Annotated in this window: 55 protein-coding genes and 1 tRNA gene (1 of these 56 only partly in view); 17 read left to right on the top strand and 39 right to left on the bottom strand. The window is 75.7% G+C overall.

What is annotated here, in order from left to right:
• On the bottom strand, nt 1-607 hold the 5' portion of the coding sequence (locus tag ACU610_RS22975; RefSeq protein ID WP_446770006.1) for a Rossmann-like and DUF2520 domain-containing protein. The gene continues 365 nt to the left of window position 1, outside the view; 607 of the gene's 972 nt are visible here — the first part of the coding sequence; the start codon lies at nt 605-607; the stop codon falls past the left edge of the window.
• 340 nt (nt 608-947) lie between these two features.
• Between ACU610_RS22975 and ACU610_RS22970 the strand changes: the two genes are divergently transcribed.
• Nucleotides 948-1,700: an SDR family oxidoreductase gene (locus ACU610_RS22970; protein ID WP_446770005.1), complete on the top strand. Its 753-nt coding sequence runs from the start codon at nt 948-950 to the stop codon at nt 1,698-1,700.
• Nucleotides 1,701-1,775: 75 nt separating this feature from the next.
• Here the strand turns inward: ACU610_RS22970 and ACU610_RS22965 are convergent, their stop codons facing one another.
• From ACU610_RS22965 to ACU610_RS22950, 4 genes are all read right to left on the bottom strand, one after another.
• On the bottom strand, nt 1,776-2,969 hold the full coding sequence (locus ACU610_RS22965) for a DUF6779 domain-containing protein (RefSeq protein WP_446770004.1): 1,194 nt from the start codon (nt 2,967-2,969) through the stop codon (nt 1,776-1,778).
• 123 nt (nt 2,970-3,092) lie between these two features.
• A complete protein-coding gene (locus ACU610_RS22960; RefSeq protein WP_446770003.1) occupies nt 3,093-4,109 on the bottom strand; it encodes a glycine betaine ABC transporter substrate-binding protein in 1,017 nt (338 codons plus the stop codon).
• Nucleotides 4,110-4,370: 261 nt separating this feature from the next.
• Nucleotides 4,371-5,102 (bottom strand): ABC transporter permease, encoded by a 732-nt coding sequence (locus tag ACU610_RS22955; protein WP_446770002.1) that lies wholly within the window; start codon nt 5,100-5,102, stop codon nt 4,371-4,373.
• Complete coding sequence (locus ACU610_RS22950; protein WP_446770001.1) at nt 5,099-5,821, bottom strand: ABC transporter permease; 723 nt, start codon at nt 5,819-5,821, stop codon at nt 5,099-5,101. Before ACU610_RS22950 ends, ACU610_RS22955 begins: the two co-directional genes overlap by 4 nt.
• A 3-nt stretch (nt 5,822-5,824) precedes the next feature.
• Here ACU610_RS22950 and ACU610_RS22945 point away from each other — a divergent pair, with 3 nt between their 5' ends.
• Nucleotides 5,825-7,003 (top strand): ABC transporter ATP-binding protein, encoded by a 1,179-nt coding sequence (locus ACU610_RS22945; protein ID WP_446770000.1) that lies wholly within the window; start codon nt 5,825-5,827, stop codon nt 7,001-7,003.
• Nucleotides 7,004-7,022: 19 nt separating this feature from the next.
• On the opposite strand, the gene ACU610_RS22940 is transcribed toward ACU610_RS22945, so the two are convergent.
• The 10 genes from ACU610_RS22940 to dacB all read right to left on the bottom strand — a co-directional run bounded on the left by ACU610_RS22940 (nt 7,023) and on the right by dacB (nt 16,599).
• A complete protein-coding gene (locus ACU610_RS22940; RefSeq protein ID WP_446769999.1) occupies nt 7,023-7,529 on the bottom strand; it encodes a DUF3180 domain-containing protein in 507 nt (168 codons plus the stop codon).
• Nucleotides 7,526-8,032: a 2-amino-4-hydroxy-6-hydroxymethyldihydropteridine diphosphokinase gene (gene folK / locus ACU610_RS22935; protein ID WP_446769998.1), complete on the bottom strand. Its 507-nt coding sequence runs from the start codon at nt 8,030-8,032 to the stop codon at nt 7,526-7,528. Before folK ends, ACU610_RS22940 begins: the two co-directional genes overlap by 4 nt.
• Nucleotides 8,033-8,063: 31 nt before the next feature.
• Nucleotides 8,064-8,450: a dihydroneopterin aldolase gene (gene folB, locus ACU610_RS22930; protein WP_446769997.1), complete on the bottom strand. Its 387-nt coding sequence runs from the start codon at nt 8,448-8,450 to the stop codon at nt 8,064-8,066.
• Nucleotides 8,443-9,303 carry a dihydropteroate synthase gene (gene folP / locus ACU610_RS22925; protein ID WP_446769996.1) on the bottom strand — a complete coding sequence of 287 codons (861 nt, stop codon included), beginning with the start codon at nt 9,301-9,303 and terminating at the stop codon, nt 8,443-8,445. The genes folB and folP overlap by 8 nt, the downstream gene beginning before the upstream one ends.
• Before the next feature lie 75 nt (nt 9,304-9,378).
• Complete coding sequence (gene folE / locus ACU610_RS22920; protein WP_446769995.1) at nt 9,379-10,017, bottom strand: GTP cyclohydrolase I FolE; 639 nt, start codon at nt 10,015-10,017, stop codon at nt 9,379-9,381.
• Between the two features lie 68 nt (nt 10,018-10,085).
• Nucleotides 10,086-12,077 carry an ATP-dependent zinc metalloprotease FtsH gene (gene ftsH, locus ACU610_RS22915; protein WP_446769994.1) on the bottom strand — a complete coding sequence of 664 codons (1,992 nt, stop codon included), beginning with the start codon at nt 12,075-12,077 and terminating at the stop codon, nt 10,086-10,088.
• A 363-nt stretch (nt 12,078-12,440) separates the two neighbouring features.
• Nucleotides 12,441-13,025: a hypoxanthine phosphoribosyltransferase gene (gene hpt / locus ACU610_RS22910; protein WP_446769993.1), complete on the bottom strand. Its 585-nt coding sequence runs from the start codon at nt 13,023-13,025 to the stop codon at nt 12,441-12,443.
• Nucleotides 13,022-14,056 carry a tRNA lysidine(34) synthetase TilS gene (gene tilS, locus ACU610_RS22905; protein WP_446769992.1) on the bottom strand — a complete coding sequence of 345 codons (1,035 nt, stop codon included), beginning with the start codon at nt 14,054-14,056 and terminating at the stop codon, nt 13,022-13,024. Before tilS ends, hpt begins: the two co-directional genes overlap by 4 nt.
• Nucleotides 14,057-14,061: 5 nt before the next feature.
• Complete coding sequence (locus ACU610_RS22900) at nt 14,062-15,144, bottom strand: zinc-dependent metalloprotease (RefSeq protein WP_446769991.1); 1,083 nt, start codon at nt 15,142-15,144, stop codon at nt 14,062-14,064.
• 120 nt (nt 15,145-15,264) lie between these two features.
• Nucleotides 15,265-16,599 (bottom strand): D-alanyl-D-alanine carboxypeptidase/D-alanyl-D-alanine endopeptidase, encoded by a 1,335-nt coding sequence (dacB, locus tag ACU610_RS22895; protein WP_446769990.1) that lies wholly within the window; start codon nt 16,597-16,599, stop codon nt 15,265-15,267.
• A 138-nt stretch (nt 16,600-16,737) separates the two neighbouring features.
• Here dacB and ACU610_RS22890 point away from each other — a divergent pair, with 138 nt between their 5' ends.
• The gene (locus ACU610_RS22890; protein WP_446769989.1) at nt 16,738-17,232 is read left to right on the top strand and encodes an inorganic diphosphatase; all 495 of its coding nucleotides are present in this window, start codon (nt 16,738-16,740) and stop codon (nt 17,230-17,232) included.
• 175 nt (nt 17,233-17,407) lie between these two features.
• On the opposite strand, the gene ACU610_RS22885 is transcribed toward ACU610_RS22890, so the two are convergent.
• The 4 genes from ACU610_RS22885 to tmk form a co-directional block, all read right to left on the bottom strand.
• Entirely contained in the window at nt 17,408-17,818 is a 411-nt protein-coding gene (locus ACU610_RS22885) for an arsenate-mycothiol transferase ArsC (protein ID WP_446769988.1), read from the bottom strand.
• 130 nt (nt 17,819-17,948) lie between these two features.
• Nucleotides 17,949-18,024: transfer RNA gene (locus tag ACU610_RS22880), tRNA-Thr, on the bottom strand.
• 105 nt (nt 18,025-18,129) lie between these two features.
• Nucleotides 18,130-19,290, bottom strand: coding sequence for a DNA polymerase III subunit delta' (locus ACU610_RS22875; RefSeq protein WP_446769987.1), 1,161 nt, complete (start codon nt 19,288-19,290; stop codon nt 18,130-18,132).
• 70 nt (nt 19,291-19,360) lie between these two features.
• The gene (gene tmk, locus ACU610_RS22870; protein ID WP_446769986.1) at nt 19,361-20,038 is read right to left on the bottom strand and encodes a dTMP kinase; all 678 of its coding nucleotides are present in this window, start codon (nt 20,036-20,038) and stop codon (nt 19,361-19,363) included.
• Between the two features lie 94 nt (nt 20,039-20,132).
• Between tmk and ACU610_RS22865 the strand changes: the two genes are divergently transcribed.
• Nucleotides 20,133-20,921, top strand: a complete 789-nt coding sequence (locus ACU610_RS22865; protein ID WP_446769985.1) for a trans-aconitate 2-methyltransferase — start codon at nt 20,133-20,135, stop codon at nt 20,919-20,921.
• A gap of 4 nt (nt 20,922-20,925) precedes the next feature.
• Here the strand turns inward: ACU610_RS22865 and ACU610_RS22860 are convergent, their stop codons facing one another.
• From ACU610_RS22860 to ACU610_RS22835, 6 genes are all read right to left on the bottom strand, one after another.
• The gene (locus ACU610_RS22860; protein ID WP_446769984.1) at nt 20,926-21,708 is read right to left on the bottom strand and encodes a hypothetical protein; all 783 of its coding nucleotides are present in this window, start codon (nt 21,706-21,708) and stop codon (nt 20,926-20,928) included.
• 579 nt (nt 21,709-22,287) lie between these two features.
• Nucleotides 22,288-22,461, bottom strand: coding sequence for a hypothetical protein (locus ACU610_RS22855; protein WP_446769983.1), 174 nt, complete (start codon nt 22,459-22,461; stop codon nt 22,288-22,290).
• 8 nt (nt 22,462-22,469) lie between these two features.
• Nucleotides 22,470-25,343, bottom strand: a complete 2,874-nt coding sequence (topA, locus tag ACU610_RS22850; RefSeq protein WP_446769982.1) for a type I DNA topoisomerase — start codon at nt 25,341-25,343, stop codon at nt 22,470-22,472.
• A 194-nt stretch (nt 25,344-25,537) separates the two neighbouring features.
• Entirely contained in the window at nt 25,538-27,058 is a 1,521-nt protein-coding gene (locus ACU610_RS22845) for an alpha/beta hydrolase (protein WP_446769981.1), read from the bottom strand.
• Nucleotides 27,055-27,372 (bottom strand): hypothetical protein, encoded by a 318-nt coding sequence (locus ACU610_RS22840; protein WP_446769980.1) that lies wholly within the window; start codon nt 27,370-27,372, stop codon nt 27,055-27,057. Before ACU610_RS22840 ends, ACU610_RS22845 begins: the two co-directional genes overlap by 4 nt.
• 172 nt (nt 27,373-27,544) lie before the next feature.
• Nucleotides 27,545-29,800, bottom strand: coding sequence for a sodium-translocating pyrophosphatase (locus tag ACU610_RS22835; protein ID WP_446769979.1), 2,256 nt, complete (start codon nt 29,798-29,800; stop codon nt 27,545-27,547).
• A gap of 200 nt (nt 29,801-30,000) precedes the next feature.
• Here ACU610_RS22835 and ACU610_RS22830 point away from each other — a divergent pair, with 200 nt between their 5' ends.
• On the top strand, nt 30,001-32,493 hold the full coding sequence (locus ACU610_RS22830) for a DEAD/DEAH box helicase (RefSeq protein ID WP_446769978.1): 2,493 nt from the start codon (nt 30,001-30,003) through the stop codon (nt 32,491-32,493).
• 213 nt (nt 32,494-32,706) lie between these two features.
• On the opposite strand, the gene ACU610_RS22825 is transcribed toward ACU610_RS22830, so the two are convergent.
• Together ACU610_RS22825 and ACU610_RS22820 are read right to left on the bottom strand one after the other, a co-directional pair.
• Complete coding sequence (locus ACU610_RS22825) at nt 32,707-33,393, bottom strand: cyclase family protein (protein ID WP_446769977.1); 687 nt, start codon at nt 33,391-33,393, stop codon at nt 32,707-32,709.
• A gap of 16 nt (nt 33,394-33,409) precedes the next feature.
• Complete coding sequence (locus tag ACU610_RS22820) at nt 33,410-33,619, bottom strand: hypothetical protein (protein WP_446769976.1); 210 nt, start codon at nt 33,617-33,619, stop codon at nt 33,410-33,412.
• A 142-nt stretch (nt 33,620-33,761) separates the two neighbouring features.
• Between ACU610_RS22820 and ACU610_RS22815 the strand changes: the two genes are divergently transcribed.
• Both ACU610_RS22815 and ACU610_RS22810 read left to right on the top strand, forming a co-directional pair.
• Nucleotides 33,762-35,342 (top strand): purine-cytosine permease family protein, encoded by a 1,581-nt coding sequence (locus tag ACU610_RS22815; RefSeq protein WP_446769975.1) that lies wholly within the window; start codon nt 33,762-33,764, stop codon nt 35,340-35,342.
• Entirely contained in the window at nt 35,339-35,464 is a 126-nt protein-coding gene (locus ACU610_RS22810) for a hypothetical protein (RefSeq protein WP_446769974.1), read from the top strand. Before ACU610_RS22815 ends, ACU610_RS22810 begins: the two co-directional genes overlap by 4 nt.
• 7 nt (nt 35,465-35,471) lie before the next feature.
• Here the strand turns inward: ACU610_RS22810 and ACU610_RS22805 are convergent, their stop codons facing one another.
• The 7 genes from ACU610_RS22805 to ssd all read right to left on the bottom strand — a co-directional run bounded on the left by ACU610_RS22805 (nt 35,472) and on the right by ssd (nt 40,368).
• Nucleotides 35,472-35,840: an Rv3654c family TadE-like protein gene (locus tag ACU610_RS22805; protein WP_446769973.1), complete on the bottom strand. Its 369-nt coding sequence runs from the start codon at nt 35,838-35,840 to the stop codon at nt 35,472-35,474.
• Nucleotides 35,837-36,241: a TadE family type IV pilus minor pilin gene (locus ACU610_RS22800; protein WP_446769972.1), complete on the bottom strand. Its 405-nt coding sequence runs from the start codon at nt 36,239-36,241 to the stop codon at nt 35,837-35,839. Before ACU610_RS22800 ends, ACU610_RS22805 begins: the two co-directional genes overlap by 4 nt.
• Nucleotides 36,241-36,507 carry a DUF4244 domain-containing protein gene (locus ACU610_RS22795; protein ID WP_446769971.1) on the bottom strand — a complete coding sequence of 89 codons (267 nt, stop codon included), beginning with the start codon at nt 36,505-36,507 and terminating at the stop codon, nt 36,241-36,243. Before ACU610_RS22795 ends, ACU610_RS22800 begins: the two co-directional genes overlap by 1 nt.
• 129 nt (nt 36,508-36,636) lie before the next feature.
• Nucleotides 36,637-37,356: a type II secretion system F family protein gene (locus ACU610_RS22790; protein WP_446769970.1), complete on the bottom strand. Its 720-nt coding sequence runs from the start codon at nt 37,354-37,356 to the stop codon at nt 36,637-36,639.
• On the bottom strand, nt 37,353-38,141 hold the full coding sequence (locus ACU610_RS22785) for a type II secretion system F family protein (RefSeq protein ID WP_446769969.1): 789 nt from the start codon (nt 38,139-38,141) through the stop codon (nt 37,353-37,355). Before ACU610_RS22785 ends, ACU610_RS22790 begins: the two co-directional genes overlap by 4 nt.
• Nucleotides 38,138-39,277 carry a TadA family conjugal transfer-associated ATPase gene (locus tag ACU610_RS22780; protein ID WP_446769968.1) on the bottom strand — a complete coding sequence of 380 codons (1,140 nt, stop codon included), beginning with the start codon at nt 39,275-39,277 and terminating at the stop codon, nt 38,138-38,140. The genes ACU610_RS22785 and ACU610_RS22780 overlap by 4 nt, the downstream gene beginning before the upstream one ends.
• On the bottom strand, nt 39,274-40,368 hold the full coding sequence (gene ssd, locus ACU610_RS22775; RefSeq protein WP_446769967.1) for a septum site-determining protein Ssd: 1,095 nt from the start codon (nt 40,366-40,368) through the stop codon (nt 39,274-39,276). The genes ACU610_RS22780 and ssd overlap by 4 nt, the downstream gene beginning before the upstream one ends.
• A gap of 127 nt (nt 40,369-40,495) precedes the next feature.
• Between ssd and ACU610_RS22770 the strand changes: the two genes are divergently transcribed.
• Nucleotides 40,496-41,338: an HAD family hydrolase gene (locus tag ACU610_RS22770; RefSeq protein ID WP_446769966.1), complete on the top strand. Its 843-nt coding sequence runs from the start codon at nt 40,496-40,498 to the stop codon at nt 41,336-41,338.
• Nucleotides 41,339-41,445: 107 nt separating this feature from the next.
• Here ACU610_RS22770 and ACU610_RS22765 read toward each other — a convergent pair whose 3' ends face one another.
• The gene (locus ACU610_RS22765) at nt 41,446-42,414 is read right to left on the bottom strand and encodes an aldo/keto reductase (protein ID WP_446769965.1); all 969 of its coding nucleotides are present in this window, start codon (nt 42,412-42,414) and stop codon (nt 41,446-41,448) included.
• 21 nt (nt 42,415-42,435) lie between these two features.
• Nucleotides 42,436-43,224: an oxidoreductase gene (locus ACU610_RS22760; protein ID WP_446769964.1), complete on the bottom strand. Its 789-nt coding sequence runs from the start codon at nt 43,222-43,224 to the stop codon at nt 42,436-42,438.
• A 74-nt stretch (nt 43,225-43,298) separates the two neighbouring features.
• On the opposite strand from ACU610_RS22760, the gene ACU610_RS22755 reads away from it, so the two are divergent.
• Genes ACU610_RS22755 through ACU610_RS22745 form a run of 3 tightly spaced genes read left to right on the top strand, consistent with a single transcriptional unit; the run spans nt 43,299 to nt 45,190 of the window.
• Entirely contained in the window at nt 43,299-43,850 is a 552-nt protein-coding gene (locus tag ACU610_RS22755; RefSeq protein WP_446769963.1) for a histidine phosphatase family protein, read from the top strand.
• Between the two features lie 25 nt (nt 43,851-43,875).
• A complete protein-coding gene (cobU, locus tag ACU610_RS22750; protein WP_446769962.1) occupies nt 43,876-44,397 on the top strand; it encodes a bifunctional adenosylcobinamide kinase/adenosylcobinamide-phosphate guanylyltransferase in 522 nt (173 codons plus the stop codon).
• Between the two features lie 55 nt (nt 44,398-44,452).
• Nucleotides 44,453-45,190 carry an adenosylcobinamide-GDP ribazoletransferase gene (locus ACU610_RS22745; RefSeq protein WP_446769961.1) on the top strand — a complete coding sequence of 246 codons (738 nt, stop codon included), beginning with the start codon at nt 44,453-44,455 and terminating at the stop codon, nt 45,188-45,190.
• A 378-nt stretch (nt 45,191-45,568) separates the two neighbouring features.
• On the opposite strand, the gene cobN is transcribed toward ACU610_RS22745, so the two are convergent.
• On the bottom strand, nt 45,569-49,186 hold the full coding sequence (gene cobN, locus ACU610_RS22740) for a cobaltochelatase subunit CobN (RefSeq protein WP_446769960.1): 3,618 nt from the start codon (nt 49,184-49,186) through the stop codon (nt 45,569-45,571).
• Nucleotides 49,187-49,324: 138 nt separating this feature from the next.
• Here cobN and ACU610_RS22735 point away from each other — a divergent pair, with 138 nt between their 5' ends.
• On the top strand, nt 49,325-50,107 hold the full coding sequence (locus ACU610_RS22735) for a PIG-L deacetylase family protein (RefSeq protein WP_446769959.1): 783 nt from the start codon (nt 49,325-49,327) through the stop codon (nt 50,105-50,107).
• A gap of 6 nt (nt 50,108-50,113) precedes the next feature.
• Here ACU610_RS22735 and ACU610_RS22730 read toward each other — a convergent pair whose 3' ends face one another.
• Nucleotides 50,114-50,833: a TIGR04222 domain-containing membrane protein gene (locus ACU610_RS22730; protein WP_446769958.1), complete on the bottom strand. Its 720-nt coding sequence runs from the start codon at nt 50,831-50,833 to the stop codon at nt 50,114-50,116.
• 59 nt (nt 50,834-50,892) lie between these two features.
• Here ACU610_RS22730 and ACU610_RS22725 point away from each other — a divergent pair, with 59 nt between their 5' ends.
• On the top strand, nt 50,893-51,759 hold the full coding sequence (locus tag ACU610_RS22725; protein WP_446769957.1) for a helix-turn-helix domain-containing protein: 867 nt from the start codon (nt 50,893-50,895) through the stop codon (nt 51,757-51,759).
• Between the two features lie 100 nt (nt 51,760-51,859).
• Here the strand turns inward: ACU610_RS22725 and ACU610_RS22720 are convergent, their stop codons facing one another.
• Entirely contained in the window at nt 51,860-52,180 is a 321-nt protein-coding gene (locus ACU610_RS22720) for a tetratricopeptide repeat protein (protein ID WP_446769956.1), read from the bottom strand.
• A gap of 125 nt (nt 52,181-52,305) precedes the next feature.
• Here ACU610_RS22720 and ACU610_RS22715 point away from each other — a divergent pair, with 125 nt between their 5' ends.
• From ACU610_RS22715 to ACU610_RS22700, 4 genes are all read left to right on the top strand, one after another.
• The gene (locus tag ACU610_RS22715; RefSeq protein ID WP_446769955.1) at nt 52,306-53,001 is read left to right on the top strand and encodes a DUF4383 domain-containing protein; all 696 of its coding nucleotides are present in this window, start codon (nt 52,306-52,308) and stop codon (nt 52,999-53,001) included.
• A gap of 56 nt (nt 53,002-53,057) precedes the next feature.
• Complete coding sequence (cobG, locus tag ACU610_RS22710) at nt 53,058-54,227, top strand: precorrin-3B synthase (protein WP_446769954.1); 1,170 nt, start codon at nt 53,058-53,060, stop codon at nt 54,225-54,227.
• Nucleotides 54,227-54,847 (top strand): precorrin-8X methylmutase, encoded by a 621-nt coding sequence (locus ACU610_RS22705; protein ID WP_446769953.1) that lies wholly within the window; start codon nt 54,227-54,229, stop codon nt 54,845-54,847. The genes cobG and ACU610_RS22705 overlap by 1 nt, the downstream gene beginning before the upstream one ends.
• Before the next feature lie 149 nt (nt 54,848-54,996).
• Nucleotides 54,997-56,502 (top strand): precorrin-2 C(20)-methyltransferase, encoded by a 1,506-nt coding sequence (locus ACU610_RS22700; protein WP_446769952.1) that lies wholly within the window; start codon nt 54,997-54,999, stop codon nt 56,500-56,502.
• The last annotated feature ends 97 nt before the right edge of the window (nt 56,503-56,599 follow it).

Raw genomic sequence — 56,599 nt, 5'->3', positions numbered from 1 at the left:
GGTGGTTCGCGCCGGTGACCAGCGCGGCGTGGTACAGCCCGCGGTCGGCCTCGGCGACGAAGAACGGCTCGCCGCCCATCTCCAGGACCAGCGTCTCGGCCACCGGACGGTGCTCCGGGGCGCTGGTGACGCCGAAGGGGGCGCCGGCGAGGCGGTCGGCGTCCTCGGGGGCGCCGGTGAAGGTCATGGCCGGGTGCAGCGCCAACGGCAGGACGCCGGCCCGCGCAGCGGGGGCGAGGACGGCCAGGCCGTGCGCACCGGAGCTGTGGAAGGCCAGCTGGCCGGCCCGCCAGACGCCGGTCTCGGCCAGGCCGGAGACGAGGCCGGCCAGGCTGTCGTCGGGGACGGCGAGCACCACGAGATCGGCGGCGGCCACGACCTCGTCGGTGGGCAGCAGCGGCACGCCGGGCAGCAGCCGTGCGGCGCGCTCGGCGGAGGCGGTGGAGAGGCCGGCGGCGGCGACCACGTCGTGGCCGGCGGCGGTGAGGGCGGCGCCCAGGACGGCGCCGACGCGCCCGGCGCCGACGATGCCGACGCGGAGACGGGCGGGGGCGGTGTCCGCCGGGCTGAGACCGGCAGCGCGGAGCGTCCTGCGGGCAGCAGGCATCGGTGCACCTCTCGTTCCAGTCCCTCGCGGGTACCGGACTCGGTGGTCGCGGACTCCCCCGTCGGAGCCCGTCGGGTGTTGCGGTCCTGCGGTGGTGCCGGCGCGGGAGCCCGCTGCGACCGGAGGTGTCACGCGGGTGTCACGCCGAAGGCGAGTGTGTGACCGGTTCGGGGCGGGTGCAACGCCTCCGCCCTGTGGGGTGGCTCACTGCACGGCCCCGCCGGTGCTCGGCCGCTCCGTTCCCCTGGCCGCTGTGCTCACCGGTGGGCTCGCGAGCTCGCCCACCCGCGGCCCACCTACGGTGTCCGCGGCGGCGCAGGAGCACGGCGGGAGGACACGGGTGAGCACCCTCGAGGGACGGACGGCGCTGGTCACCGGCGGGAGCCGGGGCATCGGCCTGGCGATCGCGCGGAGCCTGGTGGCGCGCGGGGCACGGGTCGTCGTGACCGGCCGGAAGCCGGACGCGCTGGCCGAGGCGGTGTCCGCACTGGGCGGCCCGGAGGTGGCGGTGGGCGTCGCCGGCAACGCGGGGGACGCCGAGCACCGGGCCGAGGCCGTGCGCACCGCCGTCGACACCTTCGGCAGCCTGGAGATGCTGGTCGGCAACGTCGGCATCAACCCGGTCTACGGCCCCTTGGTCGACCTCCCGCTGGACGGCTTCCGCAAGATCCTCGACACCAACGTCGTCGGCACCCTCGGCCTGGTCCAGGAGGCGTGGCGGACCTGGATGGCCGAGCACGGCGGCTCGGTGCTGGTCGTCGCCTCGGTGGCCGGGCTCAAGGCCTCACCGATGATCGGCGGCTACGGCGTGAGCAAGGCGGCGCTGGTCAACCTCGTCACCCAGCTCGCCGTCGAGCTCGGCCCGACGGTGCGGGTCAATGCGGTCGCGCCGGCGGTGGTCAAGACCCGCTTCGCCGGGGCGCTCTACGAGGGCCGGGAGGCCGAGGTCGCGGCGCAGTACCCGGTGGGCCGGCTGGGCGTGCCCGAGGACGTCGGCGAGGCGGCGGCCTACCTGCTCGGCGACGGCGCGGGCTGGGTCACCGGCCAGACCCTCGTGCTCGACGGCGGCGCGCTGTCCCGCGGCCCGGCATAAGCGCACGCCCGGGGTGGCCCCCTCGCAGGGCCCCGCCGCGAGCCTGCGAGTGGCGGGGGGCGAGGGGGTCCTCTCTCAGCGGCCGAGGAGCCGCGCCAGGACGTCGTCGCTCCCGTCGTCCTCCCGTTGACGGCGCCGGCGGCGGCCCCCCGACGGCCGGGTGAGGCCGCGCTCGGCGAGCAGGTCGGCGAGCCGCCGCCCACCGTCCTCCTCCGCCGGGGTGGGCGCCTCGGCCATCGGCACGGCGGTCCCGGGGACCGGCGGGCGCTCCCGCTGGGCGACCGGGCGCTCGGTGGTCAGCGTCTCGTCCGGCGGCAGCGCGGCCGTGGGCGCCGGGGCGTCGGTGCGGCGCCGACCCGGCTCGGCCTCGGGCCGGGACGACGCCGGCGGGGTCAGCAGCGACCGGCTGGCCAGCCAGTCCAACGGTGGCGGAGGCGGAGGCGGCGGCGCAGGCGCCCGGCGCGGCTCGACGCGGACCTCCTCCAGCTGGCGGGTGCCTGCAGGCGGTTCCTCGGCCCGCGCGACCGGCCAGGCGGTGGTCAACTCCGGCGCCGGGGAGGTCCAGCTGTCGGCCTCCACCGTGCGCGGCCCGGTGGGCTCGGGTGCGGACCGGGTGGACTGGGTGCGCAGCGTGACGCGCTCGACGAGCATCTCGCCGGAGAGCTGCTCCCCGAGCTCGGTGCGCAGGCGGCCGACGTCGGTGCGCAGCTCGGCCAGGGCGGTGGGGTCGAGACCGGCCAGGGCGGCGCGCAGCTCGGCGAGCCCGGCCAGGTCCCGGCGCAGCGCAGCGATCTCGGCCACCTCGCGGCGCAGCTCGCCGACCGAGGCGAGCTCCGTGCGCAGCGCCTCCAGCTCGCCGCGCACCGACTGCTCGACGGTGCGCCGCAGCTCGTGCTCCAGCCGCAGCTCGTGCTCCCGGCGGACGGCGACCTCCCGCTCGAGCGCGAGCTCGTACGCCGGCGGCAGCTCGGCCTCGCGCTCGGCGGCCGCACGCTCGAGGTCGGCGCGCTCGACCGCGTCCCCCGGGGCGCCGTCCGGGGGACGCCGGGACGCCGCGAGCGCGGCGAGCACGAAGGCCCAGGCGGCAGCGACGACGGCCAGCCGCAGCACCCGCGCGTCGTCGGTCAGGAAGACCACGAGGGTGGCCACGACCGCCAGGACGAAGCCCGCGACCAGGCCCAGGGTCCGCGGTCCGGGGGACGCCGGACGGGTGCTCCGGCCGGTGGCGCGGTCCCGGTGCGCCGACGCGTCGTCCCCGTCCCCCCGCATGGGCGTCAGGGTAACGGTGCGCAGCCTTCTGATGACGGAAACGATTGTCGGGACGGCTGCCTGCGCCGCCGGCTCCCTGCAGGGCTCGCCGCGGGCCTGCGAGTGGCGGGGAGCAGGGGTCCGCTACTGGGCCAGAGCCCCGTCGGAGCTGAAGACCAGGCCGATGGAGATCTCGCCCTGCTGCAGCGCCGCCTTGGTCAGCGGGCCACCGGAGTCCAGCTCGCGGAAGTCGGCGAACTGCAGGCCGTAGGCCTCCTCCAGACCGGGCTGGCAGTAGGGGCGCTCGGGACACTCCGTGGGGCCACCCAGGACCAGCGAGCCGTCGCCGCAGGCGTCGGCGAGCTCGGACAGCGTCGAGACCCCCACCTGGTCGGCGAAGGCCCGGGTGACGGCGAAGGCGTTCTGGTTGGCGGCCTCCGACGGCTCGCCCAGGACCAGCCCGACCTGCTCCACCAGCGGCTGCGCGCCGGCCAGCGTCTCCTGCGGGTCACTGCTGGCGACCGGGCTGTCCTGGGTGGCGTTCGGCCCGTTGGCCTGCCGGTTGAGCGTCTCGGTGAGGGTCGCCAGGTACTCCGGGAAGACCTGGATCTCCGAGCCGGACATCAGCGCCGGGAGGTACAGCTCGCGGTTGCCGACCTCGCGCACCGAGGCGTCGAAACCGGCGGCGTCGAGGACGTCGGCGTAGATGTTGGCCAGGATCGTCGACTCGGTGAAGTTGGCGCCGCCGACCGTGATCGGCCCGCTGCCCTGCTCCAGGGCGGCGGTGTCGACGTTCTCCTCGACCCAGGCGGCCGCGACGTCCTCGGCGCTCTGCCGCTCGAGGTCGACGGCGGCGTTGAGGTCGACGAGCTCCTCGGTGGTCAGCGCGGCCGACACCGCGTCCAGCGCGGGCAGCAGCGCCGGGTTGGCCTGCGCGGCGGCCATGTTGACCGCCGGGACGACGTTGTCGGCGCTCTGCAGCTGCTGGTCGTCCTCGAGCACGACGAGCTGCTCGCCGGCCACGGGGGCGCAGGCGTCGCCGGCCGCGCTGCCACCGCTGGCCGCGGCGCCGCCGGTGCCCGAGGAGCCGGACTCACCGCAGGCGGTGAGCAGCAGCCCGGTGAGGGCCAGGGGGACGAGGATCCGTGCACGGCTGCGCATGTGGCCCGCCTTCTGTGTCCCGCGCGGCCACGGGGCCGCGGCGCGTGTCTGGCGGGGGGAGCCCCGCGTCGCCATGCAACTCCGGACCTCGCGGCTCGGCCACGCGCTCCGGCCAGGTGTTGTCCGGTTGTTACGAACGGCCCGTCTGCAGGGAGGAGGACCTCTCCCCTCTCAGCCCTCGCACGCTCGCGCTGAGCCTCCGGGCGGGGCCAGCCCGGCGAGGTGTGGGGGACGGGGTCGAACGTGGGGGCAGGGGACCCTCTACAGCGGCACGCCCGACGACGTCGGCTCGGGCTCGCCGGCTCGCGCCGCCCGCACGGGCCGCAGCGGCCACCGGCGTGGGCCGGGCGTCACCGCCGTCGAGACCAGCACGAGCAGGAGCTCGGTGAGCAGCGCCAGGGCGGCCACCAGCACGGCGCCCGCCAGGATCACACCGAGGTCCTGCTGGCCGAAGCCGAGGTTGATGATCCGCCCGAGCCCTCCCCCGCCGACCAGCGCGGCCAGGGTCGCGGTGGCCACGACCTGCACCGCCGCCGTCCGGACGCCGGTCGCGACCAGCGGCAGGGCGAGCGGGAACTCCACCCGGCTCAGCATCTGGCCGCGGCTCATCCCCATGGCCCGGGCGGCCTCGCGCACGTCACGGTCGACCTCGCGGAAGCCCACGTACGTGTTGGTGAGCATCGGCGGGACGGCGAAGGCCGCCAGCGCCAGGACGGTGCCGGTCTCGCTGAACCCGAGCGGGGTCACCGCCAGGACGGTGAGCAGGGCGAGGGTCGGCACGGCCCGGCTCACGTTGGAGGTCACGACGACCGCTCCGGCGCCCCGGCCGCTGCGGCCCAGCAGCACCCCGGTGGGGACGGCGAGGACGGCGGCGAGCAGCACGGCCAGGGCCGAGATCCGCAGGTGCTGGACCAGCAGGTCGAGGATGCCGCCGGTCCGGGTCCAGTTGAACGGGTCGTTGAGGTAGACGAACGCCTCGCGGAACGCGCTCACCGCACCGCCCTCGTCCACGGGCTGAGCAGCCGCTCCAGCCCGGCCAGCAGCACGTCGGCGACCAGCGCGAGCAGCACGCAGCCGACGGCGCCGGTCACGATCTCGGCCCGGTAGAAGTTGGAGTTGAAGCCGCCGATGATCAGCTGCCCCAGCCCACCGTTGCCGGTGATGACCCCGACGGTGACCAGGGCGACGGTGGAGACCGTGGCGATCCGCAGGCCCGCCATGAAGGCCGGCAGGGCCAGCGGCAGGTCGACCCGGAGGAACAGCCGCGCGGAGCCGTAGCCCATGCCGCGGGCGGCCTCGCGCACGTCCGCGGGCACGCCCTGCAGCCCCGCGAGGAAGTTCCGCACCAGGATCACCAGCGTGTAGAGCGTCAGCCCGATCAGCACCGTCGTCGCCGACAGCGGGCCGGTGAACGGTGCGAGGAAGGCGAACATCGCCAGCGACGGGACGGTGTAGACGAGCGAGCTCAGGCCGAGGACCGGGCCGGCCAGGAACCGGGTGCGCCGGGCGAGCAGCGCGAGGGGCAGCGCGAGCAGCGCGCCGAGCAGCACGGCGCCGACGGTGAGCCTGACGTGCTGACCGAGGTACCCCACAATGGTGTCCCAGTTGTCGGTCACGTAGGACGGGTCGAACCAGGGGTTCGGCGCCTCGTCCGCGGCGAGCACCGGGGCCGCCGGGTCGTCCGCCGCGCTCAGCGCACCCAGGGAGGCCACCTCGTGGACGCTACTGCCGCCGGCTCGTCGCTGCGCACGGCTGCCCCCGCGGCCGGTGACGCCCCCGGGATCAGGCTCGAGGGGGTCAGCAAGGTCTACCCCGACGGCACCGTGGGCGTGGCCGAGCTCGACCTCACCTTCGCCGCCGGGGAGCTGTCGGTGCTGGTCGGTCCGTCGGGCTGCGGCAAGACGACGACCATGAAGATGGTCAACCGGATCATCGAGCCGACGACCGGCCGCATCCTGCTCGGCGGCGAGGACGTCACCCGGGTCGACGCCGACCAGCTGCGTCGGCGCATCGGCTACGTCATCCAGAGCGTCGGGCTCTTCCCCCACCAGACGGTGCGCGCCAACGTCGGCACCGTGCCCCGGCTGCTCGGCTGGGACCGCCGCCGCACCCGCGACCGCGTCGAGGAGCTGCTCACCCTGGTCGGGCTCGACCCCGCCGTCCACGGGGACCGCTACCCCGCCCAGCTCTCCGGCGGCCAGCGCCAGCGGGCCGGCGTGGCCCGCGCACTGGCCGCCGACCCCGGCGTCCTGCTGATGGACGAGCCGTTCTCCGCCGTCGACCCGGTGGTGCGCGAGCGGCTGCAGTCGGAGTTCCTCCGGCTGCAGGAGACGGTGCGCAAGACGATCGTCTTCGTCACCCACGACATCGAGGAGGCCGTGCGGCTCGGCGACCGCATCGCCGTGATGAGCGCCGGCGGGCACGTCGAGCAGTTCGCCCCGCCCGCCGAGCTGCTGGGCCGGCCGGCCAACCGGACGGTGGCCGACTTCGTGGGCGCCGACCGCGGGCTCAAGCGGCTCGCCGTGACCCCGATCGAGCCCGCCGACCTCGAGCACCCGCCGGTGGTGGGGCTGACCGACGGACTCACCGACGCCGTGGCCGCGCTCGACCGCGCCGGCGCCGGCTGTGCAGTGGTGCTCGACGCCAGCGGCCGGCCGGCCGGGTGCCTGCCCGCCGACCGCGCCGCGGGTGCGGGGACGGTGGCCTCGGCCGTCGTCCGCTCGGACGGCGCGGTGTCGGTACAGGCCTCGCTGCGGACGGCGCTGGCCACCATCCTGCAGACCGACTCCGGGTGGGTGCCGGTGGTCGACGGCGACCGCTACCTCGGCGTCCTCACCCCGTCCTCGGTGCACGCGACGCTGCGGAGGTCGGTCAACACCCAGGGGCCGGCCTGAGGCGGCTCCTGGGGCCCCATCAACCGCGGGCGCCGGCCTGCGGGGTCTCGTCGTCGGCGGACGGCGGGATGCGGCAGATCGACTCCAGCCACAGTGCGGCGGCGACCAGGGCCGCGGAGCAGACCACCCCGACGACCCCGGTGACGGTGTCGGACCCGGCGGTCTGCAGCCGCGAGACCGCCGGCCCCACGTAGAGCAGCACGCCCACCCAGATGCCGACGAACGCGGCGCCGACGTACGCGCTGGCCTGGGCCAGGACCGCGAGCCGGGCGACGAGCATGGGCTCGACCGGCCGGACCGGGGCGCTGCTCCGCTCGGCCGGGGGACGGCGGTCCCGCTGGGCGGCCAGCCGGGCGCGCAGCGTGCGCGCCCCGAGGGCCTCGGCCAGGGCGAGCACGCCGAGCGGTACGGGCAGCCACCAGCGCAGCGCGGGCAGCGCGCCGTAGCCCGCCCGCACCACCAGCCAGGCGGCGACGGCCAGACCCACGGCGAGGACCAGCAGGTCGCGCCGGTTGACCGGCGTCAATGCAGGTGCTCCCAGCGGACGACGGCCGCGACGTCCTCCGGCGGCAGCGCGGCCAGCAGGTCGCCGACCCGGCCGCGGCCCGGCAGCACCGCGGTGGGGTCGAGGCTCGCCCACGGCACGAGAACGAAGGCCCGCTCGTGCGCCCGGGGGTGCGGCAACGTGAGCGCGGGGTCGTCGGAGAGGACCGGCCGGCCGTCGTCCCCGGTGACCGTGACGACGTCGACGTCGAGGGTGCGCGGGCCCCAGCGCACGTCGCGGGTGCGCCCGGCGGCCTGCTCCAGCTCGTGCGCGCGGACCAGCCAGCCGGCGGCGTCCCGGTCGCCCCGGACGACGACCACCGCGTTGAGGTACGGCGGCTGCTCGACCGGCCCCCACGGCGGGGTCTCGTACAGCGTCGAGCGGGCCACCAGCACGCCGTCGTCCTTGAGGGCGGTGATCGCGGTGCGCAGCGCGGCGGCGCGGTCCCCCAGGTTCGCGCCGAGCGACAGGACCGCGCGGCTCATCGGTCCCCCTCGCCGGCGCTCCCCGGTCCGCTCACGTCCGCTCCCGCTGGATGGTGACCGCGACGTCGTCGAAGGGCACGCCGAGGTCGGCCTCCGGCTTGTGCACGGTGATCTCGACGGCGTCGACCAGCGGGTCGTCGAGGCAGACGTCGGCCAGCCGCTGGGCGAGGGTCTCCAGCAGGTCGACCGGCTCCCCGGTCAGCACGCTGTACAGCGCGCGGGCCAGCTCGGCGTAGTTGACCGTGCGCTCGAGGTCGTCTCCGGCGGCGGCCGGTGCGGTGTCGAGCTCCAGGACGGCGTCGACGCGGAAGGTCTGTCCCAGCCGGCGCTCGGCCTCGTACACACCGTGGAAGGCGTGCGCGGTCAGCCCCCGGACGGCGATGCGGTCGGGACGGCGGGGTGGGTGGGTGTCAGCCACGGCGCTGCCCCTCGCGACGGGCCGCCTGGACGGCGGCGACGGTGCGGACGGCGTCGACCGAGGCCAGGGCGTCGTGCACGCGCACCCCCCAGGCGCCGGCCTCCGCGGCCAGCACCGTGGTGGCCAGCGTGGCGGCGTCCCGCTGCTCGGCCGGCCGCAGCGTGCCGTCGGCATCGGCGAGCAGCCGGCCGAGGAAGGACTTGCGGGAGGCGCCGACGAGCACCGGCAGGCCGAGGCCGACGACACGGTCCAGCCCGGCGAGCAGCCGCCAGTTGTGCTCGGCCCGCTTGGCGAACCCCAGGCCGGGGTCGAGGACGAGCTGCTCGGGCGCGACGCCCGCGGCGACGACGTCCTCCACCCGAGCGGTGAGCTCGGCGCAGACCTCGGTGACGACGTCCCCGTACTGGGCGGCGGCGTACATCTCCCGGCTGTGCCCGCGCCAGTGCATGAGCACCCAGGGGACGCCGGTCTCGGCGACCAGCTCGGCCATGTGCTTGTCGGCCAGGCCGCCGCTGACGTCGTTGACGAGCACCGCACCCGCCTCGAGGGCGGCCTCGGCCACCTCGGCGCGGGTGGTGTCGACGCTGGTGCGCACCCCGGCGGCGGACAGCTCACGGATCACCGGGACGACGCGGCGGCACTCCTCGTCGGCGTCCACCCGGTCGGCGCCGGGCCGGGTGGACTCCCCGCCGACGTCGACGTAGTCGGCGCCGGCGGCGTGCACCGCCAGGCCGTGCGCGATGGCCGACCCGGCGTCGGCGAAGCAGCCGCCGTCGGAGAAGGAGTCCGGCGTGACGTTGAGGACCCCCATGACCACGCAGTGGTCGGGGCGCGGAAGAGGGAGGGGGGTCACCGGCCCAGGTCCATGGCTCGGTTCCGGGCTCGCTCCGCTCCTCGCTCGTTCCTCGCTGCGGTGCTCACTTGCCCGTCACCTTCGCATCACCAGGCTCATCGCCTCGCTGCGGGTCGCCGGGTTGTCCCGGAAGATGCCGCGCACGGCCGAGGTGACCGTGGACGAACCGGGCTTGCGGATCCCGCGCATGGCCATGCACAGGTGCTCGGCCTCGATGACCACCAGCACGCCGCGCGGCTTGAGGACGTCGGCCAGCGCGTCGGCGATCTGGCTGGTCATCCGCTCCTGCACCTGCGGCCGGCGGGCGTAGACCTCGACCAGCCGGGCGAGCTTGGACAGCCCGGTGACCCGCCCGTCCTCGCCCGGGATGTAGCCGATGTGCGCGACCCCGTGGAAGGGCACCAGGTGGTGCTCGCAGGTCGAGTACATCGGGATGTCCTTGACCAGGACCATCTCGTCGTGGTCCTCGTCGAAGGTCGTCGCCAGGACCTCGGCCGGGTCCTGCCACAGCCCCGCGAAGACCTCCGCGTACGCGCGGGCGACCCGGTCCGGGGTCTCCCGCAGGCCGGGGCGGTCGGGGTCCTCGCCGACGGCGAGCAGCAGTTCCCGCACGGCGGCCGCGGCACGGGCGTGGTCCACGCCCTTCTGCGCCCGCTCCAGCAGCAGGTCCACGCCGTCCTCGTCCGCACCCGCCCCGGCCGGGATCTCGCTCACGCGGCCTCCTCGCCGGCGTTCGTCGGGCGCGTCCGCGGCGCCGCTCGTGGGTGAGCTCGCGAGCTCGCTCACCTCTGCGCCGGGGCGCCGACGTCCCCCACGGCGGTGCTGCCATGGCCGACGTGGCCGTTGCCGTTCTGCGCGGCCCGCTCGGCGGGGGTGAGCACCGGCGGCTGGTCCGACGGCGTGCGCTTGCCGAAGCCGTTGTACGGGGCCAGCGACGGGCGCTTGGTGACCGGCGCGCAGATGCGGGCCATGTCCTCCTTGGACAGGGTCTCCTTGTCGATGAGCTCGAGCACGAGCTCATCGAGGACCGAGCGGTACTCGACCAGGATCTCCCACGCCTCGTCGTGCGCGGCCTCGATCAGGGCGCGGATCTCCGCGTCGATGTCGGCGGCGACGGCCTCGGAGTAGTCCGGCCGGGTGCCCATGTCGCGGCCCAGGAACGGCTCGGACTCGTTGCTGCCGTACTTCACCGCGCCGAGCTTGGCGCTCATGCCGTACTGGGTGACCATCGCCCGCGCCATGCTGGTCGCCTTCTCGATGTCGTTGCCGGCGCCGGTGGTGGGCTCGTGGAAGACGAGCTCCTCGGCCGCCCGGCCACCGAGGGCGTAGGCGAGGGTGTCGATCATCTCCGACCGGGTCTGGGTGTACTTGTCCTCGGTCGGCAGCACGAGCGTGTGCCCCAGCGACCGGCCGCGCGGCAGGATCGTCACCTTGTGCACCGGGTCCAGGTTGGGCAGTGCGTGCGCCACGAGGGCGTGGCCGCCCTCGTGGTAGGCGGTGACCTTCTTCTCCTTCTCGCTCATCGCCCGCGTCTTGCGCTCGGGGCCGGCGACGACGCGGTCGATCGCCTCCTCGAGGACCGCGTCGGTGACGACCGTGCCGTTGTTGCGGGCCGTGAGCAGCGCACCCTCGTTGAGCACGTTGGCCAGGTCGGCGCCGGTGAAGCCCGGCGTGCGGCGGGCCACGGTCCCCAGGTCGACGTCCGGAGCGAGCGGCTTGCCCTTGGCGTGCACCTCGAGGATCCGCTTGCGGCCCTCGAGGTCGGGGCGGTCGACGGCGATCTGGCGGTCGAAACGGCCCGGGCGCAGCAGCGCCGGGTCGAGGATGTCCGGCCGGTTGGTGGCAGCGATCATGATGACGCCGCCCTTGACGTCGAAGCCGTCCATCTCGACGAGCATCTGGTTGAGCGTCTGCTCGCGCTCGTCGTGCCCGCCGCCCATGCCGGCGCCGCGGTGCCGGCCGACGGCATCGATCTCGTCGACGAAGATGATCGCCGGTGCGTTCTGCTTGGCCTGCTCGAACAGGTCGCGGACGCGGCTGGCGCCGACACCGACGAACATCTCGACGAAGTCGGACCCGGAGATGGAGAAGAACGGCACCCCGGCCTCGCCGGCGACGGCGCGGGCCAGCAGCGTCTTGCCGGTCCCGGGCGGGCCGAACAGCAGCACGCCCTTGGGGATCTTCGCGCCGACGGCCTGGAACTTCACCGGGTTGGCCAGGAAGTCCTTGATCTCCTGGAGCTCCTCGATGGCCTCGTCGGCGCCCGCGACGTCGGCGAACGTCGTCTTCGGGGTGTCCTTGCTGACCACCTTGGCCTTGGACTTGCCGAAGGCCATGACCCCGCGGCCGCCACCCTGCATCGAGTTGAACAGCCAGAACAGCAGGAGCAGCAGGATCACGAACGGCAGGAAGCTGATCAGCAGGCTGACCAGGACGCTGTCCTGCGTGACGTTGGTGTTGAAGTCGACGGGGGTGCCGCCGTCGGTCGCGCCGCGCACCAGGTCGAAGACGTCGTCGGCGGCACCGAGCGGGTAGGAGGCGGTGATCTGGTCGCTGCCCTCGACCGGGTTGTTCAGCTCCAGGTCGAGGGTCTGTTCCTTGTCGTTGATCGTGACCTGGCGGACGTTGCCGCTCTCGATCTGCTCGAGCGCGGTCGAGGTGCTGACCTCCTGGAAGCCCCCGTTGCCGCGGAACAGCGAGGAGAACGCCAGCGCCAGGAGGACGACGAGGACGACCCAGAACCACACGGAGCGGAAGATCTTCTTGCGTTCCATACACCGATGCCGGGCGGCCGGGTGCTCCGGCCTGTCCCGTCCACCCTCCTGATCGTCCGGGGGACGCTCCCTGCGGCCCGGGCGGGCACCCTGGCGCTACGGTGCAGCGTCGTTGCGATCGACGGTACACCGGCGAGCCTGTGCGTCAGCCGTGCAGCGGCGGGGTCCTCGCTGACGACACCCGGGCGGGTGGGCCGCGATATCGCGGTCCTACCGGACCGCTCCGCGGCCTGTGAGCGCCGACCGCCCGCCGTCGCCACCGCCGGTGATCAGCACAGCTCACCGTGCCGGGTCCTGGCTCACCACCGGTGGTGAGCCAGGACCGTCGACGACCAGCTCAGCTGATCATCAGGGAGGGCGACGTCAGGCATACACCTCGGGCTTGAGCGTGGCGATGTAGGGCAGGTCGCGGTAGCGCTCGGCGTAGTCCAACCCGTACCCGACGACGAACTCGTTGGGGATGTCGAAGCCGACGTAGCGCACCGGGACGTCGACCTTCACCGCGTCGGGCTTGCGCAGCAGCGCGCAGACCTCGAGCGAGGCCGGGCGCCGTCCGCCCAGGTTCTTCAACAGCCAGGACAGCGTCAGCCCGGAGTCGATGATGTCCTCGATCACCAGCACGTGCCTGTCGCTGATGTCGCGGTCGAGGTCCTTGAGGATGCGCACGACGCCCGACGAGCTGGTGGCCGAGCCGTAGGAGGAGACGGCCATGAACTCCATCTGGGTGGGCAGTTGCAGCGCCCGGGCGAAGTCGCTCATGAACAGCACCGCGCCCTTGAGGACGCCGACGAGCAGCACCTCGCGCCCGGCGTAGTCGCGGGCGACCTGGTCGGACAGCTCGGCGATCTTCGCCTGGATCTGCTCCTCGCTGAGCAGCACGTGGTCGATGTCCGGGCCGTAGCCGTGGTCGTTGCCGAGCTCTGCTGGAGCGGTGGCGGGCTCGCTCACGGGCGGGACTCCTCGCGGGTGTGGGGTGCGTCCTCGGGACGGGGGGCCCGCACGACGGGGGGCGACAGCACCAGCCTGCCAGACGTCCGGAGGGCTGCTGCACCGCCGGGTAGGTCCACGCGGCCCTGCCCCCGCCAGTGCGTGACGAGCGCCTCGACCGCACGCAGGTGGACCGCCTGGACGTCGGGGACGCCGGCGCCGCGGAGCCACCCCCGGAGCACCCGCCGGCGCAGCGCGGCGGGCAGGGGCTCCAGGGGACGGGCGGGCAGCCCGCCGTCTGCCGCCTCCCCGGCGAGGCGGGCCAGCTCCGCCGCAGCGAGCTCGTCGAGGGCGTCGAGGTCCTCCCGGAGCAGGTCGGCGGTGCGGGCCAGGGCGGGTGCGACCCCGCCGCCGAGGACCTCCTCCATCAGCGGCAGGACCTCGCCGCGCAGCCGGGCGCGGGTGTAGGCGGGGTCGGCGTTCCAGGGGTCGTCCCACACCGGCAGCCCCTGGTCCGCGCACGCCCGGCGCGCGGTGGCCCGGCGGACGCCGAGCAGCGGACGCCACCAGAGGACGCCGCCGGTCGTCCGTTGGGCGACCATGCCGGCCACCGAGCGCGGGCCCGAGCCGCGGCCCAGCCCGAGCAGCACGGTCTCGGCCTGGTCGTCGAGGGTGTGCCCCAGCGCCACGCGGGCGCCGAGGTCGGTGGCCGCGCCGGCGAGCGCCGCGTACCGCGCCGCGCGGGCGGCGCCCTCGGGTCCGCCGTCCGCGCCGACCGCCACGGGTCGCACGAGCACGGGGTCCAGACCGAGCCCGCTGAGCAGCTCCGCCGTCCGCTCGGCCCGCTCCGCGGAGCCCGGCTGCAGGCCGTGGTCGACGGTCACCGCGCCGACGCGGACACCGGCGGACCGGGCCTCGAAGGCCAGGGCCGCGGCCAGGGCGAGGGAGTCCGCTCCCCCGCTGACCGCGGCGAGCACCGGCTGCCCGCTCCCCCGCAGGCCCGGCCGTACGGCGGTCCGCAGGACCGCGACGGCCCGCGGTGAACCGGACACCGCCCTCAGGCGGGGATGGCGGGGCGGCCGTGCACCCGCTCGACCCAGCGCGCGGGGTCGGTGAGCTCCTCGATGCGGGGCAGGTTCTCCGGCCCCTCCCACACCCGGTTGAAGCCCTCCATGCCGACGAGGTCGACGACCCCACCGACGAACACGCGGCCCTCTGCGTACTGCCGCATCTTCTGCTCCAGGCCGAGCAGCCGGCGCAGCACACGGTCGATCGGGCCGCGGCCCTTGCGGCGCTGGGCGAACCGCTTGCGCAGCGTCCGCACCGACGGGACGACGTCCGGACCGACGCCGTCCATCACGTACTCCGCGTGCCCCTCGACCAGGCTCATCACGGCGGTGACCCGGTCGAGGACGGCGCGCTGCCGCGGGTCCTGGACCAGCGCCATCAGCCCGGCGTCGTCCCCGCCCTCGCCGCGGGCGGCGTCGAGGATGCTGCGCAGCACGTCGCCGAGCCGGTCCCGGAGCACCTCCGGGTCGAGGTCGGTGGCCTCGACGAACTCGGCCATCTGCGCCTCGAGGTGGTCCTTGAGCCACGGGACGGCGGTGAACTGCAGCTGGTGGGTCACCTCGTGCAGGCACACCCACAGCCGGAAGTCGCTGGGGTCGACGCCCAGCCGGCGCTCGGCGTCGACGATGTTCGGGGCGACCAGCAGCAGCCGGCCACCGGTGCCGAAGACCTCGTACTGGCCGAGGACGCGGGAGGACAGGAAGGCGAGCACGCCGCCGGCCTGCACGCCGGTGGCGCGGGAGCCGATGGCCGTGGCCAGCGGGCCGGGCCGGGACTGCTGCCGGGCGGCGAGCGCGTCGACCAGCGGGTCGAGCAGCGCGGACATCCCGTGCGTGTTGGCGTCCACCCAGCCGGGCCGGTCGACCACGGCGACCTCGGGCACCGGACCGTCGGGGACGGGGCGGAGGCCGGTGAGGCCCTCGACGTGCGCGACGGCGGTGGCGGCGGCCTCGTGCAGCTCACGGACGACCGCGGCGGCCTCCTCCCGCGTCGTCTGCGGACCGGGGCCGACCAGGCGGCGGGCGGTGCGTCCGGCGAGGTCCCAGTCCACCATCCGTACGGAGCTGCTCACCGGCCTCACGGTACGCGCGAAAGCAGAGGAACCCCCTGCTCCCCGTCGCTCGCGAGCTCGCAGCAGGCCACTGCGGGCGCCGGGACCTGGGACCGGGCCGATGGGCCCGGCAGGACACCGCTAGCGGCAGCCGCAGGCCGCCAGTGTCGAGGCGACGTCGTCCAGCGCGGCCTCGGCGGCCAGCCCGTTGGCCGGCGCGCTGTCGGCGAGGACGGCGAAGACCAGCAACCGGCCCTCCGCGGTGACCACCGTGCCGGCCAGGCCGTGCACGCCCAGCAGCGTGCCGGTCTTGGCGCGGACCGAGCCCGGCGCGGTCTCCGGGTCCTCGTCGCCGCGCTCGGCGAGGGTGCCGTCGTAGCCGGCGACGGGCAGGCCGGAGAGGACGGCGGAGGCGTCGGCCAGCCTGCCGTCGGCGGCACCGGCGAGCAGGTCGGCGAGGAGCGCGACCGGGACCCGGTCGGTGGCGGACAGGCCGCTGCCGTCGACCAGCGTGACGCCCGTGACGTCGAGGCCGAGGCCGGAGAGGGCGTCGGTGACCGCCTCCGCGGCCCCCTCGAAGGTGGCCGGCTGGCCGCCGGCGAGGGCGACGTGGCGGGCCAGCGACTCGGTCAGCAGGTTGTCCGACTGGGACAGCGCCTGCTCGACCAGCCGGGCCACCGGCGCCGACCGCACGGCGCCCAGCGTCTGCGCGCCCTGCGGGGCGTCGCCCAGGACGACGGTCGCGTCGGGCGCGCCGAGCGCGGCGGCCAGCGCGGTGCCGGCGTCGGTGCCCGGGGCGGCGCTGCGCTGCAGCTCGCTCGGGCTCACCCGGGCGCCGTCGACGGCGGCCGCGGTGACCGGGGCGGCGTAGGTGGACGGCGCGTCGCCGGGCCCCCAGCCGCTGGCGGTGAGCGGGCCCTCGAACAGCGAGTTGTCGACGACGACGCGGGTGACCTCGGTGCCCGCGGGCAGGCCGCTGCGCACCTGCGCGGCGAGGTCGGCGACGGTGGGTGCCCCGGGGTAGGTCAGCGAGGGGACGGTCCGCGACAGCGTCGGGTCGCCACCGCCGACGAGCACCACCTCGCCGGGCGCGGAGCCGGCGACCACGGTGGTCTCCAGGGTGGCGTCGGGGCCGAGGGTGGTCAGCGCGGCGACGGCCGTGAGCAGCTTGGCGGTCGAGGCCGGCGTGGAGGGGTCGTCGCCGTTCTGGTCGAACAGCACCTCCCCGGAGGCGACGTCGACGACCTGCGCCTCGACGCCGGGGCCCAGCGCGGGCGAGGCCAGCAGCGGCCGGAGCACGCCGGCGAGCACCCCGCCGTCCGGGGTGGGCGCCTGCGACGACAGGGCCGCGAGCACCGGAGCGGCCGGCTCCACATCGGGCAGCCGGGCCTCGGCGGCGGCGACCTCGGTGGCGGCGTCGTCCCCCCGCGGGGCGACGACGAACCAGACGCCGACGGCCACGACGAGGAGCAGCACGAGGGTCCCCAGCAGGAGGCGGCGACGGAGCCGGGAGTACTTCGGCGTGACGGTCGCCGACCCGCTGGACGCGATGGTGCCCTCCCCCTGAACGACCTCCGGCAGGCGCCCGGGGTCCGATCCGCCACACTACGTCTCGTGCAGTTCGACGTGACGATCGAAATCCCGAAGGGCCAGCGGAACAAGTACGAGCTGGACCACACCACCGGACGCATCCGTCTGGACCGGATGCTCTTCACCTCCACGAGATACCCGGCCGACTACGGCTACATCGAGAACACCCTGGGCATGGACGACGACCCGCTCGACGCCCTGGTGATCCTCGACGAGCCGACCTTCCCCGGCTGTCTCATCACCTGCCGCGCCATCGGCATGTTCCGCATGACCGACGAGAAGGGCGGTGACGACAAGGTCCTCTGCGTGCCGGCCACCGACCCGCGGATGGCCCACCTCACGGACATCGGCGACGTCTCGGAGTTCGACCGGCTGGAGATCCAGCACTTCTTCGAGACCTACAAGGACCTCGAGCCGGGCAAGTCGGTCGAGGGTGCCGAGTGGGTCGGTCGCGAGGACGCCGAGGCCGAGATCACGGCCTCGCTCCAGCGGGCCGAGGAAGCCGAGCCCCACCACTGAAGTAGGACCGCCCTCCGCCCACGCCTCGTAGGAGGACCCTGGAGGGTGGCCACCCTGGCCCCTCACCGAGCGGCCGCCGAGCGCACGACGGACGCCGACGGCGGCGCACCTCCCCGGGTGCGCCGCCGTCGGCGTCTCGCGGGGAGCTCGGCCGACGGTCCCGCCGAGCGCGGGTTCAGGAGCGGGGCGGGACCAGCTCCGCGAGCAGCGCACGGACGCGGGCGTCGACGTCGTCGACGATGCGCCGCACCGTGTCGATGTCCTGGCCTGCCGGGTCGTCGACGGGCCAGTCCTCGTAGCGCTTGCCGGGGAAGACCGGGCACGTCTCCCCGCAGCCCATGGTGACGACCACGTCGGCGGCCCGGACCAGGTCGGCGTCGAGGCGGGTCGGGACGTGGTCGGTGACCGGCAGCCCCCGCTCGGCCAGCACCTGTGCGACCACCGGGTTGACCCCGGCGCCCGGTTCGGACCCGGCCGAGCGGACCTCGACGGCGTCACCGCCGTGGTGCCGGGTGAGCACCTGCGCGGCGACGGAGCGCCCGGAGTTGTGGACGCAGGCGAACAGGACGCTGGGCGTGCCGCTCATGGGACCTCCTCGGGACGGACGCGGGCGCATCAGCAGCAGTCCGGGTCCAGAACGCGGCACGACGCGCCGAGCGAGTCCCGACGGACGGAACGACGCAGCGGCCCGGTCCGGGTGGACGGGGCCGCTGGCGTGGAGCCGCCTGTCGGAATCGAACCGACGACCTTCTCATTACGAGTGAGATGCTCTACCGACTGAGCTAAGGCGGCGGACGTGCGGTGCACAGCCTACGGCACCGCCGCGGCCGGTCCGCCCGGCCCCGTCCAGGGCACCGCCCCGAGCCTTTGCGGGGGCGGGCAGGACGGGGTCCTCGATCACGACGGGAGCCGCAGCGCGACGGTCAGCGCCTCGACCGCGACCTGCGGTTTCACGTTCTGCTCCAGCGCCGTCCGGCAGTCCAGGACGGCGTCGATGCGGCGCAGCGCGCCCTCCGGACCGATCCGCCGCGCCAGCTCCTCGGCATCGGCGCGGCGGTCGGGGTGGGCCAGCTGCGGCGCGTCTGCCCCGGTCGTCGCCAGCACGAGCGCGTCGCGGTACAGCGCGGCGAGGTCCACCAGGGCCCGGTCCAGCGAGTCGCGGCCCAACCGGGTGGCCCGCGACTTCTGCCGCTTCTCCAGCTCCTTGAGCTGTCCGGCCCCGCGGCTGGCGGCAGCCACGCCGGGACCGCGGGCGCCGACCCCGAGGCTCTGCTTGACCGCCTCGGTCTCGGCACCGTCGAGCTCGGCCGTCACCCGGTCGGACTCCTCCTTGGCGGCGCTGACCAGGTCGTCGGCGGCGTTGAGGCAGGCGGCGAGCGAGACCAGCGACAGCGGCACGTCGAGGACCGCCTTGCGGGCCAGCCGGGCGCTCTCGTCGCGGGCCAGGTGCCGGGCGCGGCCGACGTGCCCGCCGGCGGCCGCGGCCGACCAGGCGGCGAGTGCCGGGTCGATGCCGTCGCGGCTGACCAGGACGTCGGTGACCGCGTCGACCGGCGGCGTGCGCAGGTTGACCACCCGACACCGGGAGCGGATGGTCACCGGCACGTCCTCGGGGTGCAGGCTCGGCGCGCAGAGCAGGAAGACCGTCCGCGCCGGCGGCTCCTCGAGCATCTTCAACACCGTGTTGGACGCCTGCTCGGTCATCCGGTCGGCGTCCTCCACGAGCACCACCTGCCAGCGCCCCTGCGACGGTGCCCGCCCGGCGATGCGGACCAGCTCGCGCACCTCGGCCACGCCGATGGACAACCCCTCCGGGACGACGGACTGCACGTCGGCGTGGGTGCCGGCGAGCACCGTCCGGCAGGCGTGGCAGGTGCCGTCGCCGCCCTCGGGGCACTGCAGCGCGGCGGCGAAGGCGCGGGCGGCGACCGACCGCCCCGACCCCGGCGGGCCGGTGAACAGCCAGGCGTGGGTCATCACGTCGGGGTCGGCCACGGCGGCCTGCAGCTCGGCGACGACCGCGGGCTGACCGATGACCTGTTCCCAGACCCCGCTCACGCCGCCTCCCTGATCCTCGTCGGCTGCGTTCGCGGCGCTGCTGTGTCCACCGGTGAGCTCCCGAGCTCGCTCACGTGTGCACCTCCAGCAGCGCGCCGACCCGCTCGCGGACGTCCGCGGCCAGCTCCTCGACACCGCGCGTGGCGTCGAGCACCAGGTAGCGCCCGGGCTCGGCCGCCGCGAGGGTGCGGAAGGTGTCGCGCACCCGCTGGTGGAACTCCAGCGACTCCGACTCGAGCCGGTCGGCGACCGCCCGGCCGCGGGCGCGGGCGAGCCCGGTCTCCGGCGGCAGGTCGAGCAGCACGGTGAGGTCCGGGCGCAGCCCCTGGGTGGCCCACCGGGAGATCGCCGCGACGTCGTCCAGGCCGATGGTGCGCCCGGCGCCCTGGTAGGCCAGCGAGCTGTCGACGTACCGGTCGGTCACGACCACCTCGCCGGCCGCCAGCGCCGGGCGCAGGACGGCGTGCGCGTGCTGGGCGCGGTCGGCGGCGTACAGCAGCGCCTCGGCGCGCGGCGACAGGCCCGTGTGCGCGCGGTCGAGCACGATCGCCCGGACGGCGGCGCCGGCGGGGGTGCCGCCGGGCTCGAAGGTGGCCCGCGCCGTCCGCCCCTGCGCGGTGAGCCACTCGCAGAGCAACCGGACCTGGGTGGACTTGCCCGCGCCCTCGCCGCCCTCGAACGCGATGAACAGCCCGCCGGGACGGTCGGCGGCCTCGACGGGGAGGGCGGGCGGACCGTCGTCGGACACGGGGCTCCCGGGCTGGTGGATGGGTGGCGGCACGGCGCAGCCACGGTACCGGCCGGGACCGACGCTCCCGGCTCTCCGGCCCTAGGGTCGGGACGTGACGAGCACCGCCGCCTGGGACCCCGCCGGCTACCTGCACTTCGGCGACGAGCGCGCGCGGCCGTTCACCGACCTGCTGGCCCGCGTCGGCGCCCGGGAGCCGCGGACCGTGGTCGACCTGGGCTGCGGCGAGGGCGCGCTGACCGCCTCGCTGGCGCAGCGGTGGCCGGCCGCCCGGGTCACCGGCGTCGACTCCTCGCCGGAGATGCTGGCCGCGGCCGCGGCACACGCCGTCCCCGGCCGGGTGGCCTTCGCCCTCGGCGACGTGCGCGAGTGGCAGCCCGGTGAGCCGCTCGACGTCCTGGTCACCAACGCCGTGCTGCACTGGGTGCCCGGGCACGCCGACCTGCTGCGCCGGTGGGCCGGGCAGCTGGCGCCCGGCGGCTGGCTGGCGGTGCAGGTGCCCGGCAACTTCCGCGCGCCGACGCACGCGCTGCTGGCCGACCTCTGCCGCTCCCCGCGGTGGGCCGGGCTCGTCGGTGACGCGGCACCGGCGGAGGACGCGGTGCTCGACCCAGCCGGCTACCTGGAGGTCCTCGGCGGGGCGGGACTGGTCACCGACGCGTGGGAGACGACCTACCTGCACGTGCTGCGTGGGGACGACCCGGTGCTCGGCTGGGTGCGCTCGACCGTGCTGCGCCCGGTGCTCGCCAGGTTGGAGGAGGACGACGCCGCCGAGCTGACCGCGGAGTACGCCGCGGCGCTGCGTGCGGCCTACCCGCGCCGTCCGGACGGGACGACGCTGCTGCCCTTCCGGCGGGTGTTCGCCGTCGGGCACGCCGGGTGAGCCGTCAGCCGACGGCGTTCGGGAGGCAGGCGCGGACGCCGTCGGTGGTGCCCCGCTCGAAGGCGCCGATGCGCTCCTGGGCGCTGCCGTGCGTCTCGGTCTGCTGCTGTCCGTTGTCGTCGATGTAGACCGTGCCCCACTCGTTGTCACTGGCGACGGCGGTCAAGGCGGCGGTGAACTCCTCCGTGTCGCCGTCCTCCAGCCGCAGCAGCCCGTCGTCGACGGCGCCCTCCAGCGTGGCCCCGGCCAGGCAGTCGGCCTGGAGCTCGTAGGCCTCGGCCGCCAGCGCGGGGTCGAGGTGGGAGACCACCGAGTGCGCCCACTCGTGCGCCACGACCAGGTAGACGAAGCCATCGCCCAGCGACTGCGAGAGCAGCATCAGGTCGACCTCGAAGGCGAGGAAGTCCCCGATCGGGCAGTGGTAGGCGTTGCCCTCGGGGAGCAGCAGGTCGCCGCAGTACACCTGCTCGGCGGGGGCGTCGTAGAGGCCGGGGGCGCGGGCGGCCGGGGCGAGCCCCGGCGCGGTGTAGCTGCCGGGGAAGTAGTCCCTCCAGTTGGTGCGCCACCAGGCGTCGACGGCGGTCACCGCGGTGGCGTAGTCGGCGTCGAGCTCGTCGGTGGCGACACCGTCCGGACCGGTCACCGGACGCGGTGCCCCTGTGTAGCCGGCGGGCTCGGTCGCCGGGTAGCCCGCGGGCTCGGGGGGATTGGCCGCGGCCGGGGTGGCCGTGCCGGCGAGCACGACGGTCACGAGTGCGGTCAACAGTCGGCCTGCGCGCGTCGCCATGGTGTGGATCCCCTCCGTGTCGGACGCCGGGGAGGGTAGGCGCGCGGCCCCGCGTGACCGCAAGGTGCGGGCGGACGGAACCGTCTCGTCACGGCAGGGCACGCGTGCGGTTGTGACCGAGCGTTATTTACCCGAACCGGTGCGTAGTGGACCGTGGCAGTCGGGTCAGCCGGGGGCAGCCGGTGGGCGCCGGTGCGGTACGGCAGGTCGACGAGGTCGTGGCCGGGGGTGTCGGGGTGGGTGTCGAGCACCGCGCGCACCTCGCCCAGGAACTGCTGCGTCGTCCACCGTGGCGACGTGGCCGTGAGGGGGGCGATGCCGGCGACCAGCCGCTCGGGGCCGAGCAGCTGGACCATGCCGGAGCGGTGGTGCTCGATCCGCGCGCCGAGCGCGGGCGAGGGCGTCGACGACGGCCTGGTCGGCCTCGTGGCCGCGTGCCTGGGCGGCCACGAGGCCGCGCGCCTGGGCGGCCACGAGGCCGGCCGAGTGCGGCCACCCAGGGGACGTCGCGGGTGTTCACACTCGGCTCGGCTGGGCCGACGGCCACCACCTCGTGCCCGGCGGCGCGCAGGACCCCGGTCAGCAGGCCGGTGCCGGCGCTCGGGTCGAGCACGCGCCGCGGCGCTGCCCGAGCAGGACGGTCACGGCGTCGGCCGGGTGGTCCGGCCGCAGCCCGGCGGGGCCGGCGGCGACCGAGCCGGACGACGTCCGCCGCAGCCGCCAGGCCTCGGCGTCCGGCCCGCCGTCCGGCACCGGGACCGTCAGCTCGCGGGGATGGCGTCGCTGTCCGCCGTCGTCTTCCTCGTCGCCTTCTTGGCGGTCGTCTTCCGCGCGGCCGTGGTCTTCGTCGTCGCCTTGGCCGTCGTCTTCTTGGCTGCGGCCTTCTTGGTGGCCTTCTTCCTCGTGCTCGGGTTGGCGCGCCGGTCGGCCAGCAGCTCCGCGGCGCGCTCGAGGGTGATGCTCTCGACGTCGTCGCCCTTCCGGAGGCTGGCGTTGGTCTCGCCGTCGGTCACGTAGGGACCGAATCGGCCCTCGCGGACGGTGATCGTGCCCTGGGTGACCGGGTCGGCACCGAGCTCCTTCAGCGGCGCCGCGGCGGCCCGGCGGCCCCGCTGCTTGGGCTGGGCGAAGATCGCCAGCGCCTCGTCGAGGGTGACGGTGAACAGCCGGTCCTCGGACTCCAGCGAGCGCGAGTCGGTGCCCTTCTTCAGGTAGGGCCCGTAGCGACCGTTGAGCGCCTGGATCTCCTCGCCGTCCGGCGCGGTGCCGACCGTGCGGGGGAGGGTCAGCAGCGTGAGGGCGTCGTCGAGGGTCACCGTCTCCGGGGACATCGAGGAGAGCAGGCTCGCCGTCCGCGGGCTCTCCTTGCTGCCCTCGGGCACGACGGTGGTGACGTACGGGCCGTACCGGCCGGCCTTGACCACGACGGGTAGCCCGGACTCCGGGTCGGTGCCGAGCGCGCGGTCGCCGGACGGCGCGGCGAGCAGCTCCTCGACCCTCTCCTCGGTCAGCTCGTCGGGGGCGAGGTCCTCGGGGAGGGTGACGCGGGGACCGTCCTCGCCGCCGACCTGCAGGTAGGGGCCGTAGCGCCCGACCCGGACGACGACCGGCTCGCCGCTCGGCCCGGTGGCACGCAGCGGGATCGAGTTCACCCCGCGCGCGTCGATCTCCTCCAACTGCTGACCGATGACCGACTTGAGCCCACCGGAGGCGGCGATCCCCCCGGCGTGCCGGCCCTCGCCGCCGAAGTAGAACTCGGTCAGCCAGTCGACCCGGCCCAGGTCCCCGGCGGCGATCTCGTCGAGCTCGTTCTCCAGCGAGGCGGTGAAGTCGTAGTCGACGAGCTGGGCGAAGTGCTGCTCCAGCAGGTTCACCACGGCGAAGGCCACGAAGGTGGGCACCAGCGCGGAGCCCTTCTTCCAGACGTACCCGCGGTCCTGGATGGTCTGCATGATCGACGCGTAGGTGGAGGGGCGACCGATGCCCAGCTCCTCCAGGCGCGAGACCAGGCTCGGCTCGGTGTAGCGGGACGGCGGGGTCGTCGTGTGACCCTTGGCCTCCAGCTCGCGGGTGTCGAGCTGCTGGCCGCGCTCCACGCGCGGCAGTCGGCGCTCGGCGTCGTCGCTGCCGGGGTCGTCGTCGCCCGCCGGGCTCTCGTCCCGGGACTCCACGTAGGCGCGGAGGAAGCCGGGGAACGTGATCGTGCGGCCGCTGGCGGTGAACTCGACTGCCTCGTCGGTGCTGCTGCGCCCGGCCAGCCGGATGCTCACGCTCTGACCGACGGCGTCGGCCATCTGCGAGGCGATCGTGCGCTGCCAGATCAGCTCGTAGAGCCGGAACTCGTCGCGGGCGAGCTGGCCGGCGAGCTGACCCGGCGTGCGGAAGCTGTCACCGGCGGGCCGGATCGCCTCGTGCGCCTCCTGCGCACCCTTGGCCTTCTTCGCGTAGCGGCGCGCCTCGGCCGGGACGTAGGCGTCGCCGTAGAGCTGGCGTGCCTGGGTGCGGGCGGCGTTGATGGCCTCGTTCGACAGGTTCGTCGAGTCGGTCCGCATGTAGGTGATGTGGCCGTTCTCGTACAGCCGCTGCGCCACCCGCATGACCTGCGCCGAGGACCAGCCGAGCTTGCGGCCGGCCTCCATCTGCAGCGTGGACGTGGTGAACGGCGCGTAGGGACGCCGCCGGTAGGGCTTCTCGTCGACCCGGCTGACGGTGACCTGCCGGCCCTCGAGCCGGGCGGCCAGACCCCGGGCGCCGGCCTCGTCGAGGTGCACGACCTCGCCGGTGACCTGGCCCGTGGCGGGGTCGAAGTCGCGGCCGGTCGCGACCCGGCTGTCGTCGACGCTGACCAGTCGGGCCCGCACGGTCGTCGGCTCGCCCTCGTCGGCGCCGGCCCGGCGGTCGGAGACGGCGAAGGTGCCCTCGAGCGACCAGTAGTCGGCCGAGCGGAAGGCCATGCGCTCCCGCTCGCGCTCGACGACGATGCGGGTGGCCACCGACTGCACCCGGCCCGCCGACAGCTTGGGCAGCACCTTCTTCCACAGCACGGGGCTGACCTCGTAGCCGTAGAGCCGGTCGAGGATGCGGCGGGTCTCCTGCGCGTCGACCAGCGCGGTGTCCAGTTCGCGCGGGTTGGCCACGGCACGGGCGATCGCCTCGGGCGTGATCTCGTGGAAGACCATCCGGCGCACGGGCACGCGCGGCTTGAGCGTGTCCACCAGGTGCCAGGCGATGGCCTCGCCCTCGCGGTCCTCGTCGGTGGCGAGGTAGACCTCGCTGGCGTCCTTCACCAGCTGCTTGAGCCGGCTGACCTGCTGCTTGCGGTCGGGGCTGACCACGTAGAGCGGCTCGAAGGCGTTGTCGACGTCGACGCCGAGCCGCGCCCAGGACGCGCCCTTGTGCTCGGCCGGCACGTCGGCGGCGTTGCGCGGCAGGTCCCGGATGTGCCCGACGCTGGCCTCGACGACGTAGCCGTTGCCCAGGTACCCGGCGATCTTCCCGGCCTTGGTCGGGGACTCCACGATGACCAGCGGCCGCCCGCCGCCGGCGGCGGTCCGGCGGCGGGCAGGGGCGCTCGTGCCGCCCGCGGTGGACGCGGCGGCAGAGGTACCGGTGTTCGTGGTCTTCGTGGGTGCCACGGTGCTCCTGTCGGTGGTGCTCGGTGCGGGCGCCGGCGGTCCGGCGCCGGACGACGCGGTCGCTGTCCGCGCGCCCTCGGCGACGCCACGGTAGGCCACGGGCCCGACCGGGAGCCCGGTGGCGACCCACTGTGGGCGTGCCGTCACCCGGTCCAATGGTCGAGGGTCGCGCCGTGTTCCCGAGCCCCTGCGGGTCATGCCGGCTCCCGGACCCCGGCCACCACCTCACCGATCGCCGCCCGCGTCGGGAAGTGTTCGTCGTAGTACTCGGTGTGCACCATCACCTCGTCGACCGGCAGCCCGATCGCCCCGAAGGAGGAACTCCACGTCGGGTGCTCACCGTGGGCGTCCCACCAGGAGATCGGGTCGAACAACGGAGATGCCTCGTAGACCTCGGCCACCTCCAACTCGTCCGCGTCGTTGTCCATCCCGGGACTGCCGTTGAGGACCACCGCACTGGCTGCCAGGTCGCCGGGGGCGTCGGCGGCCGCGTCGACCACCGTGGTCCCGTAGCTGTGCGCGCTGACGACGACCCGCGCCGGATCGTGGTGGCGCGCGGCAGCGAGACCGTCCAGGGCGCGGTCGAGCGCAGCGCCTCCCGTGCGGCTGATCGACGTGCCGAGTGCCCCCGGGCCCATCGGGGGGCGGTATCCGAACCAGGCCACCGCGGCCACGGCCAGCCCGGGCGCGGCGGCGCGGGCGGCACCTGCCACCGAGTCGGCGTTGTCCGCGAGCGCGTCGAGGTCGCTCTCCGGTGTGTTGAGCATGCCCGGGACCAGCAGTGCGATCGAGTCGGCGGTGTCCACATCCCCCAGTCCGAGAGCCACCAGTTCGTCCGCGGGAGCGAACTGCAGCAACTGCACCCGTTCCCCGGCCGACTCCCTGTTGGAGATCTCCGCCGCCACCGAGACCGCGACCGCGTGCCCCGGCGTGGACCCGTCTGCCAGCACCCGGCCGAGTACCAGCCGGTTGGCACGGTCACGAGCCCAGCCGGGCAGCCCCTCGAGCCCGCCGACCCGGCTGGGGTCAGCGCGGATCGCGCCATGCCGCTCGGCCGTCGACAGAGTCGCCCACCAACCGGCCACCGCGGCCGGGCCCGCACCTGTCGGTGGACAGGGCACGGACACCGTCGCGGTCGCCGCGTCCACCATCCAGGACAGATCGTCGAAGGTCGCGGGCGCGAGGGTGCTGCCCAGTCCCAACCGGACGAGGGCGTCCGTCGCCTCACCCGCGGCGAGTCCGGCGCGTGCCGCAGCCTGCAGCGCCTCCGTGGCGAGCTCCTGCACCTGCAGCGCTGCGGCGGTCGGGTCGGCCTCGAGTCCCGGTGCGGCGGCGCTCGGGAAGAGCGGTGGCGGATCGGCGAGCCGCCCGGCGCCGTCGAGCACGACGGGGATCGACGCGGCAGCGGCCAGCGCCCGCTCGGCGAGCTCCTGGGCGGTCTCCGCCTCGGCCAGCAGGCGCTGCGCGTGCTCGAGCGACTCGTCGAGGGCCGCGGTGACCGCGGTGGCGACCGTCGAGACCTCCACGAGCGCGGCGCCGGCGGACTGCGCGGCCGGCCCGTGCCAGCAGTGTGCGTCCTCCAGCGAGCGGCCGACGGCCTCCACCCGGGCCCGCCAGGCCGGCAGCCCACCGGCGATCGAGTCGAGCGTCCAGACCGCCCCGCGCAGCAGTGGGACGTCCCACGCCGCGACCTCGGCGAGGGTGGGAGCGCTCACCGGGCGGCCGGGGTGTGACGCCGGGCGAGCACCCGGTCGGCCAGTGCCGCGTCGGCCGCCCGGTAGGAGTCGACGGCCGCGGACAGGGTCGCGGCGAGCGCCCCGGTCTGCTGCCCCAGGAGCTCCAGGGCGGTGCCCCACCCGGAGCCCGCGGCGGCGGCGCTCTCCCCGGCTCCGCCGCTGACCGCCGTCCCCAGGGAGACCGCGGTGGACCGGCACAGCTGCGCGTCCTCCGTGAGCTCGGCGGCGAGGCCGGCCAGCTCGGCGGCCAGCGCGTCGATGGCGTCGAACTCCGCGGCGATCGTGGTGGACACGTCAGGACCTCCCTGCGTCTGCCCGGGCCCACGGCGGGTCCGGTGCGGCGGGACGCTAGGCCGACCGGGTGCCGCCGCCGGGGTGTCCGTCCACAGCAACGGACGCCGTCCACACACCGGGCACGGACGCGCCGTTCGGCGCGGTCCGTGCCCGAGGGTGCGGTGCGTGCGGTCAGGGAACGCTGGTGGTCAGCGGGGTCGGGGCGTCGGTGGGGGCACCGCCGACCACGACCGAACGGCGCTTGGAGACGACGACGGCGCCGACGATCACCAGGGCCGCGACCACCGCGATCGCGATGCGGACGGCCGTGTTCTGCCCCTCGCCCACCGACAGGCCGACCACGGCCGGCGCGATGAGCAGGGCCACCAGGTTCATCACCTTGATCAACGGGTTGATCGCGGGGCCCGCGGTGTCCTTGAACGGGTCGCCGACGGTGTCGCCGATGACCGTGGCGGCGTGCGCCTCGCTGCCCTTCCCGCCGTAGGCGCCGTCCTCGACCATCTTCTTGGCGTTGTCCCAGGCGCCGCCGGAGTTGGCGAGGAAGACGGCCATGAGGGTGCCGGCCGCGATGGCCCCGACCAGGTAGGCCGCCAGGGGGCCGACGCCGAGCCCGAAGCCGACCGCCACGGGGGCGAGGACGGCGAGCAGTCCGGGAGTGGCCAGCTCGCGCAGCGAGTCCTTGGTGCAGATGTCGACGACCGCGCCGTAGTCCGGCCGCTCGGTGCGGTCCATGATCCCGGGGTGGGTGCGGAACTGCTCCCGCACCTCGAAGACCACCCGGCCGGCCGCACGGGAGACCGCGCTGATCGCCAGGCCCGAGAAGAAGAAGACGACCGACGCGCCGAGCACCGCGCCGACGACGTTGCTCGGGTCCACCAGGCTGAACGCCTCGCCGATGTCCGCGCCGTCCAGTGCCGCGCGCACCTGCTCGTTGTAGGAGCCGAACAGCGCCGTCGCCGCGAGGACGGCGGTGGCGATGGCGATGCCCTTGGTGATGGCCTTGGTCGTGTTGCCCACCGCGTCGAGGTCGGTGAGCACGCGCGCGCCCTCCTCGTCGATGTCGCCGGACATCTCGGCGATCCCCTGCGCGTTGTCGCTGACCGGGCCGAAGGTGTCCATCGAGACGATGACGCCGGCCGTCGTGAGCAGGCCGCAGCCGGCGAGCGCGACCGCGTAGAGCGCCGCACCGCCGCCGATGAGGAAGGCCCCGTAGACCGCCCCGCCGATGAGCAGGGCCGCGTACACCGCCGACTCCAGCCCGAGCGAGATGCCGGAGAGGATCACCGTCGCGGGGCCGGTCAGCGAGCTGCGCCCGACGTCCTGGACCGGCTTGCGGCTGGTCTCGGTGAAGTAGCCGGTGAGCTGCTGGATGGCCGCGGCGAGCACGATGCCGACCAGCACCGCCACGAAACCGAGCACCTGCGGGCTGACCACGCTGTCGGGGACGTCGGCCACGTCGGGCAGCACGGTGAACGAGGCCGCCGCCACGAGGACGAGGGAGACGACCGCGGAGGTGAAGAAGCCCCGGTTGATCGGCGCCAGACCGCTCGCGTCGCCCTTGCCCGGGTTGCTGGCCAGGATGCCGACGACCGAGGCGATCACCCCGATGGCGGCGACCACGAGGGGGAAGACCATGCCGACGGCGCCGAAGAAGACCTGGCCGAGGATGAGGGCGGCGACCAGGGTGACGGCGTAGGACTCGAACAGGTCGGCGGCCATGCCCGCGCAGTCGCCGACGTTGTCGCCCACGTTGTCGGCGATGGTCGCCGCGTTGCGCGGGTCGTCCTCGGGGATGCCTGCCTCGACCTTGCCCACCAGGTCCGCGCCGACGTCGGCGGCCTTGGTGAAGATGCCGCCGCCGACGCGCATGAACATCGCCAGCAGGGCCCCGCCGAAGCCGAAGCCCTCGAGCACCACGGGAGCGGTCTCGTCGAACAGCAGCAGCGCGAGGGCCGCCCCGAACAGGCCGAGGCCCACGGTGATCATCCCGCAGACGCCGCCGGTGCGGTACGCGGTGCGGAAGGCCGGGCGGTAGCCGCCCGAGCGTGCGGCGGCGGCCACGCGCACGTTGCCGCGGGTGGCCAGGGTCATCCCGATGAAGCCGACCATGGCCGAGAACAGGGCACCGACCAGGAAGAACAACGCCCTGCCGATGCGGGTTCCCCAGCCGCCGTCGTGCACGGGCAGCACCAGCAGGAGCAGGAAGACGATGACCGCGAAGGCGCCGAGCGTCTTGAACTGTCTGCGCAGGTACGCCGCGGCACCCTCCTGCACCGCCTGCGCGATCTCGCGCATCGTCGGAGTGCCCTGGTCGGCCGCCATGACGGCGCGGACCAGGTAGGCCGCGAAGGCGAGAGCGGCGAGCGAGACGGCGAGGACGATCGTGACCAGCACGACGTCCCCGCCGGAGAGTGCACTGTCCGGCATGTGTTCCTCCCAGCGATCGGCTGCCCCCGGGACCCGCTGGCTCCGGTCGGCCGAGGTACGCGTCCAGCACGCACGGGCCTGCACGGCTGGTGCCGCCGGAGTGTAAGGGAGATCACACCCCGTACCGGTAGTCCCGCAGCCGGTGGAGTTCGCCGCCGGGGAGCCAGCGCGAGGTCACCCGCAGGTGTGACAGTTGGGGGGTGACCGCGGTACGCCCGGTCCGGTCGGCTCCCCCTCCCGGCACGGACTCTCTTCCCCAGGGTGGGTCGCCCTCCCTCGCCGGCACGCCGCCGCCGGGGGCCGACCTGCTGGACGCCGTCCTCTCCGGGACTCCCGAGGAGGAGCAGCCGGTCACCCACGTGCACCGGATGCCGGTGCGGGACAGCCGCACCCTGCCGTGGCCCACGTGGGTGAGCCCGGAGCTGCGGGCGCGGCTCGAGGCGCGGGGCGTGTCCGCACCGTGGCGGCACCAGGTCGAGGCCGCGCAGCTGGCCCGGAACGGTTCGCACGTCGTGGTGGCCACGGGGACGGCGTCGGGCAAGTCGCTGGCCTACCAGCTGCCTGCGCTGACCCGGCTCGCCGAGGACCCCCGCGCCTGCGTCCTGTACCTAGCGCCGACCAAGGCCCTCGCCCGCGACCAGCTGGCGTCGGTGGCCGAGCTGGCCGACCCGTCGGTGCGCCCCGCGGCCTACGACGGCGACACCCCGATGGAGGAGCGGGAGTGGATCCGGCGGCACTCGCGCTGGATCGTCACCAACCCCGACATGCTGCACCGCGGCGTGCTGCCCGCGCACCAGAAGTGGTCGAGCACCCTGCGCCGGCTGGCCTACGTCGTCGTCGACGAGTGCCACGCCTACCGCGGCGTCTTCGGCTCGCACGTCGGCCACGTGCTGCGCCGGCTGCGGCGGATCTGCCGCCGCTACGGCGCCGAGCCGGTGTTCCTGCTGGCCTCGGCGACCGTGGCCGAGCCGGCCGCAGCGGCCACCCGCCTGGTCGGCGCCCCGGTCGTCGCCGTGACCGAGGACGGCTCGCCGCGCCCGGGTGCGACCTTCGCGCTGTGGGAGCCGCCGCTGACCGAGCGCACGGGCGAGCACGGCGCCCCGCTGCGCCGCTCGGCGGCCGCCGACGCCGCCACCCTGCTGGCCGACCTGGTCGAGCGCGGCGCCCGCACGCTGGCGTTCGTCCGGTCCCGGCGCAGCGCGGAGTCGGTCGCCGAGCAGGCCCGGCACGTGCTGCGCGACCACGGCCGCGCCGACCTGGCCCGTCGGGTCGACTCCTACCGCGGCGGCTACCTGCCCGAGGAACGGCGGGAGCTGGAGCGGGCGCTGTCGGCCGGCGAGCTGCTCGGCGTGGCCACCACCAACGCCCTCGAGCTGGGCATCGACATCGCCGGCCTGGACGCGGTGGTGCTCGCCGGCTACCCCGGCACCCTGGCCTCGCTGTGGCAGCAGGCCGGCCGGGCCGGACGGGCACAGCGGGAGTCACTGGTCGTGTTCGTGGCCCGGGACGACCCGCTGGACCACTACCTCGCCCACCACCCGCGCGCGGTGTTCGGCCGGCCGGTGGAGGCCACCGTCACCGACCCCACCAACCCCTACGTGCTGGGACCGCAGCTGTGCTGCGCGGCCGCCGAGCTGCCGCTGGTCCCCGAGGACCTGGCCGACTTCGGGGGTGCAGCGGCCGAGGCCCGGGTCGAGGAGCTCGTCGCCGACGGCGCGCTGCGCCGCCGTCCCACCGGCTGGTACTGGGTCGGGCGGGGCCGGCCGGACGTCGACATCCGCGGCAGTGGCCTGGCGCCGGTGACGATCATCGAGGGCGACACCGGCCGCCTGCTCGGCACCGTGGACGGCGACGCTGCGCACGCGACCGTGCACACCGGCGCGGTCTACGTGCACCGCGGCGAGACCTACGTCGTCGACGAGTTCGACGTGGACGAGGCCGTCGCGGTGGTGCACCCGGAGAGCCCCGAGTGGACGACGGTGGCCCGTGACGTCACCGACCTCGCGATCGTGGCCACCGACCGGTCGCGGTCGCTGGGCACGGTCACCGCGCACACCGGGGTCGTCGACGTGACCAACCAGGTGGTGGCCTACCAGCGTCGCCGGCTGGGGACCGGTGAGGTGCTCGCCGAGTTCCCGCTGGACCTGCCGGCCCGCCAGCTGCGCACCCGCGCGGTGTGGCTGACCCTCGACGCGCGGGCCGTCTGCCGGGCCGAGGTGGACGACGCCGAGCTCCCCGGCTCGCTGCACGCCGCCGAGCACGCCGCCATCGGCATCCTGCCGCTGCTGGCCACCTGCGACCGGTGGGACCTCGGCGGGGTCTCGACCGCCCTGCACCCCGACACCGGCGCGGCCACGATCGTCGTCTACGACGGGCACCCCGGCGGCGCGGGCTTCGCCGAGCGCGGGTTCGCCGTGCTGCGGCGCTGGCTGCAGGCGACCCGGGCGACGGTTGCCACCTGCGAGTGCGAGAGCGGCTGCCCCTCCTGCGTGCAGTCGCCCAAGTGCGGCAACGGCAACGAGCCGCTGGACAAGGCCGGGGCGGTGCGGGTGCTCGACGTGGTCCTCGACGAGCTGGCCACCGCCGAGGCGGCCAGCGAGGGCACCCTCGACGACGCTGCCGACGAGGCCGACGCCGAGGACGGCCCCGCGCGGGCGCAGCCCGAGCCGGTCGAGGACGACCTCGTCTTCTGACCCGGTCCACCACGGCGCACCGGCGCGGCTGACCGACCGGGCCGCCGTGGGTCGACGGGCGCCTGCGGGAGGTGGCGTGGTCACCGGCCCCTGCGTCCTCCCGTCCCCTGACGTGGTCGCGGCCGCGGTGTCCTACCTGTGCAGCGATCCGGCCGGCGCCGTCGTCGGGCAGCTGCTCATCACGGGTCGGGGCGGGTCGCTGCGGCCTGAGCCTCAGCGACCGAGGCCGAACGCCACCGCGCGCACGGGGGCGCCGTCGGCACCGGCCAGCCGCAGCGGCAGGACGCTGACCACCGGGTCCACCTGCGGGACGGCACCCAGGTTGCGCAGGTTCTCCACGATCACGCCGCCCACGCCGAGCACCTCGAAGTGGGCGGCGAACCCGTCCGCGGGCGCGCCACCGATGACGGTCTCGTCGAGGCTCAGCGCGTCGAGCCCGACCGTGCGGACCCCGGTGGCCACCACCCGCGCAGCGGCGTCCCCGGTCAGGTACGGGTGGTCGAAGTAGGCGTCGGTCCCCCAGTGCTCGTCCCAGCCGGTCCGGAGCAGCAGGATGCGGCCCGGGCCGAGCAGGTGCACGCACGGCTGCAGGTCCGCCCACTCGATCCGCCCGTGGGGCGGCCTGCCGCGGACGTCGGCGACGACGGCCGGCCCGAGGAAGTACTCGAGCGGGACCTCGTCGATGCGGGCGCCGTCGTCGAGGAAGTGGTACGGGGCGTCGACGTGGGTGCCGGTCTGGGACCCCATCCGCACGTGCAGGACGTTGTAGCCGTCGGCCGCGACCGTGGCGGCGGGCGTGAACCGGGCGACCGGGTCGCCGGGGTACACCGGGGTGTCGTCGTCCAGTGGGTGCGACAGGTCGACGACCTCGCGGACGGGCTGGGCTGCGGAGCCGGTCACCTGACCTCCTCGTCGGTCACGGTGCGGGGGTGAGGACCCACAGGACCTCACAGGTCGCGGTCGTCGAGAGGTCGGCGCGGGTGTGCGCCGTGGCGCCCGGCATCGTGAGCGCGTCGCCCGCATTCTGGACGACCGGCTCCCCCGGCAGCGGGAGCTGCAGCCGCGCCTGCACCAGCGCGGCCCCGGGGTTGCGCGGCCGCGTCACTCGCCGCGACTCGGCCGCCATGCCGCCCTGCTCCCGCCACGTCCGCTCCGTGCATCCGAGCACGGGAGTGCGACAGCTGGAAAACACTGGTTGCCTAGCAAGCAACCCGTGTCTAGCCTCGGCGCACCGCGGTGGGCGTCCACCGCCTCACCGGGAGGTGCACATGAGCGGAGCCGAGGTCGCCGGGCTGGCCGCCGAGCAGAGACGGCCGCGGGCCACCGAGGTCGAGCAGCACGGCATCGACACGATCCCCGACGCCGAGCGGACGTCCCGGCCCTTCGACCTGTTCCGCATCCAGTTCGGCGGAGCGAACACCTTCGCCACCGTCATCCTCGGCACCTTCCCGGTGCTGCTGGGCCTCGACCTCGTGGAGGCCGTGGCCGCCACCGTCCTGGGCGTGGTCGTCGGCGCGCTGATCCTCATGCCGATGGGGCTGTTCGGCCCGCGGACCGGGACGAACAACGCCGTCTCCTCCGGCGCCCACTTCGGCGTCCGCGGTCGCGTGCTGGGCTCGTTCCTGTCGCTGCTGACCGCGCTCTCGTTCTACTCGATCTCGGTGTGGGTCAGCGGGGACGCTCTCGTCGGCGCGGCCACCCGGCTCTTCGGCACCGGGGACTCCGACCTGCTCCGCGGGATCGTCTACGCGGTGCTCGGCGCCCTGGTGATCGTCGTCGTCATCTACGGCTACCAACTGATGCTGCTGGTCAACAAGGTCGTGGTGCTGGCGAACACGACGCTGATGCTGCTCGGCCTGGTGGCCTACGCGACGCTCTTCGACCCCTCCTACGACCCCGGCCCCGACGCCTACGCGCTCGGCGGCTTCTGGCCCACCTTCGTGCTCTCCGCCCTGATCGTCATGGGCAACCCGGTCAGCTTCGGCGCCTTCCTCGGCGACTGGTCCCGCTACATCCCCGCCGACACCCGCCCGTCGCGGCTGCTCCTGGCCACGTTCTCCGGTCAGCTGGCCACGCTCGTGCCGTTCCTTTTCGGCGTGGGGACGGCGACGCTGGTGGCCGGGGAGGCCGACTACGTCTTCGCGCTGATCCAGGTCTCGCCGCTCTGGTACGCGGTCCTGCTCATGGCGGTGGCCTTCCTCGGCGGGATGTCGACCGGCGTCACCTCGCTGTACGGGACCGGGTTGGACTTCTCCTCGGTCTTCCCCCGCCTCAACCGGGTGCAGGCGTCGCTGTTCATCGGCACCCTGTCGTTCGTCTTCATCCTGGTCGGGCGGCTGGTCTTCGACCTGCTGTCCAGCGTCAACGCCTTCATCGGCGCCATCGTCATCTGCACCACGCCGTGGATGGTGATCATGATGATCGGCTACTGGGTGCGCCGCGGGTACTACGCGCCCGAGGACGTCCAGGTCTTCAACCAGGGCCGGCTGGGTGGCCGCTACTGGTTCGCCGGCGGCGTGAACTGGCGCGGGATGGTGGCCTGGATCCCGGCCGCGATCGTCGGCCTGCTGTTCGCCAACTACCCACCGCTGATCGAGGGTCCGCTGCGCAACGCGGCCGGCGGGGTGGACGTCAGCCTCCCCGTGTCCCTCGGGCTGGCCGCGGTGGTCTACCTCGTGCTGCTGTTCGCCTTCCCCGAGCCCCGGTACGCCTTCGGCCCGGCGGGCCCCCGGCTGGTGCCCACCAAGGAGGCCGAGGTGCCACCGGTGACCGACGACCCCCGTGCGTCGGTGCACCGCGCCGGTCGTCGCTCCCCCGTCCCGGCCGCCGCCGAGCCGGTCGACCGGTGAGCGGGCCCCCCGACGAGGTGCGCCGGGCGGCGGCGGACCTCGTGGCCGCTCTCGGGCGCAGCGACCTGGACCGGGACCTCGGGCCCGTGCACCCGTCCCCGGCTCCTCCGGTGGCCGGGTAGCCGCGGCTCAGGGCGCCACGGGGCCGGCCCGCGCGCGGGCACCGGCCCGGCTGACGCCCAGGGGGCCGAGCCGCACCGGCACCGCCACGCCGACCTCGACCACCGCCCCGTCGCCGACGGTGCAGGCGGTCAGCCGGGCGCCGTTGGCGCCGGCCACCTCGCCGGCCGCGGCACAGGCTCCGGGCTCGCCGCGGACGGCGTGCTCGGCACCGGCCAGGGCCGCGAGGTCGGCGGCGGTGGTGGCCCGGTGGCGGGCGACCACCGCCGCCCCGACGAGCACCGCCGCCACCCCGATGGCGGCGAGGACGCCGGCGAGGGCGGCCACCCACACCGTGGCCGAGCCCCGCTCCCCCGGCACCCGGGCCCGGAGGCTCACCCCGCCTCCCCCGCGGTGCCCGGCTCGCGCTGGCTCACCGCGGAGGCCGAGACCGGGACCCGGAGGGGGACCGGGCCCAGCGGCGCCACCTCCGCCGTCACCGTGACGGTGACGGCGGACCCGTCGACGGCCACCTCGGTCGTCGCCCCTCGGGGGGCGGCCTGTCCGGCGAGCGCGGTCACCAGCGCGGTGTCCTCACCCCGGGCGGCCGCCCGTGCCCCCTCACGGGCCGCGTCGACGCAGCGCAGCTGCGCCCCGACGACGGTCACCGCGGCGACGGCGCCGGCGAGCACGAGCAGGAGCACCGGCAGCACCACCGCCGTCTCCGCCGTCACCATGCCCGATTCCCCGCGGCCGAGGCAGGAGTGCTGCCGGACCACGCCGTGGCGCCGCCGGCCCATCAGGAGAGGGTGGCCAGTGCGTCGGCCACGAGAGCGCTGAGCCCGTCGACGACCGAGCCACCGGTGACGACGCGGTAGAGCACGGCGGCGAAGGCGCAGGCCGCGACGGTGCCGACGGCGTACTCGGCGGTGCTCATCCCGGCCTCACCGGCGGCCCGCACACGGGCCCAGCGCGCGCGCAGTCCGCGGGGTGCCGCCTCCTCCACCGGAACTCCGCCCGCATCGGGCGGTTCCTCCTGGGGTCGGGTCTCGCAGCGTGCGGTCACGGTGCCTCCTCGGGATCGCGGCCCGCCTTCCGGGCCGTCGCGGTCGACCCTCCCGACGTCCGCGGGGCGGACCCAGGTCCGCGGCGGATCTGTGGACGCGCCGGCCCGCTGTGGACACCGGGCGCGGGGTCAGCCGAAGACGTCGGCGGCGATGCCGAGCACCAGCGGCACCACGCCCAGGCAGAGGAAGGCCGGCAGGAAGCAGACGCCGAGCGGCGCCAGCACCCACACCCCGGCCCGGCGGACCGCGGCGTCGACCCGGCTGCGCTCACCGGCGCGGGCGTCGGCGGCCAGCGACCGCAGCGCCGGGACGACGGTCGACCCCGACTCGCCGGCGCGCACCAGCACCCGGCCGAGGACGGCCAGCGCCGGAGGTGCGTCGGCCCACGCCCGTCGCGGCGCGGCGCCCAGCCGGTACAGGCCGGCGACCGTGGCGAGCTCGGGGCCGAGCGGACCGGGCACGCCGGTCGCCACCGCGGCCAGGGCGCCACCCACGGGCAGCCCTGCCTCCAGGCAGACCGCGAGCAGGTCGCAGGCCACCGGCAGGTCCGCCTCGGGAGCCGGGCCGGCCCGCGAGCCGACCTGCCCGCCCCGGCGCAGCAGCCGCTCGCCGCCGACCGCGACGAGCCCGGCCACCACGGCCCCCGGTGCGCCGCCGACCAGCAGCCCGGCGGCCAGGCCCGCGGCGCCGGCGAGCAGCCACCGCCGCCGGACGTCGGCGGGACCAGGCCCGGGTGCGGTCGTCCCGTGCCGGCCGGCCAGCCGACGGGCGCGGACGGCGACGGGCGGGCGGACCGGCCAGCAGAGCAGCGCAGCCGCTGCCAGCAGCGCCACCGCGGCGGTGTTCACCGCGTGGCCCGGGACACCAGCCGCGCCGACCAGGCCAGCCCGGCGACCTCCAGCCCCACCCCGGCCACCAGCAGCACCTGGCCGGAGAACGTCGTGGTCAGCACCCGCCACGGGTCGGCGCCCACGCCACCACCCATGACCAGCCCCAGCACCGGGAGCCCGGCCAGCAGCGCCGCGCTGGCCCGCGAGCCGGCGGTGGCCGAGCGCAGGTCCAGCCGCTGCCGGGACCGGGCACGCAGGTCGTCCTCCACCGCGCCGACGACGGCGGCCAGCGAGCAACCGGTGCGTGCGCTCAGCCGTGCGGCCGCGGCCACCCGGCCCAGTGCCGGCCCGAGCTCGCCGTCGGCGCCCACACCGCCGTCCTCGGGGGATCGGACCGCTCGGGCGAGCGCCCGGCCGCTGTCCTCGTCCGCGCAGGCTGCGACAGCGGCGCGGGTGGCCTCGTCCAGCGAGCGGCCCCCGCGCAGCTCCGCGCCCAGGGCGGTCAGTGCCTCGACCAGCGCGGCCAGCCGCGCCTCCTCCCGCACGCCCGCCCGACGGCGCAGCTCCGCCCCGGCCGCGAGCGCTGCACAGCCGGCGGCCAGGGCCGCCACCAGGGGGGTGCTCAGCACAGCCGCGATCCCGCCGGCGGCGACCGCGGCGACGGCCGGCAGCGGGACCGCAGCGGCCGGGTGCAGGGCGGCGCCCGCCGGGCGGGTCAGCGACCGTCGGCGTTCCCGGCGCAGCGCCGCGCGCCCCGGCCACAGGGCCAGGGCAGCGGCGAGCAGCAGCAGCCCGCCGGTCACCCGCACCCCATCGACAGCAGCTCCGAGAGCCGCGGCGCGCCCGGGCACGGGCCGCCGTCGGCACGCCAGGCGGACTCCACGACGACGAGGTCCCCGGCGCGGCGGACCACGCCGACCTCCTCGACCCGCCGTCCGCCCGGCGTCCGGCGCAGGTGCACCACCGCGGACAGGGCCGCGGCCGCCTGGCTGTGCACGGCCAGCCGGTCCAGGCCCGCGGCGACCCCCAGCGCCTCCAGCCGCGCGGGGACCTCGGCCGGCCGGTTGGCGTGGAGGGTGCCGCAGCCGCCGTCGTGCCCGGTGTTGAGGGCGGTGAGCAGGTCGGTGACCTCCGCACCGCGGACCTCGCCCACCACGAGCCGGTCGGGCCGCATCCGCAGCGCCTGGCGGACCAGGTCGCGCAACGTCACCTCGCCGACCCCCTCGACGTTGGGCGGCCGGGTGGCCAGCCGGACGACGTGCGGGTGCGCCGGCACCAGCTCCGGGGCGTCCTCGCAGAGCACCAGCCGCTCGCCGGGCGGGACGAGGCCGAGCAGCGCCGCGAGCAGCGTCGTCTTGCCCGAGCCGGTGCCGCCGGTGACCAGGAAGGCCAGCCGCCCGGCGACCAGCGCCTGCAGCAGCTCCCCGGACGCCCCGGGGAAGGCGCCGCGCGCGGCCAGGTCGGCGAAGGACAGCGAGGCCCGGCGCAGCACCCGCAGCGACAGGCAGGTGCCGCTGCCCGACACCGGTGGGAGCACCGCGTGCAGCCGGGTGCCGTCGGGCAGGCCGGCGTCCACCCAGGGCGCGGCGTCGTCGAGCCGCCGCCCGGCCGCGGCGGCCAGGCGGACGGCGAGACGGCGCACCGCGTCCTCGTCCGGGAAGCGCACCAGCGTGCGCTCCAGCCCGCTGCCGCGGTCGACCCAGACCTGGTCCGGGCCGTTGACCAGCACGTCGCTGACACCGGACTCGCGCAGCAGCGGCTCCAGCGGACCGGCCCCGGCGAGCTCGTCGACCGCGTCACGGACCGCCTGCAGCACGTCGTCGTCGCCGAGCAGGCCACCGGACTCCTCCCGCACCAGCGCGGCGACCGTGGCCCGCGTCGGGACCCCGGGCTCGAGGACCAGCCGCGCACGGACCCGGTCGACCAGTGCCCCGTTCACGCCGCGGCTCCGTCCACCCCGGACAGCTCGGCCAGCACCCGGCGGGACAGCGCCCCCAGCGGCGAGCGCGCCCCCACCTGCGGCGGCCGGCCCTGCTCCCCGCGGCGGAGCGCGCTGCGGTCGGTGCCCAGCTCACCCAGCACCGGACGGCCGACCACGTCGGCGACCTCATCGGCGGACAACCCTCCGGGCACCGACCGGACCACCAGCTGCGCCGCGGACCACGCCGCCGGCCGGCCGTCCCGGCCGGGCTCGACGAGCAGCCGGGCCGCCGACGCCGCCCGGAGACGGGCCGGGACGACGAGCACCGCGAGGTCGGCCTCGGCCAGCACGGCCACGGTCGCCTCGGGAGCGGCGGTGCGGGGCAGGTCGACGACCACCGGCCAGCCACCCGTACGCGCCGCCTCGACGACCGCGGTCAGTGCCCCGGCCGGGACCTCGCCGGGCGCCGAGCGCGAGGCGGCGAGCACCGAGACGCCCCCGACCTCCGGCAGCGCCGCCATGAGCGCGTCGCCGGCCACCCGGCCGCGCAGCCCCGCGAGGTCCGGCCAGCGCAGGCCCTCGTCACGCTCGGCACCGAGCAGCAGGTCCAACCCGCCGCCCCAGCCGTCGGTGTCGACCAGCAGGACGCCGTCACCGCCCGGCGCGGCGGTGAGCGCGAGCGCCACCGCCAACGTGCTCACCCCCACCCCACCGCAGCTCCCGCCCACCACGACGAGCCGGCCGCGGTCGACCGGACGGCGCAGCGCCGAGGCCACCCGCGAGACCAGCCAGCCCTCGTCGGCCGGCAGCACGGCCACCCGCTCGGCGCCCTGCTCGACCGCGGCCGCCCAGACCGGCGCCGGGGGCTCCTCCGCCGCGACGACGACCACGCCGGGACGGCGGGGCAGCCCCCGCAGCGGCGCGGACGTCACGACGTCGGTGCCGAGCAGCACCAGGGGCGCCTCCCGGTGGGCGCGGCGCAGCGCCGGGCCGCCCGTGGCGACCTCCGGCTCGGCGCCCGCCGCGGCGAGCAGCCGCAGCAGGTCGTCGAGCAGGTCCTCGTCGGCACTGGCGACGAGCGGGCGGGGCGGGGGCCGGAACGCGGACACGCCCGCCAGCCCAGCGCCGGGACGGGCGTGCCGCGAGGGGCGGCCGGGATCTGTGGATGACCCCTCCGGGTGTGGACGGCGCAGTGAGCGGCGTCACAACGGTGTTGCTCACTTACAGTCGTGAACCGTGACCCGCGCAGCGGCGTTCTTCGACCTGGACAAGACGGTCATCGCCAAGTCCAGCACCCTGGCCTTCGGCCGCCCGTTCTTCCAGGGCGGGCTGATCAACCGGCGCGCCGTCCTCAAGGGCGCCTACGCGCAACTGGTCTTCTCCCTCGCCGGAGCCGACGCGCACCAGATGGAGCGCATGCGGGCACAGATCACCGAGATGTGCACCGGGTGGGACGTCGCGACCGTGCACGAGATCGTGCGCGAGACGCTGCACGACATCGTCGAGCCGATGGTCTACGCCGAGGCCGCCGACCTGATCGAGGAGCACCGGGCCGCCGGCCGGGAGATCGTCATCGTCTCCAGCAGTGGCGCGGAGATGGTGGAGCCGATCGGCGAGATGCTCGGCGTCGACCGCGTCGTGGCCACTCGCATGGTGACCGTCGACGGCCGCTACACCGGCGAGATCGACTTCTACGCCTACGGGGAGAACAAGGCCGTCGCCGTCCGGCAGGTGGCCGCCGAGAACGGCTACGACCTGGCCGACTGCTACGCCTACAGCGACTCGATCACCGACCTGCCGATGCTCTCGGCGGTCGGGCACCCGACCGCGGTCAACCCCGACCGGGCGCTGCGGAAGGCGGCCGCCGAGCACGGCTGGCCGGTGCTGGAGTTCACCTGGCCGGTGACCGTGCGCTCGCGCTTCCCGGTCCCGTCCGCCCCGGTGGTCACCGGTGCGGCGATGAGCGTGGGCGCCGCCGTGGCGGGCCTGGCGTGGTACGCCCGCCGGCGGGCGCTCCGGGTGGTCGCCGAGACGCCCCCGGCGCCCGTACCGGGCCGCTGGTGGCGCCGCGGCGCCTGAAGGAGGACCCCCCTGCCCCCACGACTCCGTGGCGAGGAGCACGGGGGCCTTCTCCCTGCACGGGGGCCTCGCCCCTGCACGGGGGCCACCGGCCACGGGGACGGCGCTCAGAGCGGCAGGCGCTCGCGCACCCGCTCCACGAGCGTGCGCACCGCGGACACCGGCCGGAACGCCCGCGCCGCCGCGGTCAGCGCGGCCTGCTCGTCCGGACGCAGGTCGATGTCGGCCGCCGCGGCGTTGGCCTCGACCTGGGCGACGCTGGAGGCCCCGGGGATCACGACCACCCGCGGCAGGGAGACCAGCCACGCCAGCGCGGTCTGCGCGGGCGTGATGTCGTGGGCCGCGGCGACCTCCCGGAGGACCTCGAGCAGCGGCTCGGCGCGGCGCAGGTTCTCGGTGCCGAAGAGCGGGTTGGCCGCGCGGACACCCCCGGGCCGGTTGCCCACGCCGTACCGCCCGCCGAGCAGACCCTGCGCCAGGGGGCTGTAGGCCATGACCATCCGGCCCTCGCGCTCGGCGAAGGGCACCAGGTCGTCGAGAGCCGACGGCGCGGCCAGCGAGAAGTGCACCTGGTTGCTGACCACCGGCCGGCCGAGGGCGGCGTCGGCCGCCTGCCAGCGCTCCAGCGAGTAGTTGGAGACGCCGACGGCCCCGATGCGGTCCGCGTCGAGCAGCTCGCGCATCCCGGTCATCGTCACCGAGTCGGGCACCACCGGGTTGGGCTGGTGCACCTGGTACAGCGGCACGCGGTCCAACCCGAGGCGGCGCGCGCTGCCGGCCAGCCGGCTGCGGACGACGGGCGGGAACGGGGCCACCGGGAAGAGCTTGCTGGCGACGACGACGTCCGCCCGTTCGTCCCCCAGCGCCTCCCCGAGGATCCGCTCGCTGCGGCCGAAGCCGTAGACCTCCGCGGTGTCGAACAGGGTCACACCCAGCTCGCGGGCCCGCCGGACGATCGCCTTGGCCTCACCGGAGGCGTAGGCGTCGCCGTAGCCCCACTCGCGGGAGCCGAACTGCCAGGTACCCAGGCCCACGCGGCTGACCGCACCGAGCCCGTCGACGTCGAGATGGCGCACGGGCCCCAGTCTGCCCGCCCGTCAGCCGCGGAGCAGGGCCTCGGCGATCGCCAGCCCCTCCAGCGCCCCGTGCTCGGTGGCGCGGCAGCAGTGCACCAGCCAGCCCGCCACACCGTCGGGCTGCCCGGAGGCGTAGCCGGCCAGCGCGCGGGTGTACTCGTCGCGCCCGAACTCGGCGAAGCCGACCTCGGGCACCGACACCGCCTTCGGGTCCAGTCCGCGGGTGATGCCGGTCAGCCGCGCCGCGGCGCGCGCGACCACGCCGTCGGCCGTGCCGAAGGGGGCGATCGCGGCCAGCTCACCGTGCACCACCGCGGCCAGGACGACGGCCGGCACCGAGCTCTCCCCCGTGACGAGGGAGAACAGCCCTCCGAGCCGCGGTCCGGCGTGCGCGCCGGGTCGGCCGAGGTCGGCGCGGTCGGCGAGGTCCGCCGCGGCCAGCACGTGCAGCCGGGCGAGCACCTGGCCGGGCGCCCGGGTCCAGGTCTCCTGCATCGAGCCGAGGGCGACCGAGGCACGCAGGGCGCCCTGCACGACCGGGTGGTCGACCTGCCCCGCCCGCAGGTCGGCCAGCGGGACGTCGACCCCCTCCAGGGCGGCGGAGGCCCGGGCGCCGCGCAGCGCCGACTCGGTGCTGACCTCGGCCGACCGGTTGCGCATCAGCCGGTGCCGCAACAGGCGGTCGATCCCGCTGCGGGCGGCCTCGGCGGCGTCCCGCACGCCGGGCAGGTCGAGCAGCGGGGCGAGCGGGTCGGCAGCGGTGGGGCGGGCCGCCGGGCGGCCGGCACCGGGACGCACGGGGATCGTCACGCACCGACGGTACGAGGCGGGCCGCGGTGACCGGCGGCACCCCGTCCAGAGCCCTGACTAGGCTGCCTGCCACCATGGCCCGGCCCCTGACCCTGCTGCTCGTCCGCCACGGGCAGAGCGAGTGGAACGCCGCGGGCCTCATGCAGGGGCAGACCGCGCACGTGCCGCTGACCGAGCTCGGGCACGCGCAGGCGGCCGCGGCGGCACGGGAGCTCGTGGCGCTGCGTCCGGGGGCACTCGTCTCCAGCGACCTGCGCCGCGCCGTGCAGACCGCCGAGCACTGCGCCCGCGCCACGGGGCTGCCGCTGACGACCACGCCGGCACTGCGCGAGCAGGGCTACGGAGCGCTCGAGGGCCGCCCCTCGAGGGAACTGTGGGACGTCGTCGACTGGACCGATCCGCACTGGGCGGCGCCCGGCGGGGAGAGCCTGGCCGAGCTGCACGCCCGCGTCGGCGCCTACCTGAAGGCCCTGTGCGCCGATCCGCCGGCCGAGGTGATCGCGCTGGTGACCCACGGCGACACGATCCGGGCCGCGCAGGCGGTCGCCACCGGGCTCGGGCCGGACGCCATGCCCGTGGTGACCCCGCACAACGGCACGGTGACGCCGCTGGAGGTCGTCCCGTGAGCGCCGCGAGGACGACGGGCGAGCGATGAGCAGGGTCCTCGTGCTCGGCGGGTCGCGATCGGGCAAGTCCGCGCACGCGGAGTCGCTGGTGGCCGACGCCCGCGACGTCACCTACCTGGCGACCTCTCCTGCGGTCCCGGGGGACAACGAGTGGGCCGAGCGGGTTGCCGCGCACCGGGCCCGCCGTCCCTCGGGCTGGACGACGCTGGAGACGACCGCGCCCAGCGACCTGCTGCGCCGCGGGACCGTGCTGGTCGACAGCATCACCACCTGGGTGGCCGCGCTGATGGACCAGACCGGCGTCTGGACCGACGAGCCCGGCGCGTCGGACCGCCTGGCCCGCCGCTGCGACGCGCTGGTCGAGGCCTGGACGATGACGCCGGCGCACGTGGTGGCGGTGTCGGACGAGGTGGGGCTGGGCGTGGTGCCCGAGACCCGCGCCGGGCGGCTGTTCCGCGACACCCTCGGCTCGGTCAACCAGCGGTTGGCCGGCACCGCCGACGAGGTGTGGTTCGTGGTCGCCGGGCTGCCGCAGCGACTCCGGTGAGCCGATGCGTGAGCGAGGGTGGGCGAGCGGTCGCGCGGGCCGGTGGGACCACCCCGTGAGGTGGACCGGTCCGCTGGAGTCCGCCGCGCTGCTCACCGTCCTGCGGGTGCCGGCGCGGGCGGCGGCCTCCACCCGCGGCGTGCTGCCGTGGGCGCCCCTGGTCGGCCTCGTGCTCGGTGCCCTCGCGGCGGGGGTCGGCGTCGCCGGCGCGCGCCTGGTCTCCCCGTTGACCGGGGCGGTGCTGGCCGTGGCGGTGCTCGCGGCGCTGACCCGCGGCCTGCACCTCGACGGCCTGGCCGACACCGCCGACGGGCTCGGTCCGTTGCGCGGTCGCGAGCGGGCGCTCGAGGTGATGCGGCAGGGGGACGTCGGCCCGTTCGGCGTGGTCACGGTGCTGCTCACCGTGCTGCTGCAGGTCGCCGCCGCGACGACCCTGCTCGAGACCGACCGGGGCTGGACCGCGCTCGTGGCCGCACCGCTGGTCGCCCGGCTGGCGATGGCCCGCACCGGGCTGGCCGGCGTCCCGATGGCCGCGGGCTCAGCGCTCGGGCAGTCCGTCGCCGGCACGGTGTCGGCCCACTGGCTGGCCGGCTGGGTGCTCTTCACCGCGGCGCTGCTGAGCGTCGCCGACGAGGCCCTGGTGGTCGGTGCCGCGGCCGGCCTGCTCGCGGCCGAACTCCTCCTGCGCCGGGCGCGCGCCCGCTTGGGCGGCGTCACCGGCGACGTGATGGGGGCGATGGGCGAGACGGCGGCCGCGGTCACCCTGCTGGTGACCGCGGCCGCGGTGACGTGATGGAACGGCCGCCTTTCAGGGGCCCGCGCCGAGCGTGCGAGGCGTGGGGGGAAAGGTGGTCCTTCGATTAGCGGCGGCGCAGCAGGCCGCCGAGGAGTCCGCCGAGGCCGGAGGACGCGGGGGTCGCCCGGCCCCGGCCCGCCCGCCCGGTGGTCGCCCGGCCATAGCCGCGGCCGGTGCCGGTCCCCCGGCCGGCCGTACCCAGGCCGCCCATCCCGCGGCCCGTGCGGCGGCCGCCCGTCACACCCGCCGTCCCCCGTGCGGTGGTGCGACCCCCGCGGGCGGCGTTGCGTGCAGTGTTCTCTGCCGTGCCCATCAGTCGTCCGAGGATGCTCATGGCAGTGACGTACCCCACGTCGCGACGGCGATGCACGCGCCTCAGGACCGGGTCGGCGCCGGGGTCTCCCCGCCTTCCAGGTCGCCCTCGGTGTCGAGGTAGGCCTGCTGCAGCTCGGCCAGCAGCGCCGGGTCCGGCTCCGCCCACATCTGCCGGTCGACGGCCTCCAGGAGCCGCTCGGCGATGCCGTGCAGCGCCCACGGGTTCGACCGTTCGAGGAAGGCGCGGTTCTCCGGGTCGAGCACGTAGGTCTGCGCCAGCTTCTCGTACATCCAGTCGGCGACGACGCCGGTCGTGGCGTCGTAGCCGAACAGGTAGTCGACGGTCGCGGCCAGCTCGAAGGCGCCCTTGTAGCCGTGCCGGCGCATGGCCTCCAGCCACTTCGGGTTGACCACGCGGGCGCGGAAGACCCGGGTGGTCTCCTCGGTCAGCGACCGGGTGCGCACCGCCTCGGGCCGGGTCGAGTCGCCGATGTAGGCGGCCGGCGCCCGCCCGGTCAGCGCGCGGACCGTCGCCACCATCCCGCCGTGGTACTGGAAGTAGTCGTCGGAGTCGGCGATGTCGTGCTCGCGGGTGTCGACGTTCTTCGCCGCCACCGCGATCCGGCGGTAGGCCGCCTCCATGTCCGGCCGGGCCTGCACGCCGTCCAGCCCGCGGCCGTAGGCGTAGCCGCCCCAGACGGCGTAGACCTCGGCCAGGTCGGCGTCCCCCCGCCAGTTGCGGGAGTCGATCAGCGGCAGCAGCCCGGCCCCGTAGGCGCCGGGCTTGGAGCCGAACACGCGGGTGGTGGCCCGCCGGCGGTCGCCGTGGCCGGAGACGTCGGCGTCGACGTGGGCGCGCACGAAGTTCTGCTCGGCCGGCTCGTCGAGCCCCGCCACCAGGGTCACCGCGTCGTCCAGCATGGTCACCACGTGCGGGAAGGCGTCCCGGAAGAAGCCGGAGATCCGCACGGTGACGTCGATCCGCGGGCGGCCGAGCTCGTCGAGCGGGATCGGTTCCAGGCCGGTCACCCGCCGCGAGGCGTCGTCCCACACCGGGCGGACGCCGAGCAGCGCCAGGACCTCGCCGACGTCGTCCCCCGAGGTGCGCATGGCCGACGTGCCCCACACCGACAGCCCCACCGACGCCGGGTACTCCCCGGTGTCGGCGAGGTAGCGCTCGACGAGCGAGTCCGCCATCGCCTGCCCGGTCTCCCAGGCCAGCCGTGACGGGATCGCCCGCGGGTCGACCGAGTAGAAGTTGCGGCCGGTCGGCAGCACGTTGACCAGCCCGCGCAGCGGCGAGCCCGACGGCCCGGCCGGCACGTAGCCGCCCTCGAGGGCGTGCAGCGTCGCGTCCATCTCGTCGGTGGTGCGCTCCAGCCGGGGCACCACCTCGTCGACGGCGAAGCGCAGCACCGCCTCGACGCGCTCGTCGGGACGCCCCAGGACCTCGGCCACCACCGGGGGCACGGCCTCGGCGACCCAGCCGCGGGCCTCCATGGCGCCCACCAGGGCGGCAGCGGAGGCCTCCACCGCGTCGGTCTCGGTCCGTGACGCCCCGTCGGCCAGGCCGAGCGCCTCGCGCAGCCCGGGCAGCGCCACCGTGCCGCCCCAGACCTGCCGGGCGCGCAGAACGGCCAGCACGAGGTCGACGCGGTCCTGGCCGGACGGCGGGGTGCCCAGCACGTGCAACCCGTCGCGGATCTGCGAGTCCTTGATCTCGCAGAGCCAGCCGTCGACGTGCAGGATCATCTCGTCGAAGTGGTCGTCCTCGGGCCGCTCGTTCAGCCCCAGGTCGGAGTCGAGCTTCGCCGCTTGGATCAGCGTCCAGATCTGCGCCCGGACGGCGGGCAGCTTGGCCGGGTCCATCGCGGCGACGTTGGCGTGCTCGTCGAGCAGCTGCTCGAGCCGGGCGATGTCGCCGTAGGAGTCGGCGCGGGCCATCGGCGGCACCATGTGGTCGACCAGCGTGGCGTGCGCACGCCGCTTGGCCTGCGAGCCCTCCCCCGGGTCGTTGACCAGGAACGGGTAGACCAGCGGCAGGTCGCCGAGGGCGGCGTCGGGTGCGCACGAGGCCGACAGGCCCACCGTCTTGCCCGGCAGCCACTCCAGGTTGCCGTGCTTGCCGACGTGCACGAGCGCGTGCGCGCCGAACACCGACCGCAGCCACCAGTAGGCGGCCAGGTAGTGGTGGGACGGCGGCAGGTCCGGGTCGTGGTAGATCGCGATGGGGTTCTGCCCGAAACCGCGTGGCGGCTGGACCATCACCACGACGTTGCCCGCCCGCAGCGCGGCGAAGACGATGTCGGGGCCGGCGGGTCCGGAGGCATCGACGAACAGCGAGCCCGGCGGCTGCCCCCAGTGCTCGACCACCGCCGCGCGCAGGTCGGCCGGGAGGGTCTCGAAGAAGGCGCGGTACTGCGCCGCCGGGATGCGCACCGGGTTGCCCGACAGCTGTTCCTCGGTGAGCCAGTCGGCGTCCTGGCCACCCGCGGCGATGAGCGCGTGGACCAGCGCGTCGCCGTCGAGGTCGGCCACGCCGGGCAGCGCGTCGGGCCCGGCGAAGGGCCCGACGTCGTACCCGGCGCCGTGCATCGCGGCCAGCAGCCGGACGACGGACGCCGGGGTGTCCAGGCCGACCGCGTTGCCGATGCGGGCGTGCTTGGTCGGGTAGGCGCTCAGCATCACCACGACGCGGCGCTCCGCGGGCGGGGTGTGCCGCAGCCGGGCGTGCGCGACGGCGGTGCCGGCCACGCGGGCGGCCCGCTCGGGGTCGGCGACGTAGCTGGTCAGCCCGTCGTCGTCGGTCTCCTTGAAGGAGAAGGGCACGCTGATCAGCCGGCCGTCGAACTCGGGGATCGCGACCTGGTTGCCGACGTCGAGCGGGGAGAGCCCGTCGTCGTCGGCCAGCCACTCCTCGCGCGAGCGGGTCAGGCACAGCCCCTGGACCACCGGCACGTCGAGCGAGGCGAGCTGGCCGACGTCCCACGCGCCGTCGTCCCCGCCCGCCTGCGCGGTGGCCGGCCGCGAGCCGCCGGCGGCGAGCACGGTCACCACGAGGGCGTCGGCCTGCCGCAGCGTCTCCAGCAGCTCGTCGGAGACGCTGCGCAGGGAGGAGGTGAAGACCGGCAGCGCGGAGCCGCCGGCGTCCACGATCGCGCCGCACAGCGCCTCGACGAAAGCGGTGTTCCCGGCCAGGTGGTGCGCCCGGTAGTAGAGGACGGCGACGGTCGGGCCGGTGCCGTCGCGCGAGGCGCGCTGCAGCACGCCCCAGTCGGGCGCCACCACCGGCGGCTCGAAGCCCTCGCCGGTGAGCAGCACGGTGTCGGACAGGAAGCGGTGCAGCTGCACCAGGTTGTCCGGGCCGCCCTGCGCCAGGTAGGCGTGCGCCTCGGTCGCGACCCCCATCGGGACCGTCGACAGCTCCATCAGCTCGGCGTCCGGCAGCGCCTCCCCGCCGAGGACGACGACCGGCGCGGGCCCGGCCAGCAGCGGCGCGAGCAGCTCCTCGTACTGCCGCCGCACGCCGAGGAGGCGGACGACGACGAGGTCCGCGCTGTCGGTGAGCGCGGCGATGCCCGCGTCGTCCAGCCGGGCGGGGTTGCCCAGCCGCCAGTCGGCTCCACTGGAGCGGGCGGAGAGCAGGTCGGTGTCGCTGGTGGACAGCAGCGTGAACACCGACGGCACGCTACCGGGACGAGCCGGGTCCTCGCGGCGAGGACCCGCCCGCCTCCGACCGGTGGCGACGCCCCGGGGACCCGGGGACCCACGCCGGAGGGTCCCGGCCGGTCGGGACCGCGGCCCTAGCGTCCCGCCATGCCCCCTCCCCTGGTGCCGCCGTTCCCCGACGGCGCCTTCTCCCGGGTGCTCTGCGTCGTCGCCCACCCCGACGACGTCGAGTACGGCATCGCCTCGGCCGTCGCCGCCTGGACCGCTCGGGGCATCGACGTCGCGTACCTGCTGCTCACCCGCGGCGAGGCCGGCATGGACGCGGTCCGCCCCGAGGAGACCGCCCGGCTGCGGACGGCGGAGCAGCTGGCCGCCGGCGAGGTGGTCGGGGTGAGCGGGATCCGGTTCCTCGACCACCCCGACGGCGTCCTGGAGTACGGCCTGGGACTGCGCCGGGACATCGCGCGGGTGATCCGCGAGCACCGCCCCGACGCGCTGCTCGTCGGTTCGTGGGAGGTCGAGTTCGTCGCCGGGCTCAACCAGGCCGACCACCGGGTCGCCGGCCTCGCCGCGGTGGACGCGCTGCGCGACGCCGGGAACCGCTGGGTCTTCCCCGAGCTGCTCGACGAGGGGCTGGAGCCCTGGACGGTGCGCTGGCTGCTGGTCGGCGGCGACCCGCGCCCGACCCACGGCGTCGACGTGACCGGTGAGGCGCTGGAGCGGGGCATCGCCTCGCTGGAGGCGCACGGGCAGTACCTCGCCGGCATCCCCGGGCACCCGCCCCCGCGGGGCATGATCACCGGGATCACGGCACTGCAGGGGCGGGAGATGGGGGTCCGGCACGCGGTCCTGTTCCGCGCCTTCGACTTCCTCGCCCCGCCGCCCATCGCGCAGGAGGCGATGCGGGCCGCGGCGGAGTCGGTCGGCTGAGCCGGGTCAGCAGCCCCCGCCGCCGTCCCCTCCACCGGCCCCGCAGTCGCCGCCGAAGCCGCCAGCCCAGGCAGCGGCGGAGCCGCCGTCGGTGTACACGGGGTGGTGGGTCCGGCGGACCTCGCGCACGCTCGGGCCCGTCGTCGTCGGCAGGTACGGCCGCGGTGGCGCGAAGACGGCTGCCCGGCGCTCGGCGTCCGCCCACGCCCCGGGGCCGACGAGCGCCACGGCGAGGGCCTCGGAGGTCCCGACGACCGCCGGGTCGGACCGCAGCCGGCGCAGCTCCCGCCGTCCCGCGCGGGTCAGCCCGACCGCCGTCCAGGTCCGCTCGGCGGTGGCGTCCACCCCGCCGCGCCGGGAGACCAGGCCGGCCTGCCGCAGGCCGTCGGCGAGGGCGGCCAGCCGGACGTCGGTGCGCACCCGCCAGGCCACGCCCTCGATCGATCGGCGGGAGCGGGGTCCCGTGGCGTCGAGCACCGCGGCCTCGACCGGGTGCCGACGACGCGGGTCGACGGTGCGCAGCTCCCCGGTGGCGGGGTCGGCCCGCAGCCGACCGTCCACGACGAGGGCCACGACCGCGGCCTCGACAGCCCGGCGCGGTCCGCCGACCAGGTAGGCGACCTCGTACAGGTCCGAGCCGAGGAGGGGGACGTGCGTTCCGGTCATGTCCGTCGTCCTTCGCGTCGAGGATCGAGAGGGGCTGCGGCCGCACGCCGACGCTGGCACGTCCCGCCCGGCGTCCGCGAGCGTGCTTGCACGATTGCACGGGTGGCTACCGTCGTGTCGTGGTCGACACGCCGTCGGTGCGGGAGCGTCGGCTGGCGCGCGAGCTGCGGCAGCTGCGCACCGGCGAGCAGCTGCACGCCAAGGACGTCGCGGCCCGTCTGGGGTGGTCACCGTCGAAGGTGTCGCGGATCGAGACCGCGCGGATCGGCATCGCCGCCGACGACCTCGACCGGCTGCTCGAGCTGTACCGGGTGCCCGACCAGCAGGCCGACCTGCTGCGCCGGCTGGCCCCGTCGGCCCGGCCGCGCGGCTGGTGGGATGCCTACGCCGACACCCTGTCCGCCGGCTACGCCAACCTCATCCGGCTGGAGGCGGGGTCGCGGGCGCTGCGCTGCTTCGGCGCGCTGGTGCCGCACGCACTGCTGCAGACCCCCGACTACGTGCGCCAGGTGGTCCTGTCCACCTGGGAACGGCCGCCCCCGCCCGAGGTCGAGCGCCGGGTGCAGGTCTGCCGGCGGCGGCAGGGGGTCCTCGACGCGGTCGAGCCGATGCAGCTGTGGGCGGTGCTCGACGAGTCGGTGCTCCGCCGCACCGCGGGCGCGCCCGGGACGCCCGGCGGCGCGGCGGTGCTGCGCGGGCAGCTGGAGTGGCTGGCCGAGGTGGCCGGACGGCCGAACGTCACGCTGCAGGTGTTGCCGTTCAGCGCCGGGCTGCCGCCGGTGACCGCGGGCTCGTTCTCCGTCCTCGAGTCGCGCGCCACCGGGACGCCGGACGTCGTCTACCTGGAGAACAAGACGCGGATCGCGTTCGTCGACGGCGAGGCGGAGGTGCACCGCTACGGACGCGCGTTCGAGCTGCTCACCGAGATGGCGCTCGACCCCGACGCGTCCGTCCGGTTCGTCGAGCGGCTGGCCGCCGAGCGGTAGGGCGCGTCCGACGGGCCCATGCCGAGGCGGGCGGTCCGTCGGACGCGCCCTGGGCGCCCGGCAGCGGGTCGGGAGGCGATCCCTCCTCGTCCGGGACCGCTCAGGCGGCGCCGAGGGCGTCGGCCACCCGGTGGTGCGCCACCGCCTCGGCGGCCCGGCTCTGCCGCTCCAGCGTGCGGGCCAGCGCGCGGCGCGCCCAGCCGTTGGCCGGGGCCATCTCCACCAACTGGCTCAACGCACCCTCCGCCCGCGCCAGCTGGGCGGAGCCGAAGTAGGCGCGGGCCAGCAGTTCGAGGGCGGCCTCGTTGGCCGGCTCGGCCTCGACGAGCGGCTCGAGCAGGCGCGCCGCCTCGATCGGCTGCCCCATCGCGAGGAAGAGGTCCGCGCGCAGGAACTCCGAGTGCAGGTCGCGCTGGGTCATGCCGGGACAACCCGCCGACCCCTCCGCCGCTTCCCGCGCACGGCCCAAAGGCGCGAAGTTGTAGTGCATCCAATGAGGTGTGCAGGGGGAAGAATGGTCACCGCCCCACAAACTCGGGAGTCCTCATGGCACTGCGACCGCATCTCCGGCACCGCACAGCCGACACCACCGACGAGCGCCCAGGACCCGGCGCCCGCGTGTACGCCGTACAACGCACCGGCGCCGTCCTGGTGGCGCTGATCCTCCTGGTCTTCGGCCTGCTCGGTTTCGCCGGGGGCCTGGACTTCTTCTCCACCGAGGGCGAGCGCATCCTCGGCCTGTCCTCCAACGGCCTGCTGTCGACCATCTCGGTGGTCATGGCGGTCGTGCTGCTGGTCGCCGCGGCCCGCAGCCCGCGGGTCACCTCGACCATCATGATCGTCGCCGGCACGCTGTTCCTGCTCTCCGCCCTGGTGAACCTGGCGGTGCTGCGCACCTCGTTCAACATCCTCGCGTTCGAGTTCGAGAACGTCGTCTTCTCCGTCGTCGTCGGCCTGCTCCTGCTGACGCTGGGCGCCTACGGCCGGATCAGCGGCCACCTGCCGGAGGACAGCCCGTACGCCCACCCGCACGCGGTGGCGGAGGAGGACGACGACGACCTGCCGTCGACCCCGGCCGAGTTCGCCGCGGAGCAGGCGATGCGCGAGGCCGAGCGGGCCGTCTCCCTGCACGCCGGCACCGAGGACCAGCGCCGCCGGGTGGCGGCCATGGCCCAGGTGCACAGCCGGGCCGACCGCCGTCGGGTGTGGATGTCCTTCGACGAGGCGCGCCCGCTCGGCTGACCCGGGCCGCCGCCGGTCACCGGGCGGGACGGGCGGGACGTACCCTCGCCACCGCCATGACCGCCCGGACACCCACCCCCGCCCGCCTCCGGGCCGACGCGTGTCCCGGAGCGCTGCAGACCCACGCCGCCGCCGACGGCGCGCTGGCGCGGGTGCGGGTGCCCGGCGGCCTGCTGACCGGCGGCCAGTTGCGGGCGCTGGCGGCCGCCGCGCGTGACCTGGGCGACGGGGCGCTGGAGCTCACCAGCCGGGGCAACGTGCAGTTGCGCGGCCTGGCCGACGGTGCCGAGGCCGGGCTCGGGGACCGGCTCGCCGCCGCGGACCTGCTGCCGAGCGCCACGCACGAGCGGGTGCGCAACGTGCTGGCCAGCGCGCTGACCGGCCGGGCCGGCGGGCACGTCGACGTCCGGCCGTGGGTGCGGGCGCTCGACGCCGGGATCTGCGCCGACCCCGCGCTCGCCGCGCTGCCCGGCCGGTACCTCGCCACGCTCGACGACGGCCGCGGCGACGTCGCCGGCCTCGGCGGGGACGTCGGCCTGCTGGCCCTCTCGCCTGCCGAGGTGGCCCTGACCCTGGCCGGCACCGACTCCGGACTGCGCGCCCACCCGGACGACGCGGTCGCGCTCGCCCTCGCCGCCACGCGGGCCTTCCTCGACGAGCGCACGACGCAGGGCGGCACGGCGTGGCGGCTCGCGGAGCTCGACGACGGCGTGAGCCGCACCAGGGCCCGTCTGAGCGGGCGCCCGGGCGTGACCGTGGACGTCCCCCGGGCGCCGACGCTGGGGCCGGTCGGTCCAGCGACGCAACGGGACGGGTCGGTGGCTCTCGTCGCGGTCGTCCCGCTGGGACGGCTCACCGCGGACCAGGTCGAGCTGCTGGCGGGCACCACCGACGAGGTGCAGCTGACGCCGTGGCGCAGCGTCGTCGTCCCCGACCTGGCCGAGGACGCCGTCGACGACGCGGCCGCCGCCCTGCACCGGACCGGCATGGTCTTCGACGCGGACAGCGCCTGGACCAGGGTCACCGCCTGCGCGGGACGGCCGGGGTGCGCGAAGTCGCTGGCCGACGTCCGCGCCGACGCCGCCCGGGCCGTGGTGGACGGCGCCCTGCCGGCGGGCGGCGCCCGCCAGCACTGGGCCGGGTGCGAGCGCCGCTGCGGCCGTCCGCGCGGCGAGGTCGTCGACGTGGTGGCGACCGGGACCGGATACCGAGTCGGGTGGAGCTGATGTACGAGTACGAGAAGGACGGCGCGGAGATCTACCGGCGCTCGTTCGCCACGATCCGCGCCGAGACCGACCTGGCCGGCCTGCCCGAGGACGTCGCCCGCGTCGCGGTGCGGATGGTCCACGCCTGCGGCCAGGTCGACCTGGTCGAGGACCTCGCCTTCTCCCCCGACGTCGTCACCCGGGCCCGCGAGGCGCTGGACGCCGGCGCCCCGGTGCTCTGCGACGCGGAGATGGTCGCCTCGGGCATCACCCGCCGCCGGCTGCCGAAGGACAACGACGTCGTCTGCACGCTCAACGACCCGCGCACACCCGGCCTCGCCGCGCAGCTGGGCACCACCCGCACCGCCGCCGCGCTGGAGCTGTGGCGCGACCGACTGGACGGCGCCGTCGTCGCCATCGGCAACGCGCCGACCGCGCTTTTCCACCTGCTGGAGATGGTCGCCGCCGGGGCTCCCCGTCCCGCCGCCGTCCTCGGCATCCCGGTCGGCTTCATCGGTGCCGTGGAGTCCAAGGAGGCCCTGGCCGCCTCCGACCTCGAGCACCTCGTCGTCCGGGGCCGGCGCGGCGGCAGCGCGATTACGGCCGCCGCGGTCAACGCGATCGCGAGCGACGTCGAGTGAGCGGACCGGGACGTGAGCACCGCAGCGAGGCGGCCGCCGACAGCGAGGGAGCACCCCAGCGGGGAACGCGCGAGGAGCGGACCGACCGCGGAGGCGGCCTGGACGTCGGAGCGAGGAGCGGAGCGTCCTGCGGGAGCGGGGGGCAGGGCGTGAGCGGCCCGAGCACCGGCCGCCTGTACGGGGTCGGCCTCGGCCCCGGTGACCCCGAGCTGGTCACCGTCAAGGCCGCCCGGCTCATCGCCGCCGCCGACGTCGTCGCCTTCCACGCCGCCCGGCACGGCCGCTCGGTCGCCCGCGCGGTGGCCGCGCCCTACCTGCGCGAGGGACAGGTCGAGGAGCTGCTGGTGTACCCGGTGACCACCGAGACGACCGACCACCCCGGCGGCTACCAGGGCGCGATCGACGAGTTCTACGAGGCGGCCGCGGCCCGGCTGGCCGCGCACCTGGACGCCGGCCGCGACGTCGTCGTCCTCGCCGAGGGCGACCCGTTCTTCTACGGCTCCTACATGCACATGCACAAGCGGCTGGCCCACCGGTACCCGACCGAGGTGGTGCCCGGTGTGACCAGCGTCAGCGGCGCCGCCGCGGCGGTCGGCCGGCCGCTGGTCGAGCGCGACGAGGTGCTCACCGTGCTCCCCGGCACGCTGCCCGCCGAGGAACTGGCCGAGTGGCTGGCCACCACGGACGCCGCTGCCGTGCTGAAACTGGGCCGCACGTTCGGCACCGTGCGCGAGGCGCTCGACGCCGCCGGGGTGCTCGACCGGGCGCTCTACGTCGAGCGGGCCAGCACCGACCGGCAGCGCACGATGCCGCTGGCCGACGTCGACCCGGCGACCGTCCCCTACTTCTCCCTCGCCCTGCTGCCCAGCCCGCTGACCGACCCGACCCCCGCACCCGGGCGGTCCGAGGACGGCGCAGCCCACGACGGCGAGGTCGTCGTCGTCGGCCTCGGCCCGGGTGCCCGCTGCTGGACGACGCCCGAGGCCGCCGACGCGCTGGCCGCCGCCGACGACCTGGTCGGCTACGGCCCCTACCTGGACCGGGTGCCCGCCAACCCGCGGCAGACCCGGCACCCCAGCGACAACCGGGTCGAGGCCGAGCGGGCCGCGCACGCCCTCGACCTGGCCCGGTCCGGACGGCGGGTCGCGGTCGTCTCCAGCGGCGACCCCGGCGTCTTCGCGATGGCCGCCGCGGTGCTCGAGGTCGCCGAGCGGCCGGAGTACGCCGACGTCCCGGTGCGGGTGCTGCCCGGCCTGACCGCCGCGCAGGCCGTCGCGGCCCGGGTCGGCGCGCCACTCGGGCACGACTTCTGCGTGGTCAGCCTCTCCGACGTCCGCAAGCCGTGGGACGTCGTCGTCGAGCGGCTGCGGCACGCCTCGGCTGCCGACCTGGTGCTCGCGCTCTACAACCCGCGGTCCAGGGCCCGGCCGCACCGGCTCGCCGAGGCCCAGCAGGTGCTGCTGGAGGTCCGCAAGCCCGACACGGTGGTCGTCGTCGGCCGGGACGTCGGCGGGCCCGAGGAGAGCATCCGGGTCACCACCCTCGGCGAGCTCGACCCGGAGACCGTCGACATGCGCTGCTGCGTGATCGTCGGCTCGTCGCAGACCCGGGTCAGCGCCAGCGGCGCCGTGTACAGCCCCCGCACGTACCCCTGAGGGAGGCCCCCGTTCGGAGCTGAGGCATAGGAGGCAATGCACACGTCGGCACCCCTCGAGACGTGTGCATTGCCTCCTATGCCTTCCGGGACGGGGC

It is taken from the genome of Geodermatophilus sp. URMC 61 (genome assembly GCF_052931555.1).
The sequence above is the reverse complement of the archived record's forward strand: the minus strand, read 5'-3'. Positions and strand labels throughout refer to the sequence as shown.

Coding starts and splice junctions, on each gene's coding strand:
- ACU610_RS22965 (WP_446770004.1), bottom strand. CDS start 2,969: ATGCGGGGGGACGGGGACGACGCGTCGGCGCACCGGGACCGCGCCACC.
- ACU610_RS22960 (WP_446770003.1), bottom strand. CDS start 4,109: ATGCGCAGCCGTGCACGGATCCTCGTCCCCCTGGCCCTCACCGGGCTG.
- folK (WP_446769998.1), bottom strand. CDS start 8,032: ATGAGCCGCGCGGTCCTGTCGCTCGGCGCGAACCTGGGGGACCGCGCC.
- ftsH (WP_446769994.1), bottom strand. CDS start 12,077: ATGGAACGCAAGAAGATCTTCCGCTCCGTGTGGTTCTGGGTCGTCCTC.
- ACU610_RS22885 (WP_446769988.1), bottom strand. CDS start 17,818: ATGAGCGGCACGCCCAGCGTCCTGTTCGCCTGCGTCCACAACTCCGGG.
- ACU610_RS22860 (WP_446769984.1), bottom strand. CDS start 21,708: ATGGCGACGCGCGCAGGCCGACTGTTGACCGCACTCGTGACCGTCGTG.
- ACU610_RS22835 (WP_446769979.1), bottom strand. CDS start 29,800: ATGCCGGACAGTGCACTCTCCGGCGGGGACGTCGTGCTGGTCACGATC.
- ACU610_RS22820 (WP_446769976.1), bottom strand. CDS start 33,619: ATGGCGGCCGAGTCGCGGCGAGTGACGCGGCCGCGCAACCCCGGGGCC.
- ACU610_RS22815 (WP_446769975.1), top strand. CDS start 33,762: ATGAGCGGAGCCGAGGTCGCCGGGCTGGCCGCCGAGCAGAGACGGCCG.
- ACU610_RS22800 (WP_446769972.1), bottom strand. CDS start 36,241: ATGGGCCGGCGGCGCCACGGCGTGGTCCGGCAGCACTCCTGCCTCGGC.
- ACU610_RS22755 (WP_446769963.1), top strand. CDS start 43,299: ATGGCCCGGCCCCTGACCCTGCTGCTCGTCCGCCACGGGCAGAGCGAG.
- cobU (WP_446769962.1), top strand. CDS start 43,876: ATGAGCAGGGTCCTCGTGCTCGGCGGGTCGCGATCGGGCAAGTCCGCG.
- ACU610_RS22735 (WP_446769959.1), top strand. CDS start 49,325: ATGCCCCCTCCCCTGGTGCCGCCGTTCCCCGACGGCGCCTTCTCCCGG.
- ACU610_RS22720 (WP_446769956.1), bottom strand. CDS start 52,180: ATGACCCAGCGCGACCTGCACTCGGAGTTCCTGCGCGCGGACCTCTTC.
- ACU610_RS22715 (WP_446769955.1), top strand. CDS start 52,306: ATGGCACTGCGACCGCATCTCCGGCACCGCACAGCCGACACCACCGAC.
- cobG (WP_446769954.1), top strand. CDS start 53,058: ATGACCGCCCGGACACCCACCCCCGCCCGCCTCCGGGCCGACGCGTGT.
- ACU610_RS22705 (WP_446769953.1), top strand. CDS start 54,227: ATGTACGAGTACGAGAAGGACGGCGCGGAGATCTACCGGCGCTCGTTC.